The sequence below is a fragment of the Streptomyces sp. NPDC001922 genome (genome assembly GCF_042891165.1).
GTDB lineage: Bacteria > Actinomycetota > Actinomycetes > Streptomycetales > Streptomycetaceae > Streptomyces.
This window is the reverse complement of record NZ_JBIASV010000014.1, coordinates 173,014-220,334: the sequence shown is the minus strand read 5'-3', so window position 1 is coordinate 220,334 and position 47,321 is coordinate 173,014. Positions and strand designations below refer to the sequence as shown.

Below are 47,321 nucleotides of genomic sequence, written 5' to 3'. Positions count from 1 at the left end.
GGGGGGGGCGGCGGTGCTCCGCGGCGGCCACCGGCCCCCCCGCCGGGGCCGCGCGGGGCGGGCGGGGGGGGGGCCCCGGGGGGGGGGCGGGCCCCCCGGGGCGGCGGCCCGCCCCCGCGGCGGGACTTCCGCGGGACGGTCAGCCGCTCGGCGGGGGGAGGTGCGCCGGCCGGCCGGAGCCCCGGGTGACGGAGTATCCGCCGATGGCCGCCAGAGCGCCGAGCACACCCCCGGCCACCGTCCACAGCCAGCGGTCCGACCACCACCCGGAGGACCAGCCGCCCTCCGGTTCGAGGGTGGCCGGCGGGGCCTTCGCGGCGGAGGAGTCCTCGTCCTCCGCCGCGGCGGCCGCACCGGCGTGCGGTACCAGCGGGGAGGCGAGCGCACCGTCCACCGCCGCCGCGCCGCCCTCCTCCGACGACGTCACGCGAACGGCCGCCCGGACCGGCAGCCCGAGGTCCCGCTCCTTCAGATCGAGCACGGTCAGCCGGATGTAGTACGCCCCCGGAAGCGGGTCGTTCGACCAGGGCTCCGCCCAGCCGCGTACCGTCCGCAGGGTGCAGGACAGCGTGACCGACCGGTCGTCGGCCTCCGCCGTCCGGGTCCGGCTGCCGTACTGGCAGTCCTGGCGGCGGCGCAGCCCGTCGTGGACGTCGATCTGCCAGGTGGACGCCCCCTGCCGGGTGGCCGACTCGGGCAGTGTAACCGTGGCCTTCACGGTCGCCCGCTGGCCCACATCGGCCGGGAACACCCAGTACAGGTAGTCGCCGGCGGACGCGTCCGCGGTCGCGCGCTCTCCCATCCGGACCGGCGTCGCGGTCCGGAAGCCGGTGCCGGCCCCGGTCCGCGCGTCCCCACCGCCGTCGGCCGGGTCGTCCGCCACGGCGGAACCGGCCGCCCCCAGCAGAGCGGCACCGGCGAGCAGGGCACTGGTCAGTACCGTTGCGATCCGCATCAGTTGGTCCTCCAGACGGTGATGCGCCAGCGCGTGATCCAGCCCCAGAGCAGGCCGGCCAGCAGGCCGGTGAGCACCAGCACGCCGAGCATCCACCAGCCGCGGCCGAGGCCGAAGGCTGCCACGTCCGAGGGCTCGTCCGGGGAGTCCACCAGGTCGACGGTCAGCTCCAGCGGCATGCCCGGGGTGGTCTTCACCGAGGCGGGCGCCGAGAAGGAGTTGCTCACCTGCAGGCAGACGGTTTCCGCCGGCGGCTCCTCCGAACCCTGCGCGTCCTGCGGTGCCTTGGGGTAGCGCAGGCCGGTGGAGATGGTGTCGGTGCGGCCGTCGCCCGCCTCCGAGCCGCGGACGATCTCTCTGCCGTGCGTGGTCACGGCGCGCAGCAGGACGCCGTAGTCGTTGTTGACGGCGCGGTCGGCGCCGACGCTCACCGAGGCGCGCAGCTCCTGCCCCGGCGCGACGTCCACCCGGTACCAGCGGTGCTCGCCGAACCGCTCCCGGTCGGTGTACAGGCCCGCCTTCAGGCCGGGCGCGTCGGCGCACCGGTCGGCGCCCTCGGTCGCGACCGGAGTGGCGGCCGGGTCCGCGGCGCGGTCGACCAACTGCTTGACGCGGCCAGAGAGTTCGTCCGTGTGCTGCACGGAGGTGTAGGTCCCGCCGGTGGCCTCGGCGATGCAGACGAGCTGTTCGCGGGTCTTGGCGTCCGGGATCAGCCCCAGGGTGTCGACGACGAGATGGGTGCCCTTCGCGGCGATCTCGCGGGCGACCTCGCACGGGTCGAGCGGGGCGCAGGTGTCCTCGCCGTCCGTGATGAGCACGATCCGCCGGGAGGCGTCGCCGCCTTCGAGGTCGTCGGCCGCGCCCAGCAGCGCGGGGCCGATCGGTGTCCAGCCGGTGGGCGCCAGGGTGGCCACCGCTGTCTTCGCCTCGGTGCGGTCGAGCGGGCCGACCGGGTAGAGCCGCTCGGTGTCCTCGCAGCCGCGTTTCCGGTTCTCGCCGCGGTAGTTGGCGCCGAGGGTGCGGATGCCGAGCCGGACCTCGTCCGGCGTCGCGTCCAGCACCTCGTTGAAGGCGCGCTTGGCGGCCAGCATCCGGGACCGTCCGTCGATGTCGCGAGCGCGCATCGAGCCACTGACGTCGAGCACCAGCTCGACCTTGGGGGCTTCCTTCGCCGCCGGTTCGTCGGCGGCGGCGTGGGCCGGGAAGGGCCCGGCGGCCAGGGCGACGAGCAGGCCGCCCACCCCGGCCGCCCGCCATATTCTCTTGATCATCGCCGGATCCTATGGAGCGGCGGGCCCGGTCTCCAAACCGGCTGCTCCGACGGCCGCTTCGGCTGGAGGCCCATGGGCCTCGCGCCCTCCCGGCTGCTGGATCGGGCCCGGCCCCGGGTGAACTCCGGAACCGGGCCGCACCGTTGGCTGCCGGGGGAGGCCGAGGAGCACCGCCGATGGCAGGGGTGTCAGCTGCGGGCCATGCCGGCGAGCCGCCGCGTGAGGGTGTCGAGCCCCTGGAAGGTGGCACCCAGCAGCGCGACGTGCTTCCAGTGCAGCGTGCCGTCCGGACCGATGAGGAACACCGCACGGCGCAGTCCGATGCCGGGTGCCGCGATGCCCAGCGAGCGGGCGACGGCGCGGCCGGTGTCGGCGAGCAGCGGCATCCTCAGGTCGTGCCTGCGGGCGAACCGCTCATGGCTGTCGACGTCCTGCGGGCTGATCGCCCACACCTCCGCGTCCTGCTCCCGGAACTGCTCCAGACCGGACGAGTAGGAGCACAGCTGCTTGGTGCAGACGGCCGTGTCGTCCCCGGGGTAGAAGGCCAGCACGAGCGGCCTCCCGCGGTGCCGGGAGAGGGCGTAGTCCCGCCGTTCGAAGGTGTCACCGGTCAGAACGCCGCCGGGCAGGACGAAGTCGGGCACGGCGGTGCCGATGCGCGGTGCGGAAGCCATCAGTCGGTCCAATCGGTCCGGGAACGGGCGGGCTGCGGCACGGGCGTGCGCCGCACGCCCCCGGCGCGCGGACGGCCCGTCCGCGAGAGGGACGATACTGCCCCCGGAGCGGGTCCCCGGAGGACGCATTCCCGGGGGATGCGCCGCCGCGGAACAGGGGGGGGGGACCCGTACCCGTGACATGGGCCCCCAGGTGACGGGCGATCTGCACCGCGAAGTGCCCCACTCCGCCCGCGGCGGCATGGACGAGAACACGCTGCCCCTGCCGCACCCCGGCGGTGTCGACGAGAATCTGCCAGGCGGTGAGCGCGGCCAGCGGCACCGCGGCCGCCCGGTCGTGGCCGAGCGCGGCGGGCTTGCGGGCGAACTGCCGGGCCGGCGCGGGTCACGTTCTGCGGACGGTTTTCGTGTGTTGCCGCTTGGCCCACGACAGTAAACAGGACAAGGGGCCCGTCGCCGCGCCCTCCAAAACGTCCTACGAGTGCGACGTCCTGGTAAGGCTCCGGCCGCGGCTGACACACGCCGCGGAGCGAACCCTGGTGCGCGGTCCGCGGCGAGAAGCGGGTACCGGAGAGGATCACGCCCTACGCAGGCCGTGCTCAGACCGAAGCCCGGTGTCGGCCGGCCTCGACATCACCGGAGCAGCTGGGGACTCGAAGGAGCCGGAGCCGTCCTCCGCCTCCGCGCCAGCGGCAACCCCGACGCCTACTGGACCTTCCCCACCGAACTCGAACACCACCGGCTCCACCCAGTCCACTTACCGGCTGACCGCCTGACCCACCTCCTTCACTCCAGAAGAGCTGCACATCCCGGTTCGGCATCCTTACGTGCTCGGTGGTTCCGGGGGCGCCTTGGCGATGGTCACAACGGTCTCAGCGCGGACACTGAAGACCTTTTTGCCATCGGCGGTGGTGAACTCCACGAACGCGTCCCTCACCGCGAAGTCGTCTGCCTCCACCTTGCGTTCCCTCAGGGGCGGGGTCCTGGGTGTCGTGTACTCGACGAGATAGACGTTCACGCGTGCACCTCCCGTAGCTGATGAGACATCGTCTCATCGGTACATGTCACGCGCTGCGCACCGACCCGATGAGGGGACGCCGTCACCTGATCGGCCGGCCATTCAGGTGGCCGGCTGCGTCTCAGCGAGCCTCGCCCCGGATGTCACGCGAGTATGACGATAGGAACACGACGAGGTGAGGAGCATCTCGATGACGTACACAGTCACATTCCTGGGCACGTCATCCCTCCCAGTGACGTCCAGCGGCGGTGCCTATCGGATCTGGTCGTACAAGGTGGAGGGCTCCAACACCGAGATCGTCACCGGGCGCCGGATGACCATGGCCTTCCCGGGCAGCGTCACGGTGGTCGATCCGAGTGCGTATCCCGGCGTGGACGCGCTGAGCGGGACTCTCGTGTGGCGAAGCCCGGAAGGGACACGCCAGTACGTGGCGGCCCGGGCCGGCGCGCCCGGCAGCGTGGTGATCGCGTTCGTCGCCGCGGCGCAGACATCCAGCGGCCAGGTCCAGCTCTTCAAGGCAACTCCCGGCAACGAGTTGGTGGAAGTCCAGTACCAAGCCGTTCCCGACGGCGGCGACGCCGGCCATTCCCAGCGTCTGGTCGTGCCCGCTGTCGGCGCGCCCGCGTTCACCGGACGGCCGCTGTACGACTTCGCAGGGGCGCTGCCGTACGACAGTGAACTGTTCGGCGTCTACCAGCCGCTGTCCGGGTGGGTGGGGGCGACGGCCGGAATGTCTGCGGTTCCGATCAACCCGTCGTCCGATATCGGCAACCTCACCCGTCCGAATTTCCACGGGAGCGACGCCCTCACGCTCGTCCAGCCGGGTCTGAGAGCCCTGGCCGACCGCTACAGCGCTAGCGCGGGGGGAGCACTGTCGCCGGTGGGATTGGTCAACCTTTTCCGCGAGTACTTCTTCGAGTTCGACAACTTCCTTGGCACCCCCTCGGGACACATCTGGGTCAGCCCGGGAGGCACCGTCGAGGTGGTGGAGAGCAGCACACGGCGCACCCTGGTCGAGAAAGTGGTGGAGCAGTCGGAGGAGGTCTCCCGCAAGAGCGAGGAGAGCCTCACCGATCAGACAGATGTCTCGGACGCTGTCAAGGAGGAGAACTCCAACGACACGAAACTCGGTGTCAGCGCCACCGGTGGGGTGAACGCCAAGATTTATCATGCCGATGCCAGTCTCAGTTTCAGTACCCAGAACACCGTCAAGCGGGGTGCCGAGGCGACGCACAAGCGCGCCCGTACGCAGACCTCCAAGGTCACCAGCGAGATCAAGCGGAACTTCAAGACGACATTCCGGACGGTTACGGAGACCACCGATACGTCGAGCCGCCGCTACGTCCTGCAGAACACAACCTCCGAGCTGGTGAACTACGAGATGCGGCGCAAGATGCGCAAGGTCGGCATCCAGCTGCAACACGTCGGAACACGCCTGTGCTGGCAGATCCACCTCATGGATCCCGGCAGGGAACTCGGCCTGGGGGACATGGTGCACGTCGTTCCCGCGCCTGACCTCAGTGCGATCCAGAAGCCGGAGAAGATCCCGGAACCGGAGAGCAAGGAAGTGCCCTACCACTTCGAAATCTCCTTCCAGCACGAGCAGGGCCCGGACGACGAGGCCGAGGAAACCTATCTGCCCGAGCCGGGCAACGATTGCCGGGGACTGAACGATACTCCCGACTACCTTCCGGGGAAGGACGACATCATCCAGTTCTGCTTCCCCAAGCCGCTGCCACCCGTTCCGGAGGGCTACACCTTCAGCAAGGTGCATTCCCTGGACAAACACGGCGCCCAGGTCGAGTTCGCACCGTTCACAGTGAATACGTCGTCCAACCCCCACACGCTCAACGTGAAAATGACGTACGCAAACTTCCAGGGCCGCAAATCCCTGCCATTCGACGTCACGCTCGTCTACGAGCCGACGGAAGAGGCCAAGAATAAGGTCAGGGCACTCAACGACGCGGCACAGGCCGAATACCAGAAGGAGGTGGACCGGCTCCAGCACGAGGCGTACGGCCAGGCCGTCCGTGAGCGGCTGCGCCTGATCAGCTCGATGCGTCTCCGCTCCTCCGACGACCTGCGCAACGAGGAGCGGCGGTGCGTGTTCCGGAAACTGATCAATCAGCTGCCGAAGGGCATTTACCCCACGCCCAACAACAACACGCCGTACCTGGAGGCGGAAGAGATCCAGAAGTTCTTCGACGTCGACGAGATGCTGTACTTCGTCTCCCCCGACTTCTGGCGCGCTGGCGCGGTGACCGCGCCCACGCCCGACGCCCAGACCACCGGCAGGTATCCCGTACGCCCCATCCCGAAGCCCGCACCCGGCAGCACACTGCTGCCTTTGGCCGGCCAGACAGTCGCAGGATGGTACTCCGGTGCGGATTTCTACGCGCTGCCCAATAGCACATCGCCATCGCCGCCGTACGAGTGGCGGGTCAACTACCTGATCTCCGAAGAGACCGTGCCGGCACCCCTCGGAAGTTCATTGGGCTGGCTGATCCAAATCGACGCCGACGAGCGCCGCAATGAATTCCTGAACGCTGCCTGGGCCAAAGTAGTCGTGCCCGTCCGACCCGGCCAGGAACAAGCAGCGCTCGCGTGGCTGAAGAAGGTTGAAGGAGAAGCCGGCCTTGGCAAGACGTACACAAGACAGACAGACGACCCTGACGACTACCAGGGCAAGACGGTAGGCCAGGTTCTGGACCTCCTCGCCACGCACCTGCGGTCCCTGGCTCAGGAGAAGTTCGACACGACACTCGCCGCCGACAAGGTCTTCGAGAACGGGTTCGATCCCCTGGCCGGCGGCTTCCGCCCCGCGGAGCCCTATCGGATCTTCGATCAATGGGTCGAGGTGCTCCCGACCGACCAAGTCGTCGCCGTCAGCGTCAAGTACGACCCCAAGACGGGCCAGCAGCTGTGAACACGACGAGCCTCAGGACGGCACTGGTTCTCGGGCATGCGGACGCGGCAGCGTATGACGGTGCTCTCGAACGACTGGCGGATCACCGCCTCCAGCGCGGCAAAGAGCTCACGGCACACCGCGGGCGTGCGCTCGAGCTCGCGCAGGAAGCCGTTGGCGACGAAAGGCGCCAGCAGGCCATGGAGGCACATCATTGCCCTGGCCTCGATCGCTCCGCTTGGTTGGGTATCCGACGAAAGGTCACGGCCCCTCAAATCCCGTGATCAGCGGCGTGCCGGTGGAAGAACAGGCAGCAGCGTAAACGACGATGGCCCCCAGGACGTGCGGTGAGGTAAAGGTTGCCAGCCCGATGATGACTGACGCATTCGCCCGGTTTCAGCCACTCCAGGGCCCCGGCTACAACGTCCTCAAGCCTGATGGCACAACCGACACCGATCTCCTGCTGCCGCTCATGTTCCACCGGGACCGCGCCATCGACGTGCCGGGGCGGCGCGTACTGGATGCGGGCAAACCCGACGGTCTCAATGTCCGAACGGTCCAGTACACCGACATCACGGGCGGCCTGGCGGACGAGCACGGGACCGTGCTCGTCGCGGAACGGGAGAAGGGCACCCAGCTCTTCCTCATGTGGGTTTCGCGGACCGCCGCGCTGCACCTGAAGGCCCGGACCCCGGAAAAAGTCAATGTGCATTTCCTGTTTCATCCGCCCACGTACCGGGATTGTTATACCGAAACCGAGTACTGGACCGGTACCTGTGGCATCGACGGAAAAGAAGGATACTGTGCCGATCAGGGGTTCAAAGGGCAGCAGCCTTACGTCAAGCTCGGTGAGCGCTATCTCTGCACGGGCGAGACGGGCTTCCGGGCGGTGGCCCAGCATTTGCTGGCGTCGGACCGGTTCGAGCCGAATGTCATCTACGTAGTGCCGGTGGCGTCCACGCGAGGTGGCAACTTCGACGACCTTCTCACGGCCGAGACCCTGGCCCGCGCAGTTCAGGACGTGATCATCTTCGCGTCCAAGAAACTCGCGGGAAGTACGGTTGTGGACGGCTTCGTTGACTTCGGTGAGGTGATGCTGTCCGGCTACAGCCACAGCGGCGATCGCGTGGAGAAACTGCTTCTCACGGTTGGTGACACGCCGTTCTTCCGTAGGCATCTCTCGCAGATCAACCTTTTCGATCCAAATCTCGACGAAAAGGATGCGGGAATCCGTCTGGCGCGATTCAAGGCGCTTCTCGAGAAGGCGGCCCTATGGAAGAAGAAGATCAATCGCGATGCCCGGATTTTCGTCTACACCTCTTATGGAGATCACCAACAGGCAATGCTCGGCAGCGGCTTGAAGCTCGAGTCGCCAACCGTGGTGAACCTCGACACCGTCACATGGAGTTTCGACCGGAGCGGTGCTCCGCCCCCGGCCAAGGGTGGACGACCACGGGGCAGTGGCGTCGAAGCCTATGCCCACGACCGCACCGTGGGTCTGGTCCACATTCCGATCGCATTCTACCGGCACTGGCTGGAGAATGAACTCGACAACCTGTCCGGCTGGGACCATGACTTTCGGGCCGACAGCGGCCACGGACACGGCTGGATCCTCCGCACGCTCATGTCACATGCCCTGTCCCATGCCGCACCGTCATGGTTCGGCGCACAGCGCGGCTTCAAGGCGGCCGCTCCCATCGAGAAGTCAAAGCCGGAACGACCGGTGCTCCCGGACGGCTGAAATCGTGTCGCGGCTCTGAGGAGCGAGCATCTCCTCGAAGAGCTGCCGGGCGGCTCCAGCGGCCCTCGTCGGCCCGCGGTGAGTACGCCGGCACCCTCGCCCTGCGCCTCGTCGGGTTCATCGACGTCAAGGCGATCGGACTCATCTCGCCCCGGATGCCCGACGGGACCCCGGGCTTCTCCCCCCCCCCGTCAGGTCGAAGTCCGCGGAAGAGCAGGAACCACCATCACTCTCGTCGACACCACTCAGTGAACGCCTCGGCGACTCCCCTTGGCCGGCGGGGGGCGTAGCCGGGTTCATGGTGCCGGGCTGATGTTGCCGTTCTTGTCCATCTCGAAACTGCCCTGGGTCTTGCCGTCGACCTTGGTGTGCTTGAGCCAGTGCTTCGACAGGTTGTGAAGGTTCTTGTGCTGACTTTCCCAGGGCATCGAGTGGCCGGCGCACTTCACCGTGACGAGGAGTTTGTGAGGTCCTGTGATGGCGTCGTAGAGCGCGGGGACGTGGAAGTTGAGTGCCGGGTTGGAGCTGGGCGGTGTGGTGTTGGCCGTCTGATCGTGCTCGCCGTGCACGATCAGCACGGGCACGCGTCCGCCGAGGATGCCTCCTTGCCCTGCGGTGGTGTTGTTCCAGCCCCATGTCACGAAGTTGCGAAATCGGCTGACGCCCGCCGGCTGTCCGGAGGGAAGGAGCTTTCCCCAGCCACGGCCGATCGGATCATTGTCCATGAGGGCGCTCCACACCACGTCGACCATGCCGGGCTCGTGCTGGTTCGCGCACTTCATGGCCAAGGCTTGTTCGATGCTCGTGCGGGTGAGCACGTGAGTGGGGAAGCCGGGTACCGGCAGGGTCGGCGGGTTCGAGGGGCCCAGCGGAGGGAAGATCGGGCCGAGGAGGAACAAGCTTTCCACCTTCCCCGGATTCTTGATTGCGTACGGTCCCATGGCGAACGCGGCCGCTGACCAGCCGATGAAGGCGATCTTTGAAACGTTGCGCTTGTTGCAGATGTACTCGACGACGGTGCTGAGCTCGTCCTGGTCGCTCTGGGAGTTGGTCAGTACGAACGGATAGCTCGCCGTTCGTGGGCCCGACAGCGGAGGAGTGACGGCAGCCTGCTGGCTGGGATTGACATTGCAGGGATCGTCCATCCGGGGACGCGGCGACCGGCCAGAGCCCTGCAGGTCCATCATGAAGACGTCGTAACCGGCCTGTGCGACGGCCTTGGCCCACCCGTACGAGGTGTGCTGGAGATCGTAGCCCGCCAGCACCGGCACACTCCTGCCATGCAGCATGAGGACAGCCGTGCGGTTCGCAGGGGGGCCGGAGGGCGTGCCGTCGTGTTCTCGTACGAACAGCTCCACCTTCTGGCCCGCGTTCGCCGGGACAGTCGACGTGTGAGGGACCGAGTGGTCGGTCGTGGTGATGGCCATGAAAGGGTCTCCTTCTGTCGGCCCCCTCGTCGGTCTCCCTTGCAAGCCAGATTCGGTCAGGCGTGAAGCCCGCGCCACAGCAGGCCCGCCGACCGTGTGTCGCCCCATCCCTCGTCAGGCGCCTCCGCCGAGCTCCTGCCCGAGCAGCGGTGGGGTGTGGCCGCCGGCTGCTGCTCCGTCTTTGTGAACGCCGAAGCCGACCCCCTCCACCACACCGGAGACATCCCAGCCCAGGGTGAACGGCGGCTCGCCCAGCAGACCCGCCATGCCGCCCCCGGAGCGGGTCTTCCAGCCGACCGGATTCACCCCCGCGGAGTGGACCCGCACCAGGACCTCGGTCGGCAGCGGCACCGGCCGCGGGACGTCGGCGGGGCGCAGGGTCTCGGGTTCGCCGAAGGTGTCCTGCACGATGGCGCGCATGGTGGCCGGGGCGGGGATGGCCGGAGGCTTCGTCGACCGGACCGTCATCCCCGCCGTCCCGCTCCACGTCGAGTACGCGCTGACCGACCTCGGCCGCAGCGTCGCCCGTCCGCTCGCGGCCGTCCGGCACGGGGTGGAGGCACACCTGGACGAGATCGGCACCCCGACCGGAGCCGCCTGACCGGAGCCCCTGACCTGCGGCGGACTCGGATCGGTCGCGGGCCCGGCCCGGTCCGCCGTCCGCCGTGGTCAGGGCACTGCCCGGCCGGCCCCCGGGTGCAGTCGCCGCAGGGTGCCGGCCGCACCGCGGGTCCGCCTCCCCGCGAATGGCCCCGTGACCGGGCCGCGGCGCGGAGACCTTGCCGCATGGGCGATGCGGAAGCCTGCTGCCCAGGTTGTCCGGGGCCGGACGGGAGAGCATGCTGAGGCTAGGGCCTCTCGTTCGGACGAGACCGGGCTCACGGGGCCCGGCACCGCACCGCGCAGCGTTGTCGTCCCGGGCCCGGCCGGGTCGGCCCCGGGAGGAGCCCGGCCCGGTGATCAGCCCGGGGCACGCAGCCACCCGGTTCCTCGGCGTGAGGCAGGGGCGGTATGACCGACGACGCCCGTCCCGGCGGGGCGATACCGGACAGCGGAAGCCCGCCGTCCTGGGCCACGATCCTCATCGACGACAGCGGCGTGGTCACCGGCTGGAGCCCCCAGGCCGAGCGGCTGCTCGGCCGTCCGGCGGCGGAGACCGTCGGAGGACCGGCGGCCGAGCTCTTCCTCCCCGGCACCGGCCCGCCCGTCTGGACACTGCCCGACGGGACGGACGAATGGGCGGGCGGGATCGCCGTGCGGCACCGCGACGGCCGGTCCCTGCACCTCGCCGCCTTCGCCCACCGGCTCCGCGAGAGCGGCACCCGCACCCAGTGGCTGCTGATCACCGGCTTCCCCGGTGAGTCCCCCCTGCTGGGCGAGGAACGCTCCCTCCTGGACTGGCTCTTCACCCGCTCACCGGTGGCGCTCACCGTCTACGACACCGACCTCCGCTGCGTACGGCAGAACGCCGCGATGACCCGGCTGATCGGCATACCCGAGGAGGAACGCCGGGGAAAGCGCCTCTCGGAGATCCTGTCCGGCTCCGACGCCGAGATCTGGGAACGGCGCATGCGTCAGGTCCTCGAGACCGGCGAGCCCGCGTACGCGGGGGAGATCCACGGCCGCGTGACCGCCGACCCCGATCACGAACACACCTTCTCCGCCACCGCCTCCCCGCTGGAGGACCGGTACGGCCGCATGGTCGGCGTCTGCACCACCGTCACCGACATCACCGAACAGAGCCGCAGCCGGGAGCGGCTGGCCCTGCTCAACGAGGCCAGCGACCGGATCGGCAGCACCCTGGACCTGACCCGCACCGCCCAGGAACTGGCCGACACCGCCATCCCCCGGCTCGCCGACTGGGTCCACGTCGACCTGCTGGAAACCCTGCTCCACGGTGACGAACCCGGCCCGTTCACCGGCAGCGTCGCCCTGCGCCGGGTGGCCCACCAGTCCATTCTGCGCGGGACACCGGAGGCCGGACGCCAGCCCGGTGACGTGGACATCTACCCGGCCCAGTCGCCACCGGTGCGCTGCATGGCGACCGGCCGGTCGATCCGGCAGCGGGTCACCGACCGGGCCACCCAGGAGTGGCTGGCCCAGGACCCGATCCGTGCCAAGGGATTCCGCCTGCACCAGTTCCAGGCGATCATGGGAGTCCCCATCCGGGCCCGCGGCACCACCCTCGGCGTCACCCTCTTCCTGCGCCGGACCAACGACCCCTTCACCGACGACGACCGGCTGCTCGCCGAGGAACTCGTCGCCCGCGCCGCCGTCTGCCTGGACAACGCCCGCCGCTACCTGCGCGAACACACCACGGCCCTCACTCTCCAGCAGGCCCTGCTCCCGCAGACCCTCCCGCCCCAGGCCGCCGTCGAGGTCGCCTCCCGCTACCTGCCGGCCGGCGGGCGGACCGGCGTCGGCGGCGACTGGTTCGACGTCATCCCGCTGTCGGGGAAGCGGGTGGCCCTCGTCGTCGGGGACGTCGTCGGTCACGGCATCCACGCGGCCGCCACCATGGGCCGGCTCCGCACCGCCGTGCGCACCCTCGCCGATGTCGACCTGCCGCCGGACGAACTCCTCACCCACCTCGACGACCTCGTCACCCGGCTCGCCGCGGAGGAACGGCTCACCGACACCCAGGCCGCCGACCTCGGCGCCACCTGCACCTACGCCGTCTACGACCCGGTCTCCCGGAGCTGCTGCATCGCCCGCGCCGGGCACCCGCCGCCGGCCGTCGTCTCCACCGACGGCACCGTGGACATCCTCGACATCCCGGCCGGACCACCGCTCGGCCTCGGCAACCTGCCCTTCGAAGCCACCGAGATACAGCTCCCCGAGAGCAGCCTCGTCACCCTCTACACCGACGGGCTGCTCAACTCCCGCGAAGGGGACGTCGATCACGGGCTCGACCTGCTGTGCCGCGCCCTCGCCCGGCCCCAGCAGTCCCTGAGCGGGCTGTGCGACCACGTGCTCGAGGACCTGCTGCCCGCCGGTGCCCCTGCCGACGACGTCGCCCTGCTCATCGCCCGCACCCGCACCCTCAGCGACGACCAGATCGCCGTGCTCGACGTCCCCGCCGACCCCGAATGCGTCAGCCGGGCCCGGTCCTGGGCACAGCAGCGGCTGGCCGCCTGGGGACTGGAGGACAACGCCTACATCACCGAACTGGTCGTCAGCGAACTGGTCACCAACGCCATCCGCTACGCGCAGGAGCCCATCCAGCTGCGGCTGCTCCGCGACCGGACCCTCATCTGCGAGGTGTCCGACACCAGCAGCACGGCCCCGCACATGCGGCGCGCCCGGCTCTCCGACGAAGGGGGCCGCGGACTGCTGCTCGTCGCCCAGCTCACCCAGCGCTGGGGGACCCGTCACTCACGCGAGGGCAAGACCATCTGGTGCGAACAGATGGTGGCCGAGGAGTGAGGCGACGACCTCTGAGCGGAGGCCACAGCCACCCGCGGTGATCTTGGTGACTCTCCTCGAGCGGCGATGCCACGCAGCCAAGGGGGGGCCGGGCGTAAGCCCGTTGCCATCGTTCGGGGGGTGTATCCAGTATCGACCCTGTGCCGCCCGCTGTCACCCTTCTCCGGAACGATCTTCGTCGCGCCTCGCGCCTCTACGGTCGTGGGGAACCGACCACCCCCCACCTCCATGGAGTGAGTGTGACCGACAGCAGCCTCTCCGCCCTGGCCGCGGAACTCGTCGACATGGCCGCCGCGGACCAGCGGACCGCCCCCGGAGCCAACAGCGACGACCCGGCGGAGCAACTGGCCTGGCGCCGTCTGACGGCCGAGCACGGCGACCGGCTGAACCAGATCATGGACGAGTACGGCTGGCCGACGGCGGAGCTGGTCGGCGCCGATGCCGCGCGCGGCGCCTGGCTGATCGCACAGCACGCGGACCGGCAGCTCGACGTGCAGCGGCGGGCGCTCCGACTGCTGGAGCAGGCGGTGGCCGACGGTACGGCCGGCCCGCGCGAACTGGCCTTCCTGCGCGACCGGACCCGGGTGAACGAGGGCCGTGAGCAGATCTACGGCACCCAGATCGCCGGGGTGCGCGACGGCGCCCCCGTCCCGTGGCCGTGCGAGGAGCCCGACCGCATGGACGACCTGCGCGCGGAGGCCGGCATCGAGCCCTTCACCGAGTACGTCGCCCAGTTCTCGCCGAGCTGACGTCCCGGCACCGGCCGGGCCGGCCGGAGCCGTCCGTTGCGGAACACGGACAGCCCCGGCCGGCCCGCCGCGGGACCGTCCCGCGCCCCGGAGGGCAGCCCACTCCGGTGCCGCGCCCGTCCGGCGGCCTCGGCGAACACCCGGTCCCTCGGCGGGCCCGGGCCCCGGGCGGCGCACTGGCACAGGGCGGGCGCACCGGCCGGCGCCGCCGCCTCCGCCGCCGGTCAGCGGGCGGGCATCGGGGGAGCGGGCATCAGGGGGCGGGCAAGTGCCGGGCGAAGAACGAGAGCACCCGGTGGCGCACCCACGGAACCGACTGCCGCGGGCTCATCGCCCCGACCAGTGTCCTCCGGTCCCCGGCCGACATCAGTCCGGCCGCCTCCAACTGCGGTGCCAGGGCGGCGTAATCGGTGAACACCCCGTGCGTGGCACCGGCGAGCTGCCGCCGCCGGGTGCCCGGTCCCCCGTGGGCGAGCATCGCCGACCAGGAGCGCTCCAGTTCGCCCCGCTGCGGGAACCCGTCGGTGCCCACCAGGAGCACCGGCCGGTCCACCCCGTACCGGGCCACCGGGAAGAGGGCGCCTTCCTCCCCGGGGCGCTCCGGCGGGTGGTCCAGAAAACCCTCCAGATTCACCGCGGCGGCGATCCGGCGGTCCTCGTACAGCGCCTGGGCCGCGCAGGTGCCACCGGCCGAGTGCCCGTAGACCCCCACGCGTCCGAGGTCCAGCGCCCTGCCGAGCCCCTCGGGCAGGGCCCGGCCCGGCACATCCGGATTCCGTCCGTCCGCCAGGAGCTCCAACTGGTCCAGGACGAAACGGAGATCCGCTACCCGAGTGCTGATCGCCGTCCGGAAGACACCCGGGTCGGTCCGCGGATTCCCCCGGAGATCGGTCCTCCGCACGCGCCCCCGGTGGGGCGTCGCGGCAGGGAACGCCACCTCACCGGCGTCCCCCGGGTGGTCGACGGTCACCACCACCCAGCCGTGGCTCGCCAGCTCCTCGGCGAGGCCCGTGCCCATGGTCCGCGGATCGCCGCCAGCCGGGCTGTACAGCAGCACCGGCCGCCGCACCGCCTGTGCGGGAGCGCCGCGGTACGCGTGAGTGCGGGTGGCCGACCAGTCCACCCCCGACTTCGGCAGCTCCGGGTGGAGAACCGCGGTGTCGAACTCCCGGAAGACCTTCGCGGCCTCCCGGGCCATCTGTGGTGCGACGGAACGGCCGCGGACGGTCCGGGCCGGGTGGAACACGGTGACCATCACCTCCCGGACCGGGATCCCCGCCTGCCACGGGTCGCGCCGGGAGCGGTCGGCCAGGTGCAGTGCGGTGACACCGATCCGGTGCGGGCCGGTCGGGGCAGGCAACCGCAGCCGCACGCCCTCCGAGGGCGCTCCGCGCTCCGCGGCCCGGGCCCGTACGCCGCCCCAGGCCGTGAGCCCGGCCGCCGTCAGTCCGGTGGCCGCCAGCGCCCCGGTGACGGCCCGTCGGGTCACCCCGGAGGGCGCCGGCCCGGGGCTCTCCCGGGAGCTCCGGGACCGGCCCGGATGCTCCCCGCCGTCGAGTCCGCCGTGCGACACGATTCCCCCTGTGCTGTCCTCCGAGGACCGGCTCTTGCGCCGTCCCCGGCCGTGCGAGTGCAATGACGAAGGCATGTCCCGCATGCTGGCGAACGCGAAGACCACCCGCGATGGTTCAGGCTGTGCCCGAAACCATGGCGCGCACAGGCAGGGAGCACAGTGATCCGGATCCGCTTCACGGCAGCCGACTTCGCCGAGGTCCGGTTCGCCTCCCGGCCGGCCCCGCTGCAGGAACTGAACGGGGCGCTCGCCATGATGTGCCGGCGCGACGCACCACTGCTCTTCGGCCGGTGGCGACAGCGACTGCTGCGATCCCTGCCGGCCGCCGTCGAGCCGCTGGCGGACCTGGTCCCCGCCGGGACGGCACCCCGATTCCTCGACGTCTTCGACGATGCCCTGGAGGACGGGCTGGACACCGTCCGCTCCGCCTCCCGGCCGACGGAGATCCGTACCGAACTGGAGCGGGTCTACGCCGGGCACCCCACCCCGCCCCCGCCGTGGATCCGGGACCTGCACCGGGGCGACCGCGGCGCCTGGCACCTCCTCCGCCGCGCACAGCAGGCGGCCTTCGAGACGATCGTCCGCCCCGTCTGGCCCGTGGTGCAGGACCTGCACCGGACGGAGTTCACCCGCCATGCCCTGACCGTCGCGGAACACGGCACCGGCGCCGCTCTCACCCGGCTCGTCCCCGGGTCCCGGCTGCACGACGGGGTGTGGGAGTTCGACGCGCCCCTGGACCGGGAGATCGACCTGGACGGTCGCGGGGTACTGCTCCTGCCGGCCTTCCACTGGACCGGCCGTCCCCTCCTGGCCGAACTGCCCGGCGGACCACTGGGCGTCACCTACCCGGCCGGACCGGGCCTGCCGCTCCCGGTCACCGGCCCGGACAGCGGCGAAGCGGCGCTGGCCGCGGTACTGGGCCGGACCCGGCTCGACGTCCTGATGCTGCTCGCCGAGGAGCACACCACCAGCGGCCTCGCCCGGCGTCTGGGCGTCAGCAACGCCACCGCCTCGGCGCACGCGGCCGCGCTGCGGGGCGCCGGCCTGATCACCACGGTCCGCGCGGGGAAAGCAGTCCTGCACCGGCGTACGGCCGTGGGAAGTCTGCTGGTCCAGCGGTGCCGGTGACGGTCCGGAGGCGGCGGCCGGGGCTCCGGCCGTGCCGGTGACGGTCCGGCCTGCTCTGGGCAGCGGCGAACGCAGGGACCGCGTTGAAGGGACCGTGGGCCGCGACGGCCGACCATCGGTCCATCGCGGTCCACGGTCCGTCATGCCGGGCCTGCCGGAGCGGAGATTCCGCTGTCCGTATCGGACCCGGCCGGTGCGGGACCGCGGTGCAAGGTCCCTGAACGCTGCCGGAAGGGCGGGGAGGCAGCCTCCCGGAGCGTTCGTCGGAGTGTCCTGGCGCGGGACTGCTACCGGCCCGCGTGAGGACGGGGCCGGTCCCCGCTCAGCGTGCTTCGCAGGACGGTCCGCTCACCCGGGCCGGAGCGTTCCTGACGGCCGGCCCGTGTCGTCGCGGCGGGTGACGTGGACCGTCGTCCCCCGTCGAAGCCGGCGGGCCCGGCCTGGCCGTTCTCCCGTCCATGGGACCCCTCGATCGGTTCGGTGACGCATGGCGTAGGACGTTCCGTGGGGGGAGACGTCGAATGCGCCGACGTCTGCCGAGAGTCAACAGCCGGGGCGGGGGCGTGTCGAGGGCGAGAAATTGCCACAGGCATCGAGGGGCGGCATTTTCGGTCAGATCGTCAGCGGGCGCGTGCTGCTTGCCGGGTCGGGGAGGGCCGCCGCCTTGCTGTCCCATCACCCCGTCCCGTCGCCCCATCGTGACGGCGGAGAGCTGTCACGGGGAACGCGCCTGCGGCTCGGCGGAGACCGGACGGGCCGGCCGCCGTTTCCGGAATCGCGCGGTGCCGGGGCGCCCGTCGCCTCCACGCGCGGTCCGCCCGGGTTCGGCGTGGAGCGATGGCCGAGCGGACCGTCCGTCCCCGTCCCCGAAGACGCGGAGCGCCCCGCTCAGCTCTCCGGCTGGACGATGTTGACCATCCAGGTGATGCCGAACCGGTCCGCACACATCCCGAAGACATCACCCCACATCTGCTTCTCCAGCGGGACCGACACGGTGCCGTCACCGGACAGCTTGGTCCAGTAGCCGCGCAGCTCGTCGGGGTCGTCCCCGCTCACGCTCACGGCGATGTTGTTGCCGGGGTTGTGCTCCATGCCCGGTGGGGTGTCGGCACCCATCAGCGTGAACCCGCTGGTGGTCTCCAGCATGGCGTGCATGATCTTGTCGGCCTGCCCGGACTCCTTCATGCCGAATTCCCCGAAGGTGTGCAGCGCCAAGGTGCCCCCGAAGACGGCCTGGTAGAACTCCATCGCTTCCCGGGCCTTGCCGTCGAAGCTGATGTACGGGTTGAGACGACTGCTCATCAAGCGCTCCTTTCAGGGCGAAACAGGTGATTTCCGCACGTTAGCGCCTTCCCTGCTGCTCAGGGCGGGCAGCACGCCGGGGTGTCCTCGCTCCGGACGGCGGCCCGTGACGTCCCCGCGAACGCGGCGGCTGTGGTCCGGCGCGTCCCGGTGCCGGGGTGGCCCACGGAAATTGAGGTGCCGGAAGCCTGAGGCCGGGCTAGGGTCGCGGGCATGTTCTTCTTCCGTCAGATCTACGGCTGACACGGTCGGGGCAGCGCCCCGCCTCCCCTCCCGCATGCCCATGTGCGCGCCTGCATCCGAGGCTCTCGGAGAGCCCGGCGCGCGGGCTTGCCGTGTCCCTTTCGCCGTAGACCTGAAGTGAGTGATCCTCCATGTCCCGTCGCCGTGCCCACATCGCGATGGTCGGCATCCCCGCCGTCAGCCACGTCCTGCCCAGCCTCGAGATCATCCGCGAGCTGGTGGCCCGCGGCCACCGTGTGACCTACGCCAACGACCCGGCGGTGGCCGGCCTGATCGCGGCCACCGGCGCCGAACCGGTCACCTGCACCTCCGTGCTGCCGGTCGCCGACAACAACTGGCCCGACGACCCCATCGCCGCGATGGATCTCTTCCTCGACGACGCCGTCCAAGCGCTGCCCCAGTTGCGCGCCGCCTACCAGCACGACCCGGCGGACCTGTACCTGTACGACATCGGCGCCTACGCCGCGCGCGCCCTCGCCGAAACGCAGGACCGGCCCCTGATGCAGCTGTCCCCGACGTTCGTGGCCTGGGACGGCTACGACCAGGACGTCGCGGCACCCCTGCGCGCGCTGCCGGGCGCGGACGCCCACCGGGCGAAGTTCGCCCAGTGGCTTGCCGACTGCGGGGCGTCCACCACTGCCGTGGACGCCTTCTCCGGCCCACCGTCGCGGGCCCTGGCCCTGATCACCCGGGCGATGCAGCCGCACGCCGACCGGGTCGACACCGACACGGTGACCTTCGTCGGGCCCTGCTTCGACACACGTGCCGGCGCGGACGGCTGGACCCGCCCGGCGGATGCGGAGCACGTGCTGCTGATCTCCCTGGGCTCGGCGTTCACCCGCCAACCGGAGTTCTACCGCCAGTGCCTGGCTGCTTACGGGAACCTGCCCGGCTGGCACGTCGTCCTCCAGATCGGCAGGTACACCGACCCGCGGGAACTCGGCGACATTCCGCCCAATGTCACGGTCCACTCCTGGGTCCCGCAGCGGGCGGTCCTGGGGCAGGCGGACGCCTTCGTCACCCACGCCGGTATGGGCGGGTGCAGTGAAGGACTGCTGGCAGGCGTCCCGATGATCGCCGTGCCGCAGGCTGCCGAACAGTTCATGAACGCCGACCGGCTCGTGGAACTGGGTGTGGCCCGCCGCATCGACACCCCGGAAGCCACCGCCGAGACCCTGCGGGCGGCCCTGCACGACCTGGTCACCGATGCCGAGGTCGCCCACCGCTCAGCCCTGCTGCGCGCCGCCGCACGGGCTGAGGGCGGCACCCCGCGCGCCGCCGACCTCATCGAGAACATGCTGGCCTGACCCTCCCCCCCCCCCAGCCGGGCCGCACCGGGCCGGGCCCGGAGCTCTGTGAGCGCCGGGTCCGGCCGGGCGGGGTCCGCCGGGCGTCAGGTCCGGTAGGCGTAATAGAGCGACCGCGGGTAGGACGCCACGATGCTCGCCACCGACTTCCGGTACGTGTTGGTGGAGTGGTAGGTCAGATATGGGACCCCGGACCTGCTCCGGTAGGTCGTGATCATGGAGTGATCCTTGGACCCGTCCCGGTCGAAGTCCATCTGCAGAATGTCCCCGACGCCCAACTGGTAGACATTGGACAGCTGGGTGGCGCGCTTGGAGGACAGTGTGAACCAGGACCAGTCGTCGGCACCCACCCAGGACATCGTCTGGTTCGAGGAGTTGTACCACCAGTTGCGGTAGTCCGAATACAGCCCCGAGTCATGCTTCCAGCCGCCTGCCTTCAGGGCCTGGCTGACGAAGTTGGTGCAGTCCCCGCCCACGTCGTTGAACTTGCGGTACGCGGGGTTGTAATTGCTCCAGTACCTTTCCGCGTACGCGGCCATGGCCGCGTAGTTGTAGGACCCGCCGGTCTTCGGCCTGGACGGTGCCGGCCACGACGTGGCCGCCGGAGTCGCGTTGGGACCGGAAGCCGCGCTCGCCACCGCCGCCTTCTCGGCGGGGGCGTTGACGGGCCGGGGCCCCTCGTCCGTCGGCCGGATGCCGGTGAGCTGCCAGGTGCCGTCCGGGCCGGCGGTGAGGCTCAGCTCGTGGTGGGCCTGGAAACCGGTGGTCGCCGGCTCGTCGCCGCGGATCTTCCGGTACGTGAGCGTGGTGGTCTCGGTGACCCGGACGGTCGCCTTCCCGCCCCGGATACGGGTGCTTCCCACCCGCACCCGGGTGTCGGCGTCGGTGTACGCCTCGCCCAGGGAGGCCAGCCGGTCCTTGCGGGTTTCGAGTGAGGACAGGGCGGTGTCCTCGGCCCGGGCCAGGCGCTTCGAGAGACGCACGGTCCCGGAGTGCCGGGGTGCCAGGTGCTTCGCCGACCGGGTGTTCACCAGGGTCTCGGTGCGTTCGGTCAGGACGGCATCGGCGATACGGGCGAAGGACTCGGCCGTTGCACTGTCGGCCGTCCGGATCTCCGCCGCGTGCGCGACCGAGGCGGGCAGGAGAGCGGCCGACAGGCACCCTGTCAGGACCGCGCCGATGGTGGATCTTGTCGTCGGTGGTTTCACGCTGTTCCCCTCATCCCCCGGTCCGCTCGAACCGGGGACCGGAATCTTCGCATGAAGTACGCATGCATGGCGGACGTGTGATCGAACTGTGGAAAACCGCCCCGTCGTCGCCTTCCGGTTGTCCGCCGCACCGGGGGGTGAGGGAGTCCGCCGCCGGCAGTCGCACAGCGATGACGGCGACCGTTCGGAGGGCAACGTCCGGAATGCCGGGAAGCGTTCACGCTCCGGAGCGCGCCCGGTCGTCAACGGCCCGGGCACTGCGTGCGCGACCACGGCTGTGAAACCCCGGAAGCGCAGGTCATGGGGGAGTTGGTGCGCTTTGCGGCGGCTTCGCCGTGCGGATCGGCCGTACCGTCCACGGGCCTCCCGGACCGGAGTTCCACCGATTGAACTGAAGCAGCCGGTGGGCCGTACAGATATCGGCGGCCCAGAACTCCCGAGCCTGGCCCGCCGTGCCACCACCGGCTTTCGCAAGGAAGGACCTTCGGGTTGTCGCGCTTCACAAGCTCTCGTCAGCTTCCGAATACGGACAAGGCGACCACAGAAGAGGTTCAACGGCCGGACAGTCCTCCGGAGGATGCGTCCGACGACGTCTCGGATCAGGACACTGCCGGCAGTACCGGCGGTTCAGCGGCTCATGAGGATGCCGTCACGGGGGGAGCCGGCGCCGCAGGCTCCGACGGCACCGGAACCGAGGAGACCGGCCGACCGGTGCCCTCCGACGGCGCTGCACACCCGGAGACCGCACATCTGGAGACCGCACCCCCGGAGACCGTAGATCCGGAGACCGCAGATCCGGGAACAGCCCGTCCGGAAACCGCTCTTCCGGAGAGGGAGGGCGACACCGACGGCCGGGACGGGGCCGTACTCGCGACCGCGGGCAAGGGGAAGGGCAGCGCGGACGCGAAGAACGCGGGCGAAGCGGGGCCGGTGGGGGACCGCCCCGAAGAGCCTTCGGGGGTGGCGGACGCCGGGACCGACGACGTCCCGGAAGGAAGTGCCGGTGCCGCGGGGGACGGCGCCGAGGAGTCCGGCGGTGCGGGGGACGGCGCCGAGGAGTCCGGCGGTGCGGGGGAAGGCGCCGAGGAGCGCGGCACCCGGGCGGGCTCGGACGGCTCGGGGGACGGGATCGGGCAGGAGTCCGGCGGTGGCCGGCCGGGCGGGCGGCCGGTCGCGGCACGGGCCCTGCGGTGGGTGACCACCGGACTGGCCGGCGCCCTCGTGCTGTGCGCCCTCCTGTTGCCGAACCAGCTTCCCCGCCTCACCCCCGGCGCGTTCTTCCGCATCCCGGTGGAGGCCGTCTTCGGCGCTGCTCTGCTGCTCGTCCTGCCGCCGAGGGCGAGGCGGGTGACGGCGGTGCTCGGCGGGGTCGGGCTCGGCCTGCTCACCGTCCTGAACCTGCTGGACATGGGCTTTCACTCGGTGCTGGACCGGCCGTTCGACCTGATCCTCGACTGGATTCTGTTCGACGACGCCGAGGCGTACCTGAGGGACTCGGTCGGGCAGGCGGGCGCGATCGGTGCCGTCATCGGCGTCGTGCTCCTCGTGCTCGCCCTGCTGGTCCTCATGACGTTGTCGGTCCTCCGGCTGACCCGTCTGATGGTCCGCCACAGCGCGGCGGCGACCCGCACCACCCTGGTGCTGGGCACCGTATGGGTCATCTGCACCGCCCTGGGCCTGCAGATCGCCGGTGTCCCCGTCGCGGCCAAGGCCACGGTGGCGCGCGTCGACGACCGGGTGGACCGGGTGCGGGCCGGGATCCGGGACGAGCGGCAGTTCGCCAAGGAAGCCGCTGCAGACCGGTTCCGCCGGACCCCCGCCGACCAGCTGCTGACCGGACTGCGGGGCAAGGACGTCATCTTCGCGTTCATCGAGAGCTACGGCCGCAGCGCCATCGAGGACCCGAGGATGGCGCGGCAGGTCGGCGACGTGCTCGAGAAGCGGAATTCCGCCCTGCGCGCCGCCGGTTTCCACTCCCGCAGCGCGTTCCTCCACTCGCCGACGTTCGGCGGCGGCAGCTGGCTGGCCCACTCGACCTTCAACTCGGGCCTCTGGATCAAGAACCAGCAGCGCTACCGGAGCGTCACGTCGAGCGACCGCTTCACGCTGACCGGTGCCTTCCGGCGGACGAACGCCTGGCGGACGGCCGGCCTCATGCCGGGCGTCACCCGGGCCTGGCCGGAGGGCAAGTTCTACGGTCTCGACCATGTCTACGACTCACGTGACATCGGCTACCGGGGCCCGAAGTTCAGCTGGTCGCCCGTGCCCGACCAGTACAGCCTCAAGGCCTTCGAGCGCCTGGAGCACGGCAAGAAGCGGTCCAAGCCGCTGATGACCGAGGCCATCCTCGTCTCCAGCCACCAGCCCTGGGCGCCCATACCCAAGATGATCGGCTGGGACGAGGTGGGTGACGGCTCGGTCTACAAGGCCATCAACAAGGCCGGCAAGGACCCCGAAGAGGTGTGGAAGAACCCGGACCACGTCGCCAACGAGTACCGGCGCTCCATCCAGTACTCGGTGACCAGCCTCACCGAGTACCTGGAGAAATACGGCAAGGACAACACCGTGCTCGTCTTCCTCGGTGACCACCAGCCGGTGCCGATGGTCACCGGCGACCACGCCAACCGGGACGTGCCGATCTCCATCGTCGCCCGCGACCCCGCGGTGCTGGACCGCATATCCGGCTGGGGGTGGCAGGAGGGACTGAAGCCCAGCCCGAAGGCGCCGGTGTGGCCGATGGACTCCTTCCGCGACCGGTTCCTGACCGCGTACGGCCCGCAGCACGGCTCCGGGCACGGCGGGAACGGAGCGAAGCACGGCTCCGGGCCGGCCGCCTCCGCGAGCGGGAAGAAGCGGTAGCCCCAGGGAGGGAGCGGGAGGGCCCCGGCGTGTCGGCGCCGGGGCCCTCCTGTCATGCGCCGGGGCCTTCCGTCAGGCGCTTGTCCTGAAGCGCTTGTCCTGAAGCTCTTGGCCGGGAACGGGAACCCTTGCCCTTCACGTCCCAGCTTCATGCAGGGTGGGCCGGAGCGGCGCCTATCATCCTCCGCATGACGGTGCGCGACTGTTATCCATGCGACAGAGAAGCGGAGTTCGGCTGTCTGCCGCCGCGCGAGTGCATTGCGTTCGACGAACACTGGAGAGTGGCGCACGGGGTCACCACCGCGCTGCCCGGCTGGCTTGTCCTCCTACCCCGTCGCCATGTCACGGCTGTCGCCGACCTGACCGACGCAGAGGCCGCGACACTGGGAACCTGGCAGGTCAGGCTCTCCCGAGCTCTCCACCGGGTGACCGGGTGCGTCAAGTCCTATGTGGTGCAGTTCGCTGAAGCCGAAGGATTCGCCCATGTGCACTTCCACATCGTGCCGCGGAGCGAGGACCTCTCCCCGGAGTACCGTGGGCCGGGTGTGTTCGACTTGCTCAGGCGGCCGGAGCGGGAGCGTGTGACGGCGGGGGAAGCCGACCGATGGGCGCTGTCCCTGCGGGCCGGTCTCGGCCCTGGCGCAGGGAGCCTCACCGGCGTGCGCACAGCACGGGAGCAGCACCCCGAAGCGGCGCCGCACGCGACACCGGCCCGGCACGGTGAGCGACGGTGATCATGGGCCGGTGAATGCGGAACCGGGACTTTCCGTTCTGCATCCTCCGAGGCATGAAGAAAGCGCTCCTCTGGCCCGCGGCTCTCCTCGCCACTTCCGCTGCCCTGGGCCTGTCCGTCACCACCGGTGCCTTCGAAGCCTCCGGGGGCACCCCTCATGCCCCGCGGGGCAGTGCGGACGGCCTCACGCGCTACCGCCTCGCCCCCGGCATGATCAAGAACGTCCCCGGCGGAAGGGGCAATCCCACCCAGGTGCACGGCGTCCTGGGCATGCCCCAGGGCAACGGCCCGCACCCGGTCGTGGTCGTGTTGCACGGTCTGCACCACCCTTGTGTACGGGACGGAGCGCCCGGGATCGCCCGCGATGCGGTGAAGACCCGCTGGCCCCTGGTCTGCGCATCGCCCGACAAGCCCGACGCGAGGGAAGCTCGGGGAGCGGGGCCCGGCTATCTGCGGCAGGACGTGGGACTGTCCCCCATGGTGCAGGCGCTGACCCGTAAGGGCTTCGTCGCGGTGTCCATCGATGTGACGGCCGCCGAGTACTGGTGGGGAGGCGAGACGGTGGCCGAGAAGGGCTACACCCAACTGGTCGGCACCCACCTGAAGCTGCTCTCCGACCTCAACCGGGGCATCACGCACGGCCTCGACCTCCCGGGCGTCAAGGGGCGGATCGACACCTCCCGCGTGGGGCCGGTGGGGCACAGCCGCGGCGGCGGCTACGTCCTGTCCCCGAAGGCCGCCGAACGCGCCGGGCTCTTCGGGGCCGTGGCCGTCGAGCCGGGGGAGAACGTCGAGCGGGCTCCGCACCGGGTGCCCGTCCTCACCGTCCGGGGTGCCTGCGACGAGGACCTCGGGCCGGACGCGGGCCTGGACACCATGAAGAAGCTCGCCGCATCCGGTTCGACGAAGGTCGCCGCGGACGCGCTCCTGGCGGGCACCGGCCACCGGATGCTCAACACCAACCTCGCGCCCACCGACGAGGACGGCGGCATCGGGGACTGCTCGGCGTCCGAGGTCGCCTCTCCGGCCGCGGCACGCGCCCAGGTCGCCCAGATGACCGCGGCTTTCCTCGCCCAGGCCGCCCGCGGTGCCACCTCCTACGAACTCCCCGCCCTCGACGGCCTGCGCCCCCCAGGGCGGCAACCTGCGGAAGCACGGACCCACGGTCACCTTCCAGCAGGCCGGCCGCGATGCCTTCACCCGTCCCGGCAGCATCCGCGAAACCGCATCGAACCAGCGGGTGCTCCCCGCGATTCCGAAGGGGCTGCAGGTGTCGAAGGGGGAGGATTTCTGACGGGGCAGCGGGCGCGAGGCAGCCCGGCACATCGGGCGGCGGCGCGGCCGGAACCAGGCGATCCGGACGGGCGCCCGGGGAGCCTGCACCGTCGGGGGCACGCTCCGGCGAGCCGCCACACACGCGTCCAGCGGAAATGAGCGCGGAAAGTACGCAGGATGTCGAATCCAGCCGCTAGGATGGGCCCCGGAGGTGTCCCATTGTCCGATCGACTTGCCGCGATCAACGCCCTGATCGCCAGTCAGCCCGTCCTCCCCCCGCCCGCGGAACGCGAGCGGTTGCGCAAGGCGCACGGCCTGACCCAGGACCAGGTCGCCGACGCGCTCGGGGTGCGCCGTGCCACGCTGGTGAACTGGGAGAACGGCAGGACCGATCCGCGGCCGCCGCAGCGGGACGACTATGCGCACCTGCTGCGGGAGCTGGCGAAGCTCTATCCGCCGGACGGCACCGTGGCGCCTCCGGCCCCGGCTCCGTCCGCGCCCGTACCGCCCGCCCCCGTGCCGGTGGCGCCCGTGCAGCGCACCGCTGCCCCGACGGCGCCGTCCGCACCCGGCGTGGTGCCGCAGCCCGGCGGCGAAACCGGCCCGTCGGCGGCCCGGCCCGCTCCGGCCGACCAGACGGACGAGACGGACGAGACGGAAGAGACGGACGCCGGGCCCGGTTCCCGGAGGCCCGGCCCCCAGGAGTCCGGTTCCCAGCGGTCCGGTTCGCGACGGCCCGGTTCGCGACGGCCCGGTCCCCAGGAGACGGGGGCGCGGAAGTCCGGCCCGCCGCGCGGTGAGCAGAAGCCCGGCAGGGGCGCTGCAGGCCAGGGGAACGCCGGCCCGGGAAATGCCGGCGCGCAGCGCGAGGCCGCGAGCACCCCGATCTCGACCCCGACCCCGACCTCCTCGGCGGCTCGTGCCGACGACGACCGGTTCGCCCACGGACCGCTCGGCGTGCTGGACGGCGACGGTGCGTTGTACTGCCTCGGTGGCCTGGTCCTCGACTGCCCGGCAGACACCATCGTCTCCCTGGTCGAATGGACCCTCCGCGAAGCGCAGCTGGGAGCGCCCCGGCTGCACGCCGCCGGCAAGGACTCCGACCCGCTGATCGTCCTCACCGCGGCCGCCGCCGAGCGCCTCGGCCTCCCGGCGCGGCTGACCGACCGGCGCGGGCTCCGGCTGCCCGACGACCACCGGGTCGTCAAGGACATCAAGCGCGCGAAGTGGCAGCTGACCCGCCGCGGATTCGGCCCCTGGGCCCGCGTCTACCGCCCCGCGCAGGGCGGCCGCCGCCACTGCGTCCAGCTGGCCGTCCTGCCCTGGGAAGCGCTGGACTCCCGCTCCTGGGGGACTGCCGACCGACTGCCGCCGGCCGACCTGGCGCAGCTCCTCGGCACCTACGCGACCCGGGTCATCACCCCCCGCGGCTCGACCGCCGTCTCCGGCCTGGAGGCCATGACCGCGCTGCGCCCGCCCACCCGCGCCGTACGCGACGAGACCACCGGCGGGTGGACCTCCGGACCGGTCCCCGGCTCGCTCACCGAACCCGTCGACCCCGCACCCCCCGAGGCCCCTGCCGAACACCCCGTCGCCGCGGCCCTGCACCCCCGCAGCCACCAGCGCACCCCGGCCGAAGTCCTGGACGAGGAGGCGTACGAGTGGATCCGTGACCCGCAGCTGCTCACCGACGCCGAGTGCGAGCGCCGGTTCGCGGTCGGCATCGATGTGAACACCGCCTTCCTCGCGGCCGCCAACCGGCTCCCGGTCGGCCTCGGCGCACCGTTCCACGTGACGTCGCCGGCGTTCGACAAGAAGACCCCGGGCTCCTGGCTGGTGGACCTGTCCGGCATCGCACTCGACCCGCGCCTGCCGAGCCCGTTCACCCCGGACGGCAGCCGCCCGGAGGGCCCGGCCTGGTACGCGACACCGACCGTCGCCTACGCCCAGGAGCTGATCGACACCTACCGGCTCCCCGCCACCGTCCAGCCGCTGGAAGCATGGATCCGCCGTGCATCGGGCCCGTACCTGGACCCCTGGTACAAGCACCTCGCGGAGGCGTACAAGGCGACCATGGCCGACCTCGGCGTCACCAGCGGCATGCCGGAGGAGGAGTTCCTGGCCGCGATGGAACACCACCGGCAGCGGGACCCGGGCCTGGCCGTGGTGCTGACCGCCATCAAGTCCACCGTCAAGGGCGGCATCGGCAAGCTGCGGGAGCGCCCCCAGGGCATGGGATACCGGTTCGGCGAGCGCTGGCCGGCCCTGGAACGGCCCACCTGGCGCCCGGACATCCGCGCCGCCGTCATCTCCACCGCCCGGGTCAACATGCACCGCAAGCTCGTCAGGACCGCACTGGCCACCCAGCGGTCCGCGGCCCCCGTCGGCCATCTCCGGCTCGACGACGACGCGCTCGTCCCCGTCGCCCTGCTGTCCGACTGCGCCGTCTACCTCTCCGACGGCCCGAGCCCGCTGGACGTCCTGCCCCGCACACCGGACGGGAAGCCCGCCCCCGGCTGCTTCCGGCTGGGCGTCAGTCCCGGCATGGTCAAGCACGAGGGCACCCGGGACCTGCTGTGGGCGGTGCAGCTGCTGGACGAGGGGAACAACCCCGCCCGGCACATCAAGGGCACCGACGCCGCCGACGACGGAGAGTAGGACCGGACGATGGGCATCTTCGAGGACAGTCTCGACCGGGCCGCTGCGGCGAACTTCACCCGCCCGATGCCGAAGTCGGCGCCGGCCCGGATGCGGTTCCTGGTCAAGCAGCTCAAGGGCACCCGGGCCGTGGCCGAACTGCTCGGCGTTTCGCAGCGGACCGTGGAGCGCTATGTCAAGGGCCGGCTGCAGCGCCCGCGCCCGGAACTCGCGGCCCGGCTCGCCGACGAGGTGCGCAAGCGCTGGCAGCCGCGGGTACGGGACCGGGCCAAGAAGCAGGCCGCCACCGCCACCGGCATCGTCATCGAGACCCGCGCGCGGTTCGGCTTCACCGCGGCCCCCGGCTCCACCGACGACGCGCGGATCCGTCGCGTCACCCAGCATCTGCCGCCGGAGTACGCGGCCCGGCTCTTCGACGCCCAGTCCGCCGGTGCCACCGACCAGCAGCTGCGGGGCATCGCCGCCGAGGGACTCCAGGAGGTCTACTTCAAGGACGGCGGCCGGCGCGCCGAGGGACTGCAGGTCGAGTTCACCGACATCGACTACGTGGAGCTGGACTTCTGACCCGCGGGACAACGAGAAGCCGCGGCCGGGGGGTTGTGGCACCGGTGAGCCGAAGCACGACGGTCGTCACCGAGGCAGGCGGGTTGTCACCGGACCGTCGGAGACGCCGCGCGGTGCTGCCCGTTGGCCTTTGGCGGGCCGCCCCGGACCGCGAGCCCGGTGATCCTCGGGCGCCCGGTGGGATCGGTGTGCCGGGCGCTGGTGAGACCGTGCCGCCGCCCTCCTCCTTCCTCGAGTGGCCCGGCGCCGACGGGGAATGGGAGGGGAACGTCCGGGGGGAAGGGCGGCGGTTCCGGTCAGCCTCCGTGTGCGGTGAGTGCGTACCCCTCCGGACCCTCGAAGGAGAACATCGGCCCGAAGGGGCTGTCCGCCATCGGCGCGAGGATCTTGATGCCGGCGGCGACGAGCCGGTCGTGGAGCTGCTGAGCGTCCGGAGTCCGGAACCAGAGCACCACGCCGAGGCCCGGCCGCGGGGCGTCGGCGAGGTCGACGCCCGGGAGGAGTGCGCGAACGGCGAACGGGGTCGGCTCGGTGTCGAACACGACCGCGTGCGGGGGCGAGACCGCGGCCCGGCGCAGCCCCAGGTGCTGCTCGCAGAAGGTCGCCGCGGCTTCCAGGTCGTGGACCTGCAGGGCGACGAAGTCGGGACCGTCGATGGCGAATGGCACGGGTTTCCCTCACTTTTTCCATGTCAGGACTTTGACATGTGGGAGCCTAGGGCGCCGGGATCGGCTATGTCAAAATGCTGACATGAACGAGAGTGTGCCGACGGAGCCGTTCCGTCCCGCGGACGACGTCACCCACCACGTGGGGTATCTGCTCAAACGTGCCCAGGCCGCCCTGCGCGGCGCCATGGACAAGGTGCTGCGCGAGCACGGGCTGACCGTGCCGCAGTACGCCACGCTCGAACTGCTCGCCCTGCACCCCGGCATGTCGAACGCCGACCTCGCGCGCGCGACCTTCGTCAGCCGCCAGTCCGGGAATGTCGTCCTGCGGGGCTTGCAGGACGCGGGGCTGCTCACCCGCCCTGCCACCGCCGATCACGGCCGGGCCCGGCCCGCCCGGCTCACCGAAGAGGGCCACACGCGTCTGGCCGCGGTCCAGGCCGCGGTGTACGCCGTCGAACAACGCATGGTCGACGCGATCCCGCCCCAGCGCGTCGCGACGCTCCTCACCGACCTCGACCGCATCGCGGCAGCTCTGGAGAGCTGACCCGCCGAGCCGGTGTGAAGGGGCCTGATGAACCCACGTCGATGCCCCGGCGTCCAACTCCGTGACGGACGACCGCCGATCACCCGGGAGGGCACGTGGCGAAGAAGGACCAGAGGACGGACGCGGCGAGGGAGAAGGACCGCGAACGGTGGATGGCGCGTTTCCAGGTACGGCTGGCCATGCAGCCGGGCGTGGACCGGGCGGTCGTGCTCCAGGCCGTCAAGGACGTCACGGCGCACTGCGCGGAGACGGGAGAGCACCCGCGGACCGCCTTCGGCGACCCGGACGCCTGTGCCGTGCAGGCCGCCTCGCGGCTGGTGCCGGCCGACCGGGCGGCGCGGGCGAGGCGGCACAACTCCGTGGTGGACGCGCTCGACTCCGTGTTCAAGAGGGCCGGGGACGTCGCCGGTCTCTGACCGGTTGACGCTGCTTCCGTCATGGTCCGGCGCACAGGTTCCGACACAGCTTCTCTCCGTCGGCGCCTGAGCGCTTCAGCCGGCGGACAGCACCTGGTCGAGTGCATCGGCCAGGGCGGCCGGTTCGTGGACGGACCGGTTTCCGGCGTCGGTGTCCCGCACCGGCCCTGGGTATTGGGCCCGGGGCCGGTGCGGTGGTGGCGCTTGCTCAGGAGTCCGTCGGGGGAATGAGCTCGTCGAGTGTCGTGGCGAAGTCCTAGCCCGGCCGGCGCCGCACCGTTCCCCGGGGCCGTCCCCGACGGGCGGATCCGACGACCGGAGTGCGGCGCGTTGCCTCGTCAGAGCCGGGTGGCTGTGCGGATCAGCCCGGCGATGGCGCGGGAGCGGCTGTGCGCGGGCCAGGCGATGTGGGTGGTCACGGCGGGCGCGTCGGTGAGGGGGACGGCGGCGTGCGCGCTCCACAACCAGGCGCGGGCGGAGGCGGGGACGGCGGCCAGGGTGCGTCCGAGGGCGATCAGTTGGGCCAGCTGCGACAGGTCGTGGATCTCGGGGCCCGGTCCGGGCGGATAGGTCCCGTCACGGCGGGGCCAGCGGGCGGGCGGCAGGTCGGGCACATCGCCGATGTCGGCCATGGACAGGAACGGGCGCGCGGCCAGGGGATGTTCGGCAGGCAGGACGGCAACCTGCCCCTCGGCCAGCAACTCCTCGCTGTCGAACCCGGCGAGGGAGCTGAAGAGCGGGTGCAGCAGCGCCACGTCGGCGCGGCCGTCGCGCAGGAGCCGTTCCTCCTCGCCGATTCCGCACAGCACCACCTCGACCTCGGCCGCGCCGGGTTCGGCGGCGTGGGCGTCGAGCAGCTTCCGCAGAAGTTCATGGGACCCCGTGGCCTTTGTCACCAGCACCAACGGGCTGCGGGGTGACGCGGCGCGGCGGGTGCGGCGAGCCGCGGCGGCGGCCGCGTCGAGGGTGACGCGGGCCTCGTTCAACAGCACCTCGCCGGCGCCGGTGAGGGCGACGCCGCGGCGGTTGCGTTCCAGCAGCAGGACGCCCAGGCGCCGCTCCAGACGCTGGATCGCCCGGGACAGCGGCGGCTGAGCCATGCCGAGGCGCTCGGCGGCGCGGCCGAAGTGCAACTCCTCCGCGACCGCCGTGAAGTACCTCAGCTCACGCATCTCCAGACCGTCCATGGCCCCACCGTACTGGGGTCATACCCGGCAGGTATCACAGGAGACCGGATCGGTGTTGGAGCCTCCCCGGGCCGGAGGGACAGCATCGACGGCATGAGTGAGAAGAAGCTTGCGCTGGTGACCGGCGCGAACAAGGGAATCGGGTACGAGATCGCGGCCGGACTGGGCGCTCGCGGCTACCGGGTGGGTGTCGGAGCCCGCGACCGGACCCGGCGCGAGGCCGCGGTCGAGAAGCTGCGCGCCGCCGGGGCGGACGCGTTCGGGGTGCCGCTGGACGTGACCGACCAGCAGAGCGTCAACCGGGCCGCCGAACTGGTCGAGGGGCTCGCCGGCCACCTGGACGCCCTGGTCAACAACGCCGGCATCGCGGGAGAGCTGGGGCCTGGGTGGGCACAGGACCCGACCGCGGTCGACTTCGGCGACCTCCGTACGGTCGTGGAGACCAATGTCATCGGCGTGATGCGGGTGACCAACGCGATGCTGCCGCTGCTGCGGCGCTCGGCGTCGCCGCGCATCGTCAATATCTCCAGCAGCGTCGCCTCGCTGACCCGGCAGGCCGACCCCGGCATCGAGGCCGGCCCGATCATGGCGGTCTACGCGCCGTCGAAGTCCTTCCTCAACGCCGTCACCGTGCAGTACGCCCGGCAGTTGGCCGACACGAACATCCTGGTCAACGCTGCCTGCCCGGGCTTTGTCGCCACCGACTTCAACGGCTTCCGAGGACCCCGCACACCCGAGCAGGGCGCGGCCGCGGCGATCCGCCTCGCCACGCTGCCCGACGGCGGCCCGACCGGCGGGTTCTTCGAGGACGACGGCGCCATCCCCTGGTAGCCCCACGGAGACACGGGCAGCCCCACGGAGACAGAAGACAGCGGCCGGGCGGGTGCGACAGCTCTCGATGAGCCGACGGCGCCCTTCCGGAGCGAGCGGGGCATGCGGTGAGTCATGCGACCCGGGCGTCTCCGGCCGACGTGGCAGGCTCGGGGGCGGACATGTGTATGCGTGTGGGCAGCAGGAGCGGGGTGGCGAGCAGGAGAACCCCGGACATGGTGATGGCGGCGAGCGGGCTGGTGAGGGTGGCGAGAATGCCCCAGATCATCATCAGGGCAGCTTGCGTGAGTCTGCTGATGGCACTCCATGTGCTGAGGATGCGGGCGGTGTGATCCGCGGGCGTCCGTTGCAGGCGTTCCGTTGCGTGGATCGGATTGAAGATGCCCATGCAGGTGATCAGCAGGCCCTCGACGATGATCACGGTGAGGAGTCCGGGGAGGCCGGGACCGACGAACGCGAGGCCGAGAGGGAAGAACGAGCGCAGCCAACCGGAGAGAATCATGACCCGGTGCCGGCCGTAGCGGGTCACCAGGCGCGCGGACAGGCGGGCGCCCACGAAACCGCCGAGTGCCGGGATGCCGAAGGCAAGGCCGTATTGCCAGGCGGGGAAGTGGTACTGGCCCAGCAGGAGGACGGACAGCAGCGGGACGGTGGCCATGATGAGGCCGCTGACCAGGACCGAGTTGAGGAACAGGCGCCTCAGTACGCGGTCGCGGAGGATGAACCGCCAGCCCCCGAGCAGGTCGGCTCCGCGCACCCCGGTGGCCCGGTCGCGAGGTGCGGCGACGTCGCCTCCGCGGATGCGGAGAACCCCGAGCGCGGACAGCAGGTAGCTGAGGGCGTCGGCCATGACGGTGATGACCGGGCCGAGCAACCCGGTCAGTGCACCACCGAGGGGCGGGCCCGTCGCCGTCGCCATCCAACTCGTCCCCTCGAATCTCCCGTTCGCCACCAGGAGGTGATCGCCACGGACGAGATGCTTCAGATACGCGCCGGATGCGGCAGTGAAGGCGATGCTCGCGGTCCCGGAGAGGACCGAGACGACCAGCAGTTGGCCGTAGGACAGCAAGCCGAGGACGTACGCGACCGGAACACTTCCCAACGCGACGAACCGGATCAGGTCCGCCGCGATCATCACCGGACGCTTGGCCCGGTGCTCGACCCACGGCCCGAGCGAGAACGCAGCCATCGCCGCGACGGCAGGCCCGGCCGCCTCCAGGAGCGACACGGCGAAGGCCGGCGAGTGCAGCACCCGAACCGCGATCAGCGGGAACGCGCCGAAGGCGATCCACGTACCGTAGGTACTGACGGCATAGGCCGACCACAGCCAACCGAAACTGCGCCCCAACTGCACGCGCATGCGACTCCCTCGCGACAACCGATGTTCGAGTCCCTGCATCACACCGGCCGCACTGTCCCGGGAGCAAACAACCGGCTCCCGGGTGAGCCACAACCATCAGTTGGGCATGTTTACGCTGGCTCTATGGATACCGAGGCGGTGCGATCGTTCGTCCGCGCGGCCGAACTCGGACGGCTGCACCACGCGGCTGACGAGCTCGGCGTAACGCAACAGGCAGTGTCGAAGCGGATCGCAGCCCTAGAGCGCGAACTCGACGTCCGGTTGTTCACCCGCACCGCCCGCGGGGTCGAGCTGACACTCGACGGCCAGGCTTTCCTCCCGCACGCCCGGAACATCGTTACGGGTGTCGATCGCGCCGTCACCGCGATCAGGCCGGGCTCGCGGGCCCTGCGGATCGACGTTCTCGGCCTGCGATCGGCGCAGGCCGTCGTCCTGCACGACTATTGGCGGTCGCATCCCGGAACCGACCTCGACGTGGTGACCCTCAGGGTCGACGACCCGCGCATGGCGGTCTCCGCCGTCCAAGCAGGCGACATCGACGCCTCGTTCCGCTCGGTCACCGACCCGGCCGCACTGCCGCGCGAGGTGCAGATGATCCACGCCTTCGACTCCCCGCTGGAACTCCTCGTCGGCCCGAGGCACCCGCTCGCCTCCGCACGCACACTGATACCGTCCCAGCTGCGTCGCCACCGGATCTGGGTGCCGGGCATTGCACCGCGCAGCGAATGGGCAGCGTTCTACGATCAGCTCGCCACCGAGTTCGACCTCCGCATCGACGCCGCGGGCCCGAATTTCGGCAACGAGGTACTCCTCGACATCCTCGCCGACTCCGCAGACGTGGCCACCCTCGTGGGTTCGCGCGACCGGTACATCTGGCCGACCAACCACGACCTGCGCCGCATCCCGATCGTGAATCCTGCGCTCGCCTACCCGCTCTCGCTCATCCTCCCTCGAGCGAGTCCCCACCCAGGACTCCGAGCCATCATCAACCACTTCGGAAGCCTGGCGTCGCTCCCCGAGACAGCCTGGCGCCCGTCCTGGGCGACGACACCACGCCGCAGCGACGGAGACACCGAACGCACCCGACGCTGACGGTCGCTTCCAGCCGCACGCTGCCGACGCGACCGGCCGCAGGCGGACCGGCCACAGGCGCTGGAAGCCGAGACGACGGTCCGTGCACGGGCGAGCTCGGCGCGAGGCCTCCGGGACGGCGGAAATCCCGCCAACCGGGCCAGGCTTTCCCTCCGGTCCGGCATGGCTTCGGGCCGAGGACACGACGGACCTGGATGCTGATGCCGAACCAGGCAGGAGGACCGTGGACGATCACAGCACTCGAGCGGCCCGGAGTTCGTCATCCACCGGGGCGGGCTCCGACGCTCCCGGTCAGCCGGGGGTCATCGGCATCGCACTCGCCGCCGTGCTGACGGCCACCCTCGCGCAGGGTTCCTGGCAGTGGTTCGCCACGTACATCGGAGTGACGCTCCTCGCGGTGATCTTCTCCTTCTACCGGCTGCCGACGTGGATGCCCGGCCTCAGGTCCGCTTACGTGCGGAATCTGGTGGCGTATTCGCTGGTCGTCGGCCTGTGTGTGGCGATCGCCCTGGCGCCCATGCTGCAGCGCTGGGCGTGGCTGTTCCCGATGCCGGGGACCCGCGACAGGTGTGTTGCGCTGGGCACCTACGAGAGCATCCGGACGGAGGCAGCCCTCGCGAACCTGGCCGGTCGCGACGGTGCCGCCCTGTCGCACGCACAGGACGTCCAGGCCCATGAGGCCGTTGCCGACTGCCTGTCCGCCACGACGACCCTGTGGCTGCCGGTCTACGCGGCCGGAGCGGCCGTTCTGGTGGGCCTGGGGGCGTGGTCCGTGGAACGACTCCGGCTGAGGAGCGACGCGGCTGCGTCCGGCCGGAAACCTCCTCGTCGGGGCTGAGCGGGCTGGTGAACGCGACAGGACCAAGGAGCGCCTTCAGAACCGGCGGCGGTCTCTGCCCCCGCTGTGACCGGCGAGCGCTCCGTCGGTGACCACACCTGCTTCGGGAAACCGACCGGCTCGCCTCACTCCGACAGCGACCGTCCTCGAGCATCGGCACCGGCCGAGCGCTTCAGGTGGCCCCTCAGCAGCATCGAGGTGCTGCGCCACGACGTGGGCCGGGAGGAGCCGCCGGGGAGCGGATTCGACCTCGTTCACGCCCGGTTGGTGCTGGTGCACGTGGCCGACCGGGAACGGGCCCTCGGGTGGCCACCCGGTGTCAGGGTGTGGGGATCCGGCCCGGCCGTGCGGGGCGGCCGAAGCGCACGGGCACGCCCGGTGAGTACAGCACGCTCACCGGCGCCCCGGTGGGGGCCGGTAGTCCCGCAGCCCGTATCAACTCATCGTCGCAGGCGAGCAGTTCGGCGCGGTGCAGGGACCAGCGCGGGTGGGTGTTCGGCAAGTACACGGATCGCCCGAAGAAGTCGTTGTGCATGCCCCAGCGCGCCGTCAGGAAGTGCTCCAGCTCGGTCGGTTCGGCCACCGGCTCGCCCACGCGTACCGCGATCCGGCTGTGTGCCCCGCGGGGCCCCGGCCAGCGCCGCGTACTGGTGTACGTGAGGGTGTCGCCGTCGCGCTCGACGGCCATCCGGGACCACAGGTAGGGCAGCCGGAAGGCCGCGCGGGCCACCGCCACCGGGATCAGCCGGGAGGCGTCGAGCGAGCGGAAGACCACACCGCGGCGGCCGTGCTCGTCGACCGAGTACAGCCGGACGTTGGTCTCGGGAAAGGTGCCCAGATAGGGGATGCCGGGGAGACGGAACCAGCCCACCCGGTGCATCCGGAAGGCCACGAGCCCGACGTAGGTGACGCCGTTCAGCGTGTCGGGAACCGTCCCGGCCGGCAGGAGCCTCGCCACATCGTCCTGATCGGCCGCCCAGTGGAGGAACGCGAGATCCAGCCAGGACTGGGTGAGCAGGGGCCGGGGGGTGTCCCCGGGCGGGTCCGGGGTGATGGCTTCCGGCGCGCGAGGAGTGACCGTCACGAGGACAGTGTCTCAGGATGGCCCGGCCATGTGTCGTGGGGCGGGGGAGGGAGGTCCGGCCGGTCGCGAGCGGCGGGGTGACCGCAGGTGATCAGCGGATTGGTGCAGCGGTCATGCCGCCACCCCCGCGTGCCTGACGGCCGCGGCCGCGAGGCCGCGGATGAGGGGGTGTGCGCGGCCGCCGTCGCCGGCGAGTTCCGGCTGGAAGAGGGTGGCGAGGAAGAACGGGTGGCCCGGCAGCTCCGCGATCCGTACGTCGCCGTCCGCGTCGGTCCCGGTGAAGCACAGCCCGTGCGCGCCGAGCAGGTCCACGTGGTCCGGGCTGGCACCGTAGGTGCAGTGGTAGCGCTCCACGGACTCGGTGCCGAGGAGTTGTTCGGCCCGGGATCCCGCGGCCAGTGCGACCGTGCCCTCGTGGCCGACCAGGGAGCAGGCGAGCGGCACCACCACCGCGTCCCCCGCTGCCGTGCCCGGCGCGTTCTCGGCGTGCCCCGCCGTTTCCAGCCCGCACACGGTGCGGGCGTATTCGAGCAGCACATGCTGGAAACCGCCGCAGGTGCCGAGCAACGGAATGCGGTGCTCACGGGCGGTGCGGATGGCCGCGAGCGCCCCGGCCTCGCTGCGGTAGGGGCTGCCGGGCAGCACCCAGACCGCGTCGAACGAGGCCATGGCCGTGGTGTCGGCCGCGTCCTCGGTGGGGATCCAATAGGCGTCCAGATCCAGGCCGTCGTGCTCGCGCAGGGCGTCGAGCAGTCCCGGAATGCGCGTGTGGGAACGGACGTGCGGGGAGCGGTCGCCGACGAGGGCGACGCGAGCGGTATGGGTCATGCGGCCATCCTGAGCCGCCCCGCTGCATCGCGTCCAACGATGATCTGCGCACCGGCCATCAGCAACACTGATACCCATGGATCCCCAGCAACTCCGCACCTTCGTCGCCGTGGTCGACCACCGATCCTTCTCCGCCGCGGCCGGGGCGCTCGGCTACACCCAGTCCGCCGTCTCGCAGCACATCGCCGCCCTCGAAACCGACCTGGAGACCGCCCTGGTCACCCGTCGTCCGGTGGCGCCGACCGAGGCGGGCACACGCCTGCTGGAGCACGCCCGCTCGCTGCTGCTCCGCTTGGACGCGGCCCGCGTCGACATCGCACGGCTGCGACAACTGCGCCCCGGACGGCTCGCCGTGGCCTGCACCCCCGGTGCGCTGACGCCCGCCGCCGCGGACGCGATGGTCCGCGTCCGCACGGCGGCCCCGCAACTCACCGCCTCGGTACGGGTGTGCGGGCGTGACGAGGCGCTGCGGGAGGTGCTGACCGGAGCGGCCGATCTGGCCCTGGTCGATGGCGCGGGCGCCCCCAGTGACCCCCTGCCGCTCCCCGACACCGGGCCCCTGACGGCTTTCGCCGTGGCCCAGGAGCCCCTGGCGGTTCTGCTGCCCACGGCCCACCCGCTCGCCGGCCGCTCCGCACTGCGGCTCGGCGACCTCACGGACGCCCGCTGGATCGACGCCCCGGACGCCGCCGTGCCGCTGAGCCATCTCCGGGCCGCGGCCCGGACCGACGGCTTCGGGCATCAACTCCACTACACCGGAAACGACATCAGGGGGCTCGGCGCTCTGGTGGCCGCCGGAGGCGGGCTCACCGCACTGGCCCTGCCCGCGGCCGCCGGTCTGCCGGGCACCACCGCTGTCCCGATCTCCGCGCCCCGGATCGTGCATCGCGTGGAAGTCCTCCATCCCCGCAGCACCACTGGCCCAGCCGCCGAACTCGCCGACATGCTGAGGTCCCCGGCCGGTGGAGCGGTCGGCACCGCGGCACGGAGCCAGGTCGAGCGTGCCTGAGCGATCCCGGCGGCGGCGCGTCCCTCTGGAACAGGTGAGCCGGGAGCCCCGAATCACTCACCCGGGACGGGCCCTGCAGGCGGATCAGCCGAGGACGAGCGGCAGTCTCGAGCTCAGCTCTCCGAGTTCGGCCCGTTCCGCTTCGGTCGGTGCGCGGCGGCCGGTGCCGACCAGGAGGACGTCCTTGTCGGTGAACGACGCGGGGAACGCGGCGTGGGCGATCTCCTCCAGCAGCGCCCGGGACCGGGCCAGGGCTTCCGCGGGCGGCTCGGTCGCGTCCGGGAGGTGCGCGATCAGGTCGAGGTGGTGCAGGGTCCATTCCAGGACGTACGCGGTGAGGTAGTCGTCCACGGTGAGGACTTCGTCGCGGGTGCTCACCCGGTGGCCGGGGCCGGCGAGTCCGGCGGCGCGCCCTGCCGCGGAGCCGACGTCGTCGAGGTGGAACGTGAGCAGGCCCGGTTCCTCGTAGGCGGCGGCGAGCCGGACGGTCAGCGCGTCGAGCGGGTCCTCGCCGGTCGGCGGACGGTCCTCCACGCGCCAGTACGTCACCGCGTCGACGGTCGGTTCCGCATCGGCGGGGGTGGCAAGGGTGATCAGGACGTCCTGGGCGTCGATGATCAGGTGGCACACGAGGTCCCGCACGAGCCAGCCGGCACAGCCGGACGGCCGCTCGAAAGCCTGGTCCGGCAGTTCGGCGACCGCTGTGCGCAACGCCGCCCACGAGCGCGAGAAGAGATCCACGCCGGCACGGTAGTGCGGCGCGGGAAGGGCGGACAAGCGTATTCCGGACTCCCCGCGGGTGCAGTCACCGCCCGGCGGTGCGGAACCTGCGCCGAGCCCGTGACCACACCTCCGTGAGCCGGCGGTGGTGTGGCCGGATCAGGGCGTCTTGTCGGCCGGTGCGGCGACGTCAGTGGCACGCTGGCCGGGTGACGACGGATGACGAAGAGGCACGATGGCTCGCCGAGCAGACCGCCTCACGGTCGCGCGAGATCCAGGCGGGGCACCTGGCCTGGACGGAGATCGATCTGATCGACATCGGGGACGACACGGCGCGCCCGTTGCGCGACGGACTGGAAGTCTTCGGCGTCCGGGTCAACTATCTGCCGGTCGGCCAGCCCCGCCATCTGGTGGCCGCGCTCGGCGGAAACCGGCCGGTCGCGCCGTATGTCATCATCGCCGGCCACGGGGGCGACGGGCGCATCCTCATGGACGAGGTCCCCGATGCCCTGGCCGGAGCCCAGCCGTTCAACGGCTCCATCGGCCCCGGCGTGGTGCGCGGACACCTCCGACTGCCCGGCAGCGTCGTACTCGCCACCGGATGCGGGACCGGTCGTCCGGACCTGGCCGATGCCTTCCTCGACATCGGCGCACGTGCGTTCATCGCACCCAGCGGTTACCCGGAAGGCTATGCGGGCGTGTTCGCCCCGCTGTTCCTCTTCTACGAGCTCACCGAGCGGCGCTCTCTCACCGATGCCGTGTGCCGCCTGAGCCGACACGACGACGCACTGGCGATGTGGCAGCTCCATCAACGTTGATCGGCCCATCAGCACAGTCGGTCCATCAATGCTGCCCGGCCCATCAACGCTGACTCGTCCGTCAGCACTCACCGCTCCATCAACGCTGCCGCTTCACGAACGCTGACCGTGTTTCATCCCGGATGGTGCGTCGTCCCCTCCACTCACTGTCAAAAGGGGTTACTGGGCATAGAAATAATGTGGCACTATTTTTTCATGACGAGACATGCAGATGCCGACGTCCGCCGGAACCAGGTCGCCGCCGCGCTGGTGCGCGTCGTCGCCGAGCGCGGGCTGGCGAGGGCGACATTGGCGGACGTGGCGGAGCGGGCGGGGGTGTCGGTGGGGCTGGTGCAGCGCTACTTCCGCACCAAGGACGAGTTGTTGAGGTTCGGCGTCGAGTACGTCTACCGGCGTTCCGAGGAGCGGGTGCAGCAGGTCGCCGTGAGCCTCCCGGTGCGGGGGACCGTCGTGCGGCTGCTGGAGACCTTCCTGCCGCTGGACCCGGAACGCCGTGATGAACTGCGGGTCTGGCTGAGCCTCATTCAGGCCTCGCTCAGCGATCCGCGGATGGCCGCCGTCCATCAGGACGCGACCCTGCGCATGGTGGACGGTGTCGCCGAAGCGCTGGCGGGCGCGCAACGAGCCGGAGAGCTCACTGCCGGTACCGATACCGCGGCCGAAGCCGCCGCGCTGGTCGCGTTCGTGGACGGACTGTGTCTGCACCACGCCGCCACCGGTACGAGGTTCGAACCGGCGGCCCTGCGGGCAGCGCTGACACAGTACGTCGACCGGCTCTTCGACGGGGGTGCGGCTCGATGAGCGGGGCACTGACCGCGGCGCTGGTGGGCCTCGCCCTGCTGGACAGCGCCAGCTTCGGGACGCTTCTCATACCCGTCTGGTTACTGCTGACGCCCGGCAGGCTGCGCCCGGGCCGCATCGTGGCCTATCTGGCCACCGTGGCCGGGGCCTACTTCTGCATAGGGGTGCTGCTGACGCTCGGTGCCGACGCCGCCCTCGAGGCCGCCCGGCGAGCCCTCGACGGAATACCGGCGACCCACCTGCGGCTCGGCCAGCTCGTCCTCGGTGTCCTCGTCATCGCCTGGAGCTACTGGCTGGAGGCCAGGGCCCGGCGCCAGGACGACACCCCGGGCCGCGTGCGCCGCTGGCGGGCCCGGGCCATGTCGGGAGACGGGGGTGTCGGTGGGCTGATGGGCCTGGCCATGACGGCCGTTGGGCTGGAGGCCGCCACGATGCTGCCCTACCTCGCGGCGGTGGGGCTGATCGCCGAAGCGGATATCACGGTGCCCCTCACCGGCGCCGTCCTCGCCGGCTACTGCGTCGTGATGACGCTCCCGGCGATCGTGCTGGCAGTGGCACGGTTCGCCGCCCACCACCGGGCCGATCCGGTGCTGCGCCGGGTCAACGACTGGCTGACGAGGAACAGTGCCCGCGCCCTGGGCTGGACCGTCGGCGGCATCGGCATCGGGGTCACGCTCAACGCCGTCGTCTCGTTGCTGGTCGACCAGCCATGACGCGGTTTGTTCCGCCCGGCAGGCGCCGGAGTCCGCTTCGCCCGGACGGCTCGTCGGCCGGCTGATCCGTCCGGGGGCATGCCCGGCAGGCTCCAGCCGCCCCTGGGTGGCTGGAGCCGTGACCTGTCCCGCTCGCCGACGGAATCACCGCATGCCGGCCGTTCCCGGGCACGCCGCCGAGTGCTCGGCGCCTCCTGAGGCGCCGGTGCCTCGTCAGCTCTCACCGGCGGCGGGAGCCGGGCCCGGTCCCGCCGCCCGGAGCCGACGGAGCCGGGAAGGGGGCTCCCAGTCCCCGAGATAGTCGATCTCGGGGGAGAGGAGCACTCCGGTGCGGTCCAGGACGCGGCGCCGCACGATGTCGACGGCCCTGGCGAAGTCGGCGGCCGTGGCACCGTCCCCGGCGACCAGCGTGGGGTGCAGCGCGGAGATCCGCACGCCGCCGACGACCGGACTGCCGAGCCCGAAGCCCGCGTCCCGGATGAGCCGGCTCGCACTCACCCGGGTCGAGCCGTCGGGGAAACGGTTCACCGGGGCGCCGGCCGAGCGCAGTTCGCCGGCCCGGGAGGGCGGGACCGCCGGGCTGAGGAACACGCTGCCGATCGAACGTTCATCGTGTAACGACGAGCCCAGCACCATGCCCTTGGTGCGACGCACCGCGAGCACCGCGCGAGCCGCCTCGGCCAGGGGAACGCGGCTGCCCGGCGGAACGCCGAGCGCGTCGGCCACCTGCCGGTACCGGACGGGCGCGCTCAGCGCGGAGCGCCGCAGCGAGAACACCAGGCTCAGCAGGAGCCGGCGCCGGGAGCGTTTGAACACGCTGGTGCGGTGGCCGAGTTCGCACTGCGCCGCCGGCAGGGTGACCTGCCGGTTCAGCCGCCAGTCCCACGCCCGCACCTCGACAAGGGTGTCGGACACCTCCTGGCCGTAGGCGCCGACGTTCTGGACCGGAGCGGCGCCGACCGTACCGGGGATGCCGGTGAGCATCTCCAGGCCCGTGAGGCCCTCGGCGACCGTGGCGGCGACCAGGTCCGCCAGTGGATGCCCTGCCTGGACTTCGACCTGCACCCGGTCCTCGTCCCGTGCCCCCGACCAGTGGACCCCCCGGTTGATCATCCGCAGGACGGGAGCGGAGCATCCGGCGTCGTGCACCAGGACGTTGCTGCCGTGCCCGAGGACGACCGGCGGGCCGCGGCGGTCCATCTCCTGCCGCGCGTACGCCACGACGTCGGGCAGGTCCGCGAGGTCCCGCAGTTCGACGAGGCCGGCGGCCGGGCCGCCGATCCCCAGAGTCGTCAGGGGAGCGAGTACCGCTCCGTGAACAATGCGCATGGAAACGGCTGCTCCTGTGTCTCCGGTCGGGAAGAGGCGGGCCTTCCCGGGAAGGGGGGCCTTCGTGCCGTGCAGATGGCGGGTCCTTCACTAACGCCCCAAGGGGCGCATTAAGGGTGTGGTCACGCTAACGGGGTGTGGCGGGTCATGCAAAGCTTCCGACTTCCGGCTTTCCGGACGGGCAGGCAGAACCCCGCGGGACTGCCGTCGTGCTCCGCCGAGACCCAAGTGCTCTGTGCACGGCCGAGGTCCGGAAGCAACGGACAGGCCTGTCGCCCGTGGTCGGGCCGAAGCCCGCCCCCTCCGACCGCAGAAGGAAGCTTCTCTCCCGCCGGATGCATCTTTCGATGTAGTGCAGTTCGTCTGCGCTCACGAGGAATGCCGGCCGGGACGCATCGACGATGAAGGCATGACCCAGACCCTGCGCTCACCGACCCGTTCTCCCGGTACCGGCGGCGGCCGGCTCCCCCTGCTCGACGTACTGCGCGGGACCGCGATTCTCGGCACGCTGATGACCAACGTATGGATCTTCGTCGGTCCCGGCGCCGAGTGGGGGATCCTGCAGAACGGCGCCGGGCACGCCGGCTACGGGTCCGTAGCGGCGGCGGCCGAGAGCCTGTTCCAGCTCGTGGCGAACGGGAAGTTCCTCTCGATGCTGACGATCCTGTTCGGCGTCGGCCTCGCGATCCAGTTCGACTCCGCCGCCCGGCGCGGACAGCCCTGGCCGGGCCGCTACCGGTGGCGGGCGCTGTTCCTGTTCGCCGAGGGCACCGTGCACTTCGTGCTCGTCTTCGCCTGGGACGTGCTGATGGGGTACGCGGTCACCGCACTCCTCGTCGCCCGGCTGCTGGCCCGGTCCGAACGCACACGACGCCGCGTCATGTGGTGGGCGGCCGGCCTGCACCTGGCCTTGATGGGAGCGTTCACCGCGCTGCTGGCCGGGGCGGGTCGGAACGAAGACGGCAGCGGGGGCGGTGTGTCCCAGCGGGTCGTCGACCTGTACGCGCACGGGAGCTACCCCGACCAGATCGCCTTCCGGCTGGAGAACGCCCTCGCACTGCGCCTGGAGCCCGTGCTCTCCTTCGGGCTCCTGGTCTTCCTGTTCCTGCTCGGCGTACGGCTGTTCCGGGCGGGCGCGTTCGGGATGGACGAGACGGGCCGGCGGATCCGCGCCCGGATGCTCGGCTGGGGCCTGGGCCTCGGGGCACCGCTCACCGTGGCAACCGCCGTGGGCGGCCAGGACTTCTTCCTGCTGGGCCGGTACTGCGCCGCTCCGCTGATGGCGGTCGGCTACATCGGTCTGATCGGTGCGGTCGTGGGCCGGGTGCGGCGTCCGGGCCTGCTCACCACGGGTCTGACCTCCGTCGGCCGGACGGCCCTCTCCTCCTATGTGCTGCAGAACCTGCTGTCCATGCTGCTCTGCTACGGCATCGGACTCGGCCTCGCCGCTCGCTGGGGAGATTCCGGCAGCCCCTGGTGGGTGATGGGGCTGTGGGCCGGGGTGTGCGCCTTCCTCATGATCGGCTCCACGCTGTGGCTGCGCAGGTTCTCCACCGGTCCGCTGGAGTCCGTGCAGAAGTGGGCCCTGCGGCGCTGAGCCGCCCCGCGCCCGGGCCGGAGGCCTTCCGCCCCGGAAGCCCTCCGGCCCGGTGCCTTCGGCGGTGACGAGACACCGCGATGACGGGGCACAGGGCGCGGCAGCCACGGGGCGCGAACAGTAACGGGGCGTGAACAGCATGGGGCGCGGGCGGTCACGGGATGTGGCGACGGAACCCGCCGCGCCCGAGGGCCTGCGACGAGCGGACACCCGAACTCCGCCTTGCCCGCGAACCGTTGTTCCCCACCCAGGGGGCGTGTGCGAGGCCGGAGCGGTGGGGAGGTCGGCGCGTTCGGTGTGTCCGGTGGGTACCGGAAGACCGGCGTCCCCGGGTGGCGTACGCTCACCGCATCCACAGCACTCTGGGGGACACCCATGCGTTCTACCGCAGCAGCCCTGCTGCTCCTGCTCGCCGCCACGACCGTCACCGCATGCGGCGGCGCATCCGGCGACAACGGGGACGGAGGCTCGCACGCCAGGCCCGCCGTCGGCAAGGAGGCGGCCGTACCCACGCCGAAGGCAGGCCACATGGCCGACGCCTGGGGCAAGAAGATCCGCAGCCTGAGCGGCACGCTGGACTGGAAGACCTGCAGCACCCCCACCACACAGGCCTGTGCCCGGACGATCGACACCACCATGGGTGTCGTCGGAAAGCTCTCCGGCCAGCTCCAGACGCTCGGCGGGGCCGAGGTCTACCCGACCGCCACGGCGAAGACCGAGGCCATGGACGGCGCACGCGTCACCTACCGGGTCGCCAAGTGCGCCAAGACCCGCGAGCCGAGCGCCGAGTGCTCCCAGTCGGCCAAGGACGTCCGGACCAACCTCGCGGGGCTGGCGGCGGCCCTGGAGGTCGACGAGGGCAAGGCCGGCTGAGGCCTGGTACCGCCTGAGAGGAGCGCCCGGCTCGTCCCGCGACACGGCACGCGGGCATGTGCGGCAGACGCCTCGGCCGGGGTCCTGGAAAGGGGCCCCGGCCGAGGCGTCGTTGCACGACCGCGGAGAACCGCGGGGCGCATGACTGCCGGGGGACCGCGGGGACGTAGGTTGGCGGCATGGTCGAGGGGGCGAACACCGCAGCGCAGACTGCTCCGTTGGAGCACCGGACAAGGGGGCGGGACGCCGCCTCGGGGAGCAGGGGCAACGGAGGGCCGGCGCGCTCGTCCCTCCTGATGGCCCTGGGCACGGTGGTGTCACGGGCGACGGGGCTGATCCGCCAGGTACTGCAGGCCGCGGCGCTGGGCACCGGACTGCTCGCCAGCACGTACAACACGGCGAACACGGTGCCCACGAGCCTGTACACGCTGCTGATCGGTGGCGCGCTCAATGCCGTGCTGGTGCCGCAGCTGGTGCGTGCCCGGACGACGCAGCCGGATGGCGGACGGGCGTACGAGCAGCGTCTGGTGACGCTCGTGGTGTGCGTCCTGGCGGTGGGGACGGCACTGGCCGTCTGGGCGGCGCCGCAGATCGTGGGCCTGTACATGCGGGACAGTCCGGAGCGGCACGAGGCCTTCGAACTGACCGTGACCTTCGCCCGGTTCCTGCTGCCGCAGATCTTCTTCTACGGCCTGTTCGGTATCTACGGCCAGATTCTGAACGCCCGCGAGAAGTTCGGCGCGATGATGTGGACTCCGGTGCTGAACAATGTCGTGCTGGTCGGCATGTTCGCCGCCTATCTGGGGCTGATGACGGTCCCCGACCGGGTGGAGGACATCACCGGTGCCCACGTGCGGCTGCTCGGGATCGGGACGACCGCGGGCATCGCCGTGCAGGCCCTCGCGCTCATCCCCTTCGCGCGGGCGGCAGGCTTCCGGTTCCGGCCACGGTTCGACTGGCGCGGCACCGGCCTGGGGAAGAGCGTCCACGCGGCCAAGTGGACCTTGCTGTTCGTCCTGGCCAATCAGGTCGCCCTGACCGTGGTCACGAACTATGCCAACGCCGCCGACCAGGAGCTGCCCCGGGCCGGAGCGGGCTACACGGCCTACACCTACGCGCAGACCATCTGGATGCTGCCGCAGTCGATCGTGACCGTGTCCCTGGTGACGGCGCTGCTGCCCCGTATGAGCCGGGCCGCCGCCGAAGGACGCATCCGGGATCTGCGCGCCGACCTCTCCCGGGCGCTGCGGATCAGCGGCGTCGTCATCGTGCCGGCCGCCTTCCTCTTCCTCACCCTGGGGCCACTGATATCGGCGCTGCTGTTCGCCCATGGGGCGGCGGATGCCGCATCGGCCCGTCCGCTGGGCCAGATGCTCCAGGCGTTCGGGCTCGGACTCATCCCGTTCTCCGCTCAGTACCTGATGCTGCGCGGCTTCTACGCCTTCGAGGACACGCGCACGCCGTTCCTCATGGCCGCCTGGATCGCCGTGGTCGACATTGCGCTGGCCACGGCATGCCACCTCCTGCTGCCGGCGCGCTGGGCCGTGGTCGGGATGGCCGGCGCCTACACGCTCTCCCACCTCGCCGGACTCGTCCT

Annotated in this window: 39 protein-coding genes and 3 pseudogenes (1 of these 42 running past the window's edge); 25 read left to right on the top strand and 17 right to left on the bottom strand. The window is 71.3% G+C overall.

What is annotated here, in order from left to right:
• Positions 1-139: 139 nt before the first annotated feature.
• From ACFYYR_RS25845 to ACFYYR_RS25825, 5 genes and pseudogenes are all read right to left on the bottom strand, one after another.
• Complete coding sequence (locus tag ACFYYR_RS25845; RefSeq protein ID WP_388858120.1) at positions 140-955, bottom strand: hypothetical protein; 816 nt, start codon at positions 953-955, stop codon at positions 140-142.
• A complete protein-coding gene (locus ACFYYR_RS25840; RefSeq protein ID WP_388858117.1) occupies positions 955-2,226 on the bottom strand; it encodes a VWA domain-containing protein in 1,272 nt (423 codons plus the stop codon). The genes ACFYYR_RS25845 and ACFYYR_RS25840 overlap by 1 nt, the downstream gene beginning before the upstream one ends.
• Positions 2,227-2,414: 188 nt before the next feature.
• Entirely contained in the window at positions 2,415-2,900 is a 486-nt protein-coding gene (locus ACFYYR_RS25835) for a peroxiredoxin family protein (RefSeq protein WP_388858114.1), read from the bottom strand.
• Between the two features lie 169 nt (positions 2,901-3,069).
• Positions 3,070-3,282 (bottom strand): annotated as a pseudogene (locus ACFYYR_RS25830) (NADP-dependent oxidoreductase); the annotation flags it as partial.
• Positions 3,283-3,723: 441 nt separating this feature from the next.
• Positions 3,724-3,918, bottom strand: a complete 195-nt coding sequence (locus ACFYYR_RS25825) for a hypothetical protein (RefSeq protein ID WP_388858111.1) — start codon at positions 3,916-3,918, stop codon at positions 3,724-3,726.
• Positions 3,919-4,108: 190 nt separating this feature from the next.
• On the opposite strand from ACFYYR_RS25825, the gene ACFYYR_RS25820 reads away from it, so the two are divergent.
• Complete coding sequence (locus ACFYYR_RS25820; protein WP_388858108.1) at positions 4,109-6,844, top strand: hypothetical protein; 2,736 nt, start codon at positions 4,109-4,111, stop codon at positions 6,842-6,844.
• 349 nt (positions 6,845-7,193) lie between these two features.
• On the top strand, positions 7,194-8,564 hold the full coding sequence (locus tag ACFYYR_RS25815) for a hypothetical protein (protein ID WP_388858105.1): 1,371 nt from the start codon (positions 7,194-7,196) through the stop codon (positions 8,562-8,564).
• Positions 8,565-8,860: 296 nt separating this feature from the next.
• On the opposite strand, the gene ACFYYR_RS25810 is transcribed toward ACFYYR_RS25815, so the two are convergent.
• Positions 8,861-9,991: an alpha/beta fold hydrolase gene (locus tag ACFYYR_RS25810; protein WP_388858102.1), complete on the bottom strand. Its 1,131-nt coding sequence runs from the start codon at positions 9,989-9,991 to the stop codon at positions 8,861-8,863.
• A 186-nt stretch (positions 9,992-10,177) separates the two neighbouring features.
• Positions 10,178-10,411: pseudogene (locus ACFYYR_RS25805) on the bottom strand (alcohol dehydrogenase catalytic domain-containing protein); the annotation flags it as partial.
• Here ACFYYR_RS25805 and ACFYYR_RS25800 point away from each other — a divergent pair.
• From ACFYYR_RS25800 to ACFYYR_RS25790, 3 genes are all read left to right on the top strand, one after another.
• Complete coding sequence (locus tag ACFYYR_RS25800; RefSeq protein WP_388858099.1) at positions 10,401-10,592, top strand: winged helix-turn-helix transcriptional regulator; 192 nt, start codon at positions 10,401-10,403, stop codon at positions 10,590-10,592. The pseudogene ACFYYR_RS25805 and the gene ACFYYR_RS25800 overlap by 11 nt on opposite strands.
• A 410-nt stretch (positions 10,593-11,002) precedes the next feature.
• A complete protein-coding gene (locus ACFYYR_RS25795; RefSeq protein ID WP_388858096.1) occupies positions 11,003-13,417 on the top strand; it encodes a SpoIIE family protein phosphatase in 2,415 nt (804 codons plus the stop codon).
• Between the two features lie 239 nt (positions 13,418-13,656).
• A complete protein-coding gene (locus tag ACFYYR_RS25790; protein WP_388858093.1) occupies positions 13,657-14,166 on the top strand; it encodes a DUF6624 domain-containing protein in 510 nt (169 codons plus the stop codon).
• A gap of 253 nt (positions 14,167-14,419) precedes the next feature.
• On the opposite strand, the gene ACFYYR_RS25785 is transcribed toward ACFYYR_RS25790, so the two are convergent.
• On the bottom strand, positions 14,420-15,814 hold the full coding sequence (locus tag ACFYYR_RS25785) for an alpha/beta hydrolase family protein (RefSeq protein WP_388858090.1): 1,395 nt from the start codon (positions 15,812-15,814) through the stop codon (positions 14,420-14,422).
• 84 nt (positions 15,815-15,898) lie between these two features.
• Between ACFYYR_RS25785 and ACFYYR_RS25780 the strand changes: the two genes are divergently transcribed.
• Positions 15,899-16,867, top strand: a complete 969-nt coding sequence (locus tag ACFYYR_RS25780; protein WP_388858087.1) for a winged helix-turn-helix domain-containing protein — start codon at positions 15,899-15,901, stop codon at positions 16,865-16,867.
• A gap of 888 nt (positions 16,868-17,755) precedes the next feature.
• Here the strand turns inward: ACFYYR_RS25780 and ACFYYR_RS25775 are convergent.
• Positions 17,756-18,169 (bottom strand): VOC family protein, encoded by a 414-nt coding sequence (locus ACFYYR_RS25775; protein WP_388858084.1) that lies wholly within the window; start codon positions 18,167-18,169, stop codon positions 17,756-17,758.
• A 374-nt stretch (positions 18,170-18,543) separates the two neighbouring features.
• Here ACFYYR_RS25775 and ACFYYR_RS25770 point away from each other — a divergent pair, with 374 nt between their 5' ends.
• The gene (locus ACFYYR_RS25770; protein ID WP_388858081.1) at positions 18,544-19,719 is read left to right on the top strand and encodes a macrolide family glycosyltransferase; all 1,176 of its coding nucleotides are present in this window, start codon (positions 18,544-18,546) and stop codon (positions 19,717-19,719) included.
• Between the two features lie 86 nt (positions 19,720-19,805).
• Here the strand turns inward: ACFYYR_RS25770 and ACFYYR_RS25765 are convergent, their stop codons facing one another.
• Positions 19,806-20,927: an amidase domain-containing protein gene (locus ACFYYR_RS25765; RefSeq protein WP_388858078.1), complete on the bottom strand. Its 1,122-nt coding sequence runs from the start codon at positions 20,925-20,927 to the stop codon at positions 19,806-19,808.
• A 711-nt stretch (positions 20,928-21,638) separates the two neighbouring features.
• Between ACFYYR_RS25765 and ACFYYR_RS25760 the strand changes: the two genes are divergently transcribed.
• The 5 genes from ACFYYR_RS25760 to tpg all read left to right on the top strand — a co-directional run bounded on the left by ACFYYR_RS25760 (position 21,639) and on the right by tpg (position 29,016).
• Positions 21,639-23,786 carry a sulfatase gene (locus tag ACFYYR_RS25760; RefSeq protein WP_388858075.1) on the top strand — a complete coding sequence of 716 codons (2,148 nt, stop codon included), beginning with the start codon at positions 21,639-21,641 and terminating at the stop codon, positions 23,784-23,786.
• Positions 23,787-23,974: 188 nt separating this feature from the next.
• Complete coding sequence (locus ACFYYR_RS25755; protein WP_388858072.1) at positions 23,975-24,520, top strand: HIT family protein; 546 nt, start codon at positions 23,975-23,977, stop codon at positions 24,518-24,520.
• Between the two features lie 53 nt (positions 24,521-24,573).
• A complete protein-coding gene (locus ACFYYR_RS25750) occupies positions 24,574-25,953 on the top strand; it encodes a hypothetical protein (protein WP_388858069.1) in 1,380 nt (459 codons plus the stop codon).
• Positions 25,954-26,013: 60 nt separating this feature from the next.
• Positions 26,014-28,452 carry a telomere-associated protein Tap gene (gene tap / locus ACFYYR_RS25745; RefSeq protein WP_388858066.1) on the top strand — a complete coding sequence of 813 codons (2,439 nt, stop codon included), beginning with the start codon at positions 26,014-26,016 and terminating at the stop codon, positions 28,450-28,452.
• Between the two features lie 9 nt (positions 28,453-28,461).
• Positions 28,462-29,016 (top strand): telomere-protecting terminal protein Tpg, encoded by a 555-nt coding sequence (gene tpg, locus ACFYYR_RS25740; protein ID WP_388858064.1) that lies wholly within the window; start codon positions 28,462-28,464, stop codon positions 29,014-29,016.
• Between the two features lie 296 nt (positions 29,017-29,312).
• Here tpg and ACFYYR_RS25735 read toward each other — a convergent pair whose 3' ends face one another.
• The gene (locus ACFYYR_RS25735; protein ID WP_388858061.1) at positions 29,313-29,684 is read right to left on the bottom strand and encodes a VOC family protein; all 372 of its coding nucleotides are present in this window, start codon (positions 29,682-29,684) and stop codon (positions 29,313-29,315) included.
• 82 nt (positions 29,685-29,766) lie between these two features.
• On the opposite strand from ACFYYR_RS25735, the gene ACFYYR_RS25730 reads away from it, so the two are divergent.
• Entirely contained in the window at positions 29,767-30,228 is a 462-nt protein-coding gene (locus ACFYYR_RS25730; RefSeq protein WP_388858058.1) for a MarR family winged helix-turn-helix transcriptional regulator, read from the top strand.
• A gap of 95 nt (positions 30,229-30,323) precedes the next feature.
• Entirely contained in the window at positions 30,324-30,644 is a 321-nt protein-coding gene (locus ACFYYR_RS25725; protein ID WP_388858055.1) for a hypothetical protein, read from the top strand.
• A gap of 338 nt (positions 30,645-30,982) precedes the next feature.
• Here the strand turns inward: ACFYYR_RS25725 and ACFYYR_RS25720 are convergent, their stop codons facing one another.
• The gene (locus ACFYYR_RS25720; RefSeq protein WP_388858052.1) at positions 30,983-31,831 is read right to left on the bottom strand and encodes a LysR family transcriptional regulator; all 849 of its coding nucleotides are present in this window, start codon (positions 31,829-31,831) and stop codon (positions 30,983-30,985) included.
• A 93-nt stretch (positions 31,832-31,924) separates the two neighbouring features.
• Between ACFYYR_RS25720 and ACFYYR_RS25715 the strand changes: the two genes are divergently transcribed.
• The gene (locus ACFYYR_RS25715) at positions 31,925-32,662 is read left to right on the top strand and encodes an SDR family oxidoreductase (protein WP_388858049.1); all 738 of its coding nucleotides are present in this window, start codon (positions 31,925-31,927) and stop codon (positions 32,660-32,662) included.
• A gap of 112 nt (positions 32,663-32,774) precedes the next feature.
• On the opposite strand, the gene ACFYYR_RS25710 is transcribed toward ACFYYR_RS25715, so the two are convergent.
• Positions 32,775-34,022, bottom strand: a complete 1,248-nt coding sequence (locus ACFYYR_RS25710) for an MFS transporter (protein ID WP_388858046.1) — start codon at positions 34,020-34,022, stop codon at positions 32,775-32,777.
• Between the two features lie 123 nt (positions 34,023-34,145).
• Between ACFYYR_RS25710 and ACFYYR_RS25705 the strand changes: the two genes are divergently transcribed.
• The 3 genes and pseudogenes from ACFYYR_RS25705 to ACFYYR_RS25695 form a co-directional block, all read left to right on the top strand.
• Positions 34,146-35,114 carry a LysR family transcriptional regulator gene (locus ACFYYR_RS25705; protein WP_388858044.1) on the top strand — a complete coding sequence of 323 codons (969 nt, stop codon included), beginning with the start codon at positions 34,146-34,148 and terminating at the stop codon, positions 35,112-35,114.
• Between the two features lie 223 nt (positions 35,115-35,337).
• Entirely contained in the window at positions 35,338-35,952 is a 615-nt protein-coding gene (locus ACFYYR_RS25700) for a hypothetical protein (RefSeq protein WP_388858041.1), read from the top strand.
• Between the two features lie 192 nt (positions 35,953-36,144).
• Positions 36,145-36,255, top strand: a pseudogene (locus ACFYYR_RS25695) (SAM-dependent methyltransferase); the annotation flags it as partial.
• A gap of 16 nt (positions 36,256-36,271) precedes the next feature.
• Here ACFYYR_RS25695 and ACFYYR_RS25690 read toward each other — a convergent pair.
• Entirely contained in the window at positions 36,272-37,036 is a 765-nt protein-coding gene (locus ACFYYR_RS25690) for a YqjF family protein (protein ID WP_388858038.1), read from the bottom strand.
• A gap of 111 nt (positions 37,037-37,147) precedes the next feature.
• Positions 37,148-37,864 (bottom strand): hypothetical protein, encoded by a 717-nt coding sequence (locus ACFYYR_RS25685; protein WP_388858035.1) that lies wholly within the window; start codon positions 37,862-37,864, stop codon positions 37,148-37,150.
• A gap of 76 nt (positions 37,865-37,940) precedes the next feature.
• Here ACFYYR_RS25685 and ACFYYR_RS25680 point away from each other — a divergent pair, with 76 nt between their 5' ends.
• Positions 37,941-38,873, top strand: a complete 933-nt coding sequence (locus ACFYYR_RS25680) for a LysR family transcriptional regulator (protein ID WP_388858032.1) — start codon at positions 37,941-37,943, stop codon at positions 38,871-38,873.
• An 84-nt stretch (positions 38,874-38,957) separates the two neighbouring features.
• Here the strand turns inward: ACFYYR_RS25680 and ACFYYR_RS25675 are convergent, their stop codons facing one another.
• Positions 38,958-39,614, bottom strand: a complete 657-nt coding sequence (locus tag ACFYYR_RS25675) for a maleylpyruvate isomerase N-terminal domain-containing protein (RefSeq protein ID WP_388858029.1) — start codon at positions 39,612-39,614, stop codon at positions 38,958-38,960.
• 188 nt (positions 39,615-39,802) lie between these two features.
• Here ACFYYR_RS25675 and ACFYYR_RS25670 point away from each other — a divergent pair, with 188 nt between their 5' ends.
• The 3 genes from ACFYYR_RS25670 to ACFYYR_RS25660 all read left to right on the top strand — a co-directional run bounded on the left by ACFYYR_RS25670 (position 39,803) and on the right by ACFYYR_RS25660 (position 41,925).
• Complete coding sequence (locus ACFYYR_RS25670; RefSeq protein ID WP_388858026.1) at positions 39,803-40,411, top strand: hypothetical protein; 609 nt, start codon at positions 39,803-39,805, stop codon at positions 40,409-40,411.
• 195 nt (positions 40,412-40,606) lie between these two features.
• The gene (locus tag ACFYYR_RS25665; protein ID WP_388858023.1) at positions 40,607-41,212 is read left to right on the top strand and encodes a TetR/AcrR family transcriptional regulator; all 606 of its coding nucleotides are present in this window, start codon (positions 40,607-40,609) and stop codon (positions 41,210-41,212) included.
• Positions 41,209-41,925 (top strand): GAP family protein, encoded by a 717-nt coding sequence (locus ACFYYR_RS25660; protein ID WP_388858020.1) that lies wholly within the window; start codon positions 41,209-41,211, stop codon positions 41,923-41,925. Before ACFYYR_RS25665 ends, ACFYYR_RS25660 begins: the two co-directional genes overlap by 4 nt.
• 213 nt (positions 41,926-42,138) lie before the next feature.
• On the opposite strand, the gene ACFYYR_RS25655 is transcribed toward ACFYYR_RS25660, so the two are convergent.
• Positions 42,139-43,254 (bottom strand): UDP-N-acetylmuramate dehydrogenase, encoded by a 1,116-nt coding sequence (locus ACFYYR_RS25655; RefSeq protein WP_388858017.1) that lies wholly within the window; start codon positions 43,252-43,254, stop codon positions 42,139-42,141.
• A 409-nt stretch (positions 43,255-43,663) separates the two neighbouring features.
• On the opposite strand from ACFYYR_RS25655, the gene ACFYYR_RS25650 reads away from it, so the two are divergent.
• The 3 genes from ACFYYR_RS25650 to murJ all read left to right on the top strand — a co-directional run.
• Positions 43,664-44,851: a DUF418 domain-containing protein gene (locus ACFYYR_RS25650; RefSeq protein WP_388858014.1), complete on the top strand. Its 1,188-nt coding sequence runs from the start codon at positions 43,664-43,666 to the stop codon at positions 44,849-44,851.
• Between the two features lie 375 nt (positions 44,852-45,226).
• Positions 45,227-45,724, top strand: a complete 498-nt coding sequence (locus ACFYYR_RS25645) for a hypothetical protein (protein WP_388858011.1) — start codon at positions 45,227-45,229, stop codon at positions 45,722-45,724.
• A gap of 179 nt (positions 45,725-45,903) precedes the next feature.
• Positions 45,904-47,321 carry the 5' portion of a murein biosynthesis integral membrane protein MurJ gene (murJ, locus tag ACFYYR_RS25640; RefSeq protein ID WP_388858008.1) on the top strand. It continues 265 nt past the right edge of the window, so only the first 1,418 of its 1,683 coding nucleotides appear in the window; the start codon lies at positions 45,904-45,906; its stop codon lies beyond the right edge, outside the window.

Coding starts and splice junctions, on each gene's coding strand:
- ACFYYR_RS25845 (WP_388858120.1), bottom strand. CDS start 955: ATGCGGATCGCAACGGTACTGACCAGTGCCCTGCTCGCCGGTGCCGCT.
- ACFYYR_RS25840 (WP_388858117.1), bottom strand. CDS start 2,226: ATGATCAAGAGAATATGGCGGGCGGCCGGGGTGGGCGGCCTGCTCGTC.
- ACFYYR_RS25835 (WP_388858114.1), bottom strand. CDS start 2,900: ATGGCTTCCGCACCGCGCATCGGCACCGCCGTGCCCGACTTCGTCCTG.
- ACFYYR_RS25820 (WP_388858108.1), top strand. CDS start 4,109: ATGACGTACACAGTCACATTCCTGGGCACGTCATCCCTCCCAGTGACG.
- ACFYYR_RS25815 (WP_388858105.1), top strand. CDS start 7,194: ATGATGACTGACGCATTCGCCCGGTTTCAGCCACTCCAGGGCCCCGGC.
- ACFYYR_RS25810 (WP_388858102.1), bottom strand. CDS start 9,991: ATGGCCATCACCACGACCGACCACTCGGTCCCTCACACGTCGACTGTC.
- ACFYYR_RS25800 (WP_388858099.1), top strand. CDS start 10,401: ATGGCGCGCATGGTGGCCGGGGCGGGGATGGCCGGAGGCTTCGTCGAC.
- ACFYYR_RS25795 (WP_388858096.1), top strand. CDS start 11,003: ATGACCGACGACGCCCGTCCCGGCGGGGCGATACCGGACAGCGGAAGC.
- ACFYYR_RS25785 (WP_388858090.1), bottom strand. CDS start 15,814: ATGCCTTCGTCATTGCACTCGCACGGCCGGGGACGGCGCAAGAGCCGG.
- ACFYYR_RS25775 (WP_388858084.1), bottom strand. CDS start 18,169: ATGAGCAGTCGTCTCAACCCGTACATCAGCTTCGACGGCAAGGCCCGG.
- ACFYYR_RS25770 (WP_388858081.1), top strand. CDS start 18,544: ATGTCCCGTCGCCGTGCCCACATCGCGATGGTCGGCATCCCCGCCGTC.
- ACFYYR_RS25755 (WP_388858072.1), top strand. CDS start 23,975: ATGACGGTGCGCGACTGTTATCCATGCGACAGAGAAGCGGAGTTCGGC.
- ACFYYR_RS25750 (WP_388858069.1), top strand. CDS start 24,574: ATGAAGAAAGCGCTCCTCTGGCCCGCGGCTCTCCTCGCCACTTCCGCT.
- tpg (WP_388858064.1), top strand. CDS start 28,462: ATGGGCATCTTCGAGGACAGTCTCGACCGGGCCGCTGCGGCGAACTTC.
- ACFYYR_RS25730 (WP_388858058.1), top strand. CDS start 29,767: ATGAACGAGAGTGTGCCGACGGAGCCGTTCCGTCCCGCGGACGACGTC.
- ACFYYR_RS25720 (WP_388858052.1), bottom strand. CDS start 31,831: ATGGACGGTCTGGAGATGCGTGAGCTGAGGTACTTCACGGCGGTCGCG.
- ACFYYR_RS25715 (WP_388858049.1), top strand. CDS start 31,925: ATGAGTGAGAAGAAGCTTGCGCTGGTGACCGGCGCGAACAAGGGAATC.
- ACFYYR_RS25710 (WP_388858046.1), bottom strand. CDS start 34,022: ATGCGCGTGCAGTTGGGGCGCAGTTTCGGTTGGCTGTGGTCGGCCTAT.
- ACFYYR_RS25705 (WP_388858044.1), top strand. CDS start 34,146: ATGGATACCGAGGCGGTGCGATCGTTCGTCCGCGCGGCCGAACTCGGA.
- ACFYYR_RS25685 (WP_388858035.1), bottom strand. CDS start 37,864: ATGACCCATACCGCTCGCGTCGCCCTCGTCGGCGACCGCTCCCCGCAC.
- ACFYYR_RS25680 (WP_388858032.1), top strand. CDS start 37,941: ATGGATCCCCAGCAACTCCGCACCTTCGTCGCCGTGGTCGACCACCGA.
- ACFYYR_RS25665 (WP_388858023.1), top strand. CDS start 40,607: ATGACGAGACATGCAGATGCCGACGTCCGCCGGAACCAGGTCGCCGCC.
- ACFYYR_RS25660 (WP_388858020.1), top strand. CDS start 41,209: ATGAGCGGGGCACTGACCGCGGCGCTGGTGGGCCTCGCCCTGCTGGAC.
- ACFYYR_RS25655 (WP_388858017.1), bottom strand. CDS start 43,254: ATGCGCATTGTTCACGGAGCGGTACTCGCTCCCCTGACGACTCTGGGG.
- ACFYYR_RS25650 (WP_388858014.1), top strand. CDS start 43,664: ATGACCCAGACCCTGCGCTCACCGACCCGTTCTCCCGGTACCGGCGGC.
- ACFYYR_RS25645 (WP_388858011.1), top strand. CDS start 45,227: ATGCGTTCTACCGCAGCAGCCCTGCTGCTCCTGCTCGCCGCCACGACC.